We start from the raw sequence: 57,671 nt of genomic DNA, 5'->3' as shown, positions 1-57,671 counted from the left end.
GTTTGTGGTGTTCTCGCAGAATCACGATCAGATCGGGAACCGGATGCTGGGCGAACGACCCAGCCAGCTGGTGAGTTTTTCGATGCAGAAGCTGATGGCGGGGGCGGTACTAAGCAGCCCTTATCTGCCCATGCTGTTCATGGGTGAGGAATGGAGCGAACAGAACCCATTCATGTATTTTGTGAGCCATTCTGACCCGGACCTGGTCGAGGCCGTCCGGAAGGGGCGCAAAGCCGAGTTTGCGGCCTTTCAAACAACAATCGATGCGCCCGATCCGCAGGCGGAAGAGACGTTTCTGCACTCTAAACTGAACTGGGATCGGTTAAATCAGGAGCCACACCAGGTCATGTTCCGCTATTATCAGACCCTGCTGAAACTCCGGAAAGAGTCGGCCCTGCAACACCCGGATCGGGAGTCGGTGGCTGTTGTCGTGGACGATGAACACCAGACGCTGATGCTGCAACGGCAGCACCAGGATACTAACAGGAATGGGCCGATTTTGATCTGCCTGATGAACTTTAACAAAATTGCCCAGCTCATGATGGTGCCCGACGATGGGCATACCTGGTCGCTGCTGTTCGACTCTGCCGATCCAAAATGGCTGGGATCGATGGCCGCCCCCGAAACGCTGACCAGTGGCGCGAACGTACTGGTACAGCCTGAATCCATTCTTATCTACACAAGTCATCATGTATAATCCCGTTGCGACTTATCGCTTTCAGTTCAATACCGATTTTCCCCTGTCGAAGCTTGATACGCTGATTCCGTACCTGCAGAAACTAGGGATTCGAACCGTGTACGCATCGCCTATTTTCGAGGCTACTCCCGGTAGTACGCACGGCTACGACGGCGTCGATCCCAACCGGATCAGCCCCGAAATCGGTACTGAAGATCAGCTCCGAACCATTAGCCAACAACTGAAAGAATCGGGTATGGGCTGGCTGCAGGACATCGTTCCCAACCACATGGCTTATCACCCGAATAACCAGTGGCTGATGGACGTGTTCGAAAAAGGGGACCTGTCGCGCTACGCTAATTATTTCGATACGGCGCTGGCCAGTCCGTTTTTTCAGGGACGTATCATGGCCGCTTTTCTGCCAGCCCCGCTCAGCGAAACCATTGCCAACGGCGACATGGTGCTGGCCTATGACCAGGATCGACTGGTGCTGCAGGTGAGCGGCAACTCTATGCCACTGAAACCGATCAGTTACGAGCGGGTACTACGTGCCGGTGGAAAGACCGACGACATTATTGTTGTCCTGCTGGATGAACTGAATCAGATTCACCACATCGACGAGCCCGCGACCTACGCCGAAGCCTGGCATGAATTCCGGCAGCAGATGACGGCGCTGATGCGGAACAAAGAGGTGGGTAGTTATATACAGAAAGCCATCGACGCGGTAAATAGCGATTCCGCGCTGCTGGAGGAAATTGCCGACAGTCAGCATTACCGGTTCTGTATGGAGCCGGAGAGTCATCAGATTATGAGCTACCGCCGGTTCTTCACCATCAACGGCCTGATCTGTCTGTCGACACAGGAGGAGAACGTCTTTATGGCGGTTCACCAGCTGACGAACAGGCTGGTGCAGGAGGGGGTATTTCAGGGCGTACGAGTCGATCACGTCGACGGATTGTATGACCCTAAACAATATCTTGAACGCCTGCGGGCGCTGCTTGGGCCGGAAGCCTATATCTCCGTCGAGAAAATCCTGCAGGGCGACGAGCCCCTGCCCACCGACTGGCCCATTGAAGGAACCAGCGGTTACGATTTCCTGGCCCATGTCAATAACCTGCTCACAGATTCAACGAATGAATCAACTTTCCGAAATTTCTACCAAGGGCTGATCGAAACGGATACGGACCTGCGCACGCGGATCAGTTACCGCAAGGCATATATGCTCTACCAGCGTATGGGCGGTGAGCTGGAAAATCTGTATCAGTACTTTATTGCCCAGCAACTGGTTGACGATGATGCACTAGCCGCCATCCAGACGGGAAACATGAAAGTGGCAATCGGTGAGCTGCTGATTCAATGCCCGGTGTATCGTTACTATGCCAATGAAATGCCCCTGCCAGCCGACGAAGCGGGTATTGTTGCCGGGTTGATTGCAGGTATTCGGGACACAAAACCCGAGCTCAACGACGCGCTGGACGCGCTGGAAGCAGCACTCCTCATACGGCCCCAGGAAGGCGATGCCGCTTATAATACTCGCGCTCTGAAGTTCTATCAGCGGCTTATGCAGTTTACGAGCCCGCTGATGGCGAAAGGCGTGGAAGATACGTTGCTATATACGTATAACTGTTTCGTAGGACACAATGAGGTTGGCGATTCGCCCGAGCGATTTGGCTTGTCGACGGATACGTTTCACCAGATTATGCAGGACCGGCTGGCGAACTGGCCACTGGCCCAGAGTACAACGGCTACCCACGATACCAAACGGGGCGAAGATGTTCGGGCTCGACTGAACGTAGTGACTGAGCTGGCCGACGAGTGGCTGCAGGAAGTGCGGGTATGGCAGGATCTGAATGCCGATCTACACGCTGAAACCCGGCTGGACAAAAACGATGAATACTTCATCTACCAGAACCTGCTGGGGGCTTACCCCATGCCGAAACAGGACGAGGACAATTTCCCGAATCGGATGCTGGAGTACATGAAAAAGTCGTTGCAGGAAGCCAAACGGCACACAACCGGTCACGACGTTGAGCCAGATTATTTCGAGGCCGTATCGACCTTTGTCAATGGAATCTTCGATGCCGAACGTCCTTTCTGGACCCGATTCCAGCGCTTTCACCGGAGCGTTGCTGATCTGGGGATTACGAACTCGCTGGCGCAACTGGTACTGAAATGTACCTGTCCGGGGGTGCCCGATGTGTACCGGGGGGGCGAAAGCTGGGATCTGAGCCTGGTGGATCCCGACAACCGGCGACCAGTCGATTTCGACCGGCTCTGCCGTGATCTCGACGAACTGATTGCCCGTCAGGAGGGTGGCGACCAGGAAATCTGGGCCGATCTGTGGAGCCAGCGCTGGGATGGCCGTATCAAACAATGGCTGACCCGGTTCCTGCTGCAGGAGCGCGACGAACACGCTGACATATTCACGAAGGGAGAGTACCTGCCGCTTACCGTGGAAGGAACGTACCGAGAGCACGTTCTGGCGTTTGCCCGCCGTTACGAATCGAGTTGGTACGTAGTGGCAATACCGCTGCACGCAGCCCAGCTTTGTCAGCAGCAGGGCAAAACGATTATGGAACTGGACTGGCAGGATACCCGACTGGTATTGCCTGATGGCGCACCAACGCAATGGACCCGTTGCCTGGCCGAGTCGCGTATAGACTCCACCGGAGCGCTGCCGATAAAAACCCTGCTTGACACCCTGCCTGTAGCGCTACTAACGAATCGGTAGTACGCTCGGCGCTTAACCAAGATCAGCTGTTACTCCCTTTTGCCGGGTCGAAACAGCTGATCTTTCTATTGGGCGGTAAACACGGTTTTGCAGAAAGGCAAACTATATCAAGGAAGAGGCTGCCAAAGCAAATAGACTGGATAAAACGCCCATAAGCACACGAATCTTGGCTTAGCCCGACGCGTGGCTAAGCCGAAGCACTCGCGGCCGGGGTTAAAAAACCCATGCCTACTCTTGCTAGCTGGTAAAATCAATAAATCAGATATACGAATGTTTTTGATCTGTATACTTGTGTACTATTTTTAGTATAAATAGTGTATTTGTAAGATATAATAGTTGTTTTTTGGGTCTCTGTTGTTTTTCTTGCCAAGCGATTCTGTTGTATTCTCCTCTTACTACATACTGACCCGGCATTCATCATGCCTATTTTCTGTATTCATCAGGTCAGTCGAAACACTATTTAAATAATTAACCAAGAGGAACCCCGTAATCACGTTAGGTTATGAAAAGTACGACGTCTACTGATTTGCTGTCGGATAATAGTGGTATCGGCTTAGAAGCGATTCTTGCCAACTGGATGCACGAACTAACCAGTCTGCATCAGCATTACACCCACCTGACAGAACAGATTAGTAAACGAACAAACAGCCAGTGCTTTTTCGAAGGAGAGCTTGGCTACATCGATCAGAATCCCCTGAGTAATCTTGTTGCCTTGCAGATCAGGATGCGGACGAAACTGGAACAGTTACTGACTGAAATGGAAGGGTCGGAGATTAATCCTGATCGGAACCTGATCAAACTGAAAGCACATACCCTGCAATTACGGAGTCTGAACCAGCAGGCGCAGACTCGTCTTCTGCTGAGCAACCTATCGGCCAGCTAGCCGCTAGGTGCCCGGTTTCTCGATCCAGATCGTTTTTACGTTCACAAATTCCCGGATGCCGACCTCCGATAACTCGCGGCCAAAACCCGACTGTTTGATGCCACCGAAAGGAACCCGGGCATCGGAGCGCATCAGTCCGTTGATAAAGACTGAGCCCGCCTGAATCTGACTGGCTAACCGGGCGCCTTTCTCCAGATCCTGCGTCCAGATGGCTGAACCCAGTCCAAAGTCAGACTGATTGGCGAGCCGGATGGCATCCGCTTCATCCTTGGCCTCGACCAAGACCGCGAGTGGCCCGAAAGTTTCTTCGTCGAAAGCCGCCATACCGGGCGTTACGTTGTCCAGCAGCATCGGCTGTACGTTGCAACCGGAACGCTGAATGCTCGTCTGATCGCCACCCGTCAAAGGCTTGGCTCCCTTGGCCACCGACTCATGATATTGTCGCTCGACGGAATCCGCCAGGTCCATTCGGGCCATGGGACCCATCGTCGTCGCGTCGTCTAGTGGGTTGCCCTGGCGGATTTGCTGAATTTGCTGAAGAACCAGTTCGGTGAATTGTTTCTTTACCTGCTTATCAATGATAAATCGCTTGGCGGCAATGCAGCTTTGTCCGGCGTTCTGCATCCGGGATTTAACAGCGATTTCAGCGGCCTTTTCCAGATCGGCGTCAGCCAGTACGACTAGGGCATCTGAGCCACCTAGTTCCAGCACCGATTTCTTGATCTGACTGCCTGCAATACCGGCTACGGAGGCCCCTGCCCGGCCGCTTCCCGTCAGTGTAACCGCCTTAATACGCTTATCTTTGAGCAAGCCTTCGACTGGCGCTACGTCGATGAGAAGTGATTGAAAGACGCCTTCCGGCAGACCGGCTTTCCGAAATACGTCGTCGATGGCCAGCGAGGAGCCGAATACGTTAGGGGCGTGTTTGAGTAAGCCCACATTGCCCGCAATCAAACCGGGAATGGCAAACCGAAACACCTGCCAGAACGGAAAATTCCAGGGCATAATAGCCAGCACGGGGCCAAGCGGCTGGTAGGAAACGTAACTGCGTAGCGCATCTGACTCAATAGTCTGGTCGGCCAGAAACTGTTCGGCGTGCCCGGCGTAGAAAGTGCAGCAGGCGGCACATTTTTCAATTTCTGAAACAGCCTCCTTCCGGGTTTTACCCATTTCGGCCGTAATCAGCTCGCCCAGTTGTTCTTTGTTTGCCGTGAGCTGTTCGCCCACCCGGAGCAGGTACCCAGTCCGCTCCTGAATTGATAAAGCCGACCAGTCGGCAAAGGCCCGTTCGGCTTGCTGGAGCTTACGCTCGATAGTTTCGTTGCTGTCAGCCGGGTACGTTTCGAGGAGTTGCTGGGTGAATGGGTTGATGGACTGGAAGGTCATAGGAAGCACTGGTTAAACGTATGCACTACGTAGGTAACCAGCGGGCGGGGCCTACTGTTCCTCTTTATCCAGCTCGGCCAGGAGTCGGGCCATTGTGTTGATGACCTGTTCCATCTCCGCGTGCCCAACAATGTTATCGAACTTTTCGCGTACCTGCTGCATGCAGTCTTTGAGCGCCAGGAACAGCTTTTTGCCCCGATCATTCAGAAAAATAATGCTGGAACGGCTGTCATTGGGGTTTTTCTGGGTATAGATATAGCCGTCTTTTTCGAGCAGCCCTACGATTTTACTCATCATCTGCTTACTCACGCCCGACCGCTTTGCCAGTTCATTGTTCGTGGTGCCTGCTTCTTCAATATGCGATAGAAGCATGAGGTAACTCATCTTGAAATTCTCGTACCCAAGTTCATGCAGCTTTGGCTCAACAGCATTATTAACGTACCGCTTCAGCCGCCAGAAGAGCCGGCCGACGGCCCGCTCTCTAATGAGCCTATATTGTTCGAAATCAAAGGTCTTCTTGTCTATTTCCACGATTCTAACACAAAGATCAGTTACAGAGAAACGATTGATAACTGAATTTTGTACAAATATAGTCAACTTGTTTGACTTTATAGTCAACCTGGTTTACTTTTGCTGACCGGATCTGAAAAAATCTGAATCGGTTATAATCCCACAGGTATTTACAAACAACTAACAGTAACAATTGCCTAAAAAACCATCAGAAAAATGGCAACGACTACGGCAACCCAGGAAGTAATGGAAGAGAAAAGCGCAATCAGTACGTATTTACCCCGCATCATTATTGGTCTCGTACTGATCGTTGGCGGCTATTTTGGTTTTAAAGCGTTTCGCCACAGCCAGCAGTTTGAATCGACAGACAACGCCCAGATCGAAGGCAACACCGCGCCAGTGCTGGCTCGCGTAGCGGGTTACGTGAAATCGGTAACGGTGAACGATTACGCTACCGTAAAGCAGGGGCAGACGCTCGTAACGATTGATCCGCAGGAGTACGACGTAGCCTTGGCGCAGGCCGAAGCCGATTACCAGCAGACGGTGGCCGACCTGGCTACTGCGCAGGCTGATCTGCAGAATGCCCAGGCGAACGCCCGCAACGTAGCGCAGAATCTGCGCGTTGCCCAGTCGAACGCGGCCGTGCAGGCATCGCGTCGCGACAAAGCGCAGAACGACCTGAAACGGGATCAGAATTTATACGCAGCCCAGTCGTTGACCCAGAAGCAACTGGAAGATTCGCGGAACGCAGCCGACGTACAGGCGCGTCAGTACACGGCCAATGAAGCCCAGGTAAGCCTGGCCAAAACGTCGCAGGGCGTAGCGCAGGCGGGTATCGCCAAAGCGCAGTCGAACATCCAGAAAATTCAGGCTGTCCTGAAGGTGAAACAGGCCGCTATCGACAACGCTAAACTGCGATTGGGATATGCCCAACTGGTAGCGCCAATCTCTGGTAAACTCGGTCGGAAAAACGTGGTGGTGGGTCAGTACGTACAGCCCGGCCAGAACCTAATGACGATCGTCGCCGACTCGACCTTCTGGATCGTGGCTAACTTCAAGGAAACACAGCTGGAAAAAATGCAGCTTGGTCAGGAGGTTGACATCAAGGTTGATGCTTACCCGGACCTGGACATCAAAGGGAAAGTGTCGTCGTTGTCCGAGGCAACGGGTGCCCGGTTTGCCCTGCTGCCCCCCGATAATTCATCGGGTAACTTCGTGAAAATCACCCAGCGTGTTCCGGTGAAAATTGATATCGTCAATCCGGAAAAATACAAAAATCAACTGCGCGCGGGCCTGAGCGTCGACGCTGAAGTGCGGGTAGCAAACTAACCAGGGAAGAAAGCAGGAACGGACAAAAAGGAGAGGGCCTGGCCCAGATCACCTTAGCCGTCTGTCTACTTTCATTCGTATCTCCTTTTTTATTTATGGCAACTCAAACAGCGGGTCCGGCAGCCGTGCCGACGGGCTTTCGCCGGTGGATTGTGGTAATCACAGCCATCTCGGCGGCAATTATTGAGCTGATCGATACGTCCATTGTCAACGTGGGGCTAACCGACATTGCGGGAAATCTGGGCGTAACGATTGAGGACGTATCCTGGGTCGTAACGGCCTACGCCATTGCGAACGTAATTGTGATTCCGATGACTAGCTTTTTGCAGCGCTACTTTGGTCGGAAGAATTACTACATCGGTTCTATTATTCTGTTTACACTGGCTTCTTACGGATGCGGCTTTGCCAACGATCTGTGGACGCTGGTTATCTTTCGCTTCCTGCAGGGGGTAGGTGGGGGTGCTCTTCTATCTACTTCGCAGGGTTTAATGTATGACTCCTTTCCGCCTTCGCAGCGCCCGCTGGCGTCGGCACTGTTTGGGATGGGGATTGTACTGGGGCCAACGCTGGGGCCAACCCTGGGTGGTTACATTATCGACAATTACCACTGGAGCTGGATGTTTTACATCAACGTGCCGATTGGTATTGTCGCGGTGATTCTAAGCATCCTATACATTGATAAACAGCCCGAGGAATACAACATCGACCGACGGTTGATTCCGATTGACCAGTTAGGCATTCTCTTGCTGGCCGTAGGCGTAGGTAGTTTGCAATACGTACTGGAACGGGGTGAAGCTGATGACTGGTTTGACGACAACGTCATTCGCTGGTTATCCGTGATGGCCGTTGTCTGTATTCCGGCTTTCATCTGGTGGGAACTGCGCGGAACGAAGGAACCGGTGGTGGATTTGCGTGTGCTGAAAAACCGAAACCTGACCATTGGCTCACTGCTGATTGTGGTGGTAGGGTATGGTCTGTTCACATCGGTCTTGCTGTACCCGCTGTTCGCCCAGCGAATCGTAGGTCTTACCGCTACCAAAACGGGGCAGTTACTGATTCCTAGTGGACTAGTCACGCTGCCCATGTTTGCGATTGTTGGCCGGATGCTGGCCAAGGGCGTATCGCCCCGGCTCATTGTGATGCTGGGTTACGTAGCCTTTGCATCGTTCTGTTTTATCATGTCTACCTATAACGCCGATACGGCGGGCTGGTTCTTTGTGCAGGCGCTCATGATCCGTGGGGTTGGGCTGGCTCTGACGAACGTACCACTCATCAACCAGTCGGTATCAACGCTGGAACCGCGTCAATTGCCCACCGGTATCGCGCTGGTCAATATGATGCGGCAGTTGGGTGGTGCCTTCGGTATCGCCGTTACGAATACCTACGTAACAACCCGCACGGCCTACCACCGTACCGAACTGGTATCGAACCTACAGGCGGGCGATATGATCACCGACGAACGAGTGACGGCGCTGACGCAGGGACTGATCGCTAAAGGAATCAACGCGATGGATGCCGTATCGGGTGCTTATAAAGTCATCGACGGAATCGTCACGCGGCAGGCGCTGATGCTGTCTTACCTCGATACATTCCGGTTAGCGGGACTATTTTTTGTGGTCTCGTTCCCACTATTGTTCTTACTGAAAAGCAAAAAAATGGACGCAGCTACGGCCAAAGCCGTTGCCGATGCCGCTCACTAATTTGTATGAAATCAACCATTTCAATCATCATATTCTTGCTGGGGGCTGGTGTGGCGCAGGCACAGCAACCGACTCCGGTTTCCGATAATCTGCGGGCGCTGGTGCAGCAGGCCAATACGAACTATCCGGTGCTGAAGCAGCAGCAGCAACAAATTCAGGCTGGCGAGTTACGGTCGGATATTGCCCGGGCGGGCTTACGGCCGAACGTCAGCGGAAATGCCTCATACCAGTACCTGAACCCGGTGGCGAAGGCGACCCTGCCTGTCGACGGAGTGACCCGTACACTGCAGTTTCAGCCCAACCATAACGTCAACGCTTACGTGGGTATCGGTCAGACGATCTACGACTGGGGGCGGACAAATGCTGCGGTAAAACAGGCTGATGATAATACGCAGGTACTACGCCGGACGCAGGAAATTACCCAGCAGACCCTGGCTTACCAGGTTGCCGCTACGTATTATGGCATCGGGTTTCTGCGGCAGAGTCTGGCCGTTCAGGATTCAGTGATTAAAACGGCGGGGGCCAACGTACAGTTACTGGCCGCCCGGCTGCAAAACGGCGACGCTCTGCAGTATGACGTACTGACTCAGCAGGTCCGCGTCAAGGCTGCCCAGAACCGTAAGATCGAGATCCAGAACCAGCTCGAACGCCAGCTGGCTCAGCTGCAGTATCTGACGGGTAATGTAAACCCAGATGTGAGTCAGGCAACGGGCCAGTTCAATCTGGAAGCAACGGGCAGCAGCCCCACGCAGCCTTACAGCCTGACCGGTGACGTATCGGGGCTGGCTGGTAACAAAGACGTATTGCTGGCGCAGGATCGCGTTCGGCAGGCCGAAACGGACATTACTGTCAATAATCTGGCTGGTCGCCCTAGTTTGAGCTTCACCGGATCGGCCGGTTACCGGAATGGGTACCTGCCGGAGATCAATACACCGAAGTTCAACGTAGCAGCCGGTGTGGCGCTGACTGTTCCCATCTATTCGGGAAAGCGGTATCAGTTGCAGAATCAGGCGGCTCAGTTAAACCTGAACGCCAGTCGCTACGCCGTTGAGAACGCCAACGCACAGCTCCGCCAGACCATTGCCCAATTGAACGCCGACATTCGCAGCAATCAGACGCGGCTGGCTAACCTGGAAACGCAGGTGCTGCAGTCCCGTCAGGCATTGCAGATCGCCAATGCCCGCCTGCGTAACGGCGTTATTACGAACGTAGAATTACAAAGCGCCGAAACGGGCGTAGAGGAAGCCGAACTTGGTCGGCTTACGTTTCAGTACCAGCTGTTACTGAACCAGCTCGAGCTGAAACGACTGCTGGGCGAGCCTTTGTTCCAGCAATAAGATTTTTGAGATTACATATAAAGCGCCCGCGGTTCACAACTGGCTGAACCGCGGGCGCTTCTTTGTTGAGCATACAGGTATATTTTTTACATTGTATAAAATATAATTTGATACAATGTAAAAAGATCTTATATTTGTCACACCAATGAAAGATGTACCATCGTTTGAGATCGACCCCAAGCTCCGGTTAGACGAACAGGCTTGTTTTCCGGTTTATGCGCTTTCCCGGCTGATTACTAAAACGTATCAGCCGCTACTGGAACGTGTGGAGCTTACTTACCCGCAGTACCTGGTTATGATGCTGGTCTGGGAACACCAGGAAATCTCGGTAAAGGAAATTGGCCAGAAGCTGTATCTGGATACGGGAACGCTGACCCCGTTACTGAAGCTGCTCGAACAAAAGCAGCTCGTCAGTCGTCGCCGGGACCCGCGCGATGAGCGTTCAGTGCTCATTAGTCTGCTCCCTGCCGGACGGGAACTGCACGAGCAGGCTCGCCAGATTCCGGAAGAGCTGGCTCAGCGCTTCTCGCTCAACCCCGACGACATTGCCATGCTGCGCCGGGAGCTGATTCATCTGATTACGTTACTTTCCTGATTTATTAATTTCAGTTTACTCTAGTATGACAACGAATATTATGCATTCCGCCCAGGCCAAATCGGTGGGCGGCCGCGACGGTCAGATTACATCCGACAATGACGTGCTGAATTTAGAACTGACCATGCCCAAACACCTGGGTGGTCGCGCCCGGGAAGGGGCTACGAACCCCGAACAGCTGTTTGCTGCGGGTTACGCAGCTTGCTTTGGCAACGCCGTTATCTACGTAGCGCGTCAGGCCAAAGTGTCCGCTGAAGGCATCACGGTAGACGCCACTGTAGACCTGTTTACCGACGAAGCGAAACTGCCGACGCTGGGCGTTACGTTGCACGTAAACCTGCCGGGCTTGTCGCAGGAGCAGGCCGAAGAAATCGTAGCGACCGCTCACAAAACCTGTCCTTACTCCCGCGCTGTTCGCGGTAATATAGACGTAGCGCTGACTGTTACGACTACCGAAGCGTAACGCTGAAGCAATAAAACCAAAACCCCCTTATCACGCTCCAGAGCGTGATAAGGGGGTTTTTTATACCAATAGTATCGTTATTGGCCCTGCGCTTCTTCTGATACCGCATTCCACTCTTTCCACGTCTCCAGCCGCTGTTGATACCGAGACTCTGCAATTTTGAGCGGCATCGTGCCAAAGAAAATCCGAAGAGGGGGCTTTTCGGCATCAACGATTTTCAAGATAGCTTCGGCCGTGGCGTCCGGATCACCCTTTGGGCTTTTGGCGCTGGTCTGCGCGCGCTGCTCCCGCATTTCATCATAGGCCGCAATGGGTTCGCTGTGTTTGGCCGAGCTGCCACTCCAATCGGTTGAATAGCCACCCGGTTCGATCAGCGTTACGTTGATGCCAAACCCAGCCACCTCCTGCGAGAGTGATTCGCACAATCCCTCGATCGCCCATTTAGACGCGTGGTACATGCCCAGTGACGGGAAAGCCACAATACCGCCAATGCTGGACACCTGAATGATGTGGCCGCTGCCCTGCGCACGCATGATCGGTAAGGCCGCCTGAATAATCCACAATGAGCCAAACACGTTGGTCTCGATCTGGCTGCGGGCTTCTTCCTCGCTCAGTTCTTCCACAAAGCCAAAGTGACCAAATCCGGCGTTGCTTACCAGAATATCCAGTTGCCCGAACGTATCATGCGCTTTTTTGACCGCGTCGAAATCGGCCTGGCGGTCGTTTACGTCAAGTTCGAGCGGTAAAACTGCGTCGCCATAGGTATTCACTAAATCCGTTAAATCCTCGGTGTTACGCGCCGTAGCGGCTACTTTATCCCCTCGTTTCAGGGCTGCTTCTGCCCATACTTTACCAAAGCCGCGCGAAGCGCCCGTAATGAACCAAACCTTTGTTGCCATCTGCTCTATAAATAACGTTTGTAGAGTAACTCAGGCAGGACGTGTCTGTTCAAAGGAGTCGGTACGCTCAGTAAAACTCTTACTGATCAGAGAGCGAGTTATAAGTCTTACTTCTTCGCTTCCAGCTTATAACCCAGCTCCTTCAGTTGCGCTGCTGTCAGGTCGATTACATTGACGTCGAGGGGAATGGGAGTGAGGGGTGTATCGGTTGTATCTGTTTTGACGGAAACGATCTGATCCACTACGTCCATGCCTTTGAATACCTGCCCGTACACGGTGTATTTATTATCCAGGCGAGCCAGGCCATTTTTGTTCTGCACGATGTAGAACTGGCAACCGGCCGACAGCATTTCCGGGTTGTCATCGCGTCCGGCGCCAACGGCTCCGTAGACGTGTTTAAGGGTGGGGACAAATTCGGGTTTGAGGAGATACGGCGAATTGGCGAAGCCCTCTGGCGTGTCGGGGCAGCCACCCTGCGCGACAAAGTTTTTGATAACCCGGTTGAACGTAAACGCATCCCAGTAACCCTTTTTAGCCAGTTTCATAAAGCTGGCTTTGTGGTTAGGCGTTTCGTCGTAGAGCCAGAAAAGAATTTCGCCCTGGGGTGTTTTGATCTGGCCAACCGGGTACGTTTTTTCGGTGGTATAGGCCAGCAGTAGGGCGGCAAGCGGGAGAAGCAGTAACAGTTTCTTCATCGGCGTTCAGAGAATAACGTATCGGTAAGCGACTAAAGCTACTTAAAATACAAACGTGCGGCTTATCAGAAGACCAACTTCCGGTAAACCGCACGTTTGTACTGCGGGCAGGCTGCGCTTACGCTTTCTCGTTTGCCTTCTCGACTTTCGCTGCCGTAGGAATAACCGCTACGTCGCGTTCCCGCTCCTGCTGTTCAACATAGACTGCGTGTTCGGCGGGTTCAATTTTGATACCGAAATGGTTGGCATAGGCCTGCGTGAACTCCGCCCCGAAATAGAGAATGGCAGCGGTGTAATAGATCCAGGTCAGAATAACGATCAGGGAGCCGGCCGCGCCGTAGGTCGAGCTGGTGCCGGTAGTATCGATGTACAGCCCGATCAGGTAACGCCCCAGCATAAACAGCAGGGCCGTAAAGAGAGCTCCCCAGCGTACATCTTTCCAGGCAATTTTAGCATCGGGAAGCACTTTAAAGATGGTCCCGAATAGGGCGGTAATGATCACAGTGCTGACCGTAAAATTCAGAGCTTCGATCAGTAGCAGACCTAAACCAGGCACGTAGCGGGTCAGAATGTCGCTCATGGCCAAGATGAGTCCGTTGATCAGCAGCGATACCAGCAACAGAAAACCCAGGCTGAGAATCAGCGAGGACGACAAAAGCCGGTCTTTGATGAGTTTGAGCCAGCCTTTTTCCGGTTTGGCCTTAACCCGCCAGATCATGTTGACCGAATCCTGAATCTCAATAAAAATACTGGTTGCGCCGAAGAGTAACGTAACGATACCGATACCCAGTGCTACGTTGGTTTTGCCGGATAGTTCAACGCTTTTGAGCATGTCCTGAACCTGCTTGGCTGCGTCGTTTCCGATCAAGCCGTTGAGTTGGGAAAAAATCTGCCCCTGCACGGCTTCCTGCCCGTAGAAAATGCTGAGTATCGAAATAATCAGCACTAGAAGGGGGGCCAGTGAGAAAACGGTATAGTAGGCCAGGGCCGCGCTGAGCTTAAGGCAGCGATCGTCCATAAAGCCGTTAAAGGAGTCGCGCAGCACAATCCAGGCATTGCTGAAAAATGAGTTTGCTGGTTTGGTTGCCATTGCTGTTCAGTTAGTTTACTGGTTACTGACCTGCCGCTCAGGACTAGCCAGTGGTTAATCAGGTGATGCTACCTGCGTTTTGTAAACCGGCTGGAGCTGAGATAGTTTGGGAATAAAAGCAGAAGTAAGTGTCCGGAAGGGTCGCCTGCGGATAGCCAAACCAGGGAAGTAGGCTGCTCCAGCTACGGTGAGGGAGCTTCCGGCGATTCGTAAATGGACAGCGTAAACTGGCCATCTTTACTATGATAGGAAGACGATTTTTTCCATCGTGACCAGAACAGCGCGGAAGGATTATCCGTGTGATCTTCAGGAATACGCGCGTTAGTCAGCTCAACCACGCAGTTGTACGTATCAGGCCAGCGGGAGTCTGGCAATCGATAGACAGCGTTGATCCGTTCGACGCGTTGTCCCTGTAAGAGCAGAAAACCGGATAAATCGGTGCTGCCGGTCACGAAAATAGACTTGTTTTTCCAGCTAGTATGGTTCTGATTCAGCACGTTGACCAGCTCATAAATTACATCGTCGTTGACGAAACGCAGCTTGGCTCCTTTCTGAACCAACAGCAGTAAGAAGAAGCCCATTACGGCTGGAAAGAGCGGAAACCGAAACCATTGCCTGGCCGGTTGCTCATCGACATACAGGGCAAGGCTGGCGATAACGTAGGGAACTACGTTGAGGTGGTAATTAAACTCCTGCGATTTCAGGACAAGTATGTCGACAAATAGTAGTCCGAAAATCAGGAAAGTCCGTAGCTCGCTACGTGCTTTCAGACGAAACAACAGCCAGAATGCCAGCAGCGAAATCGGGACGAACTGAATCAGGTACGAAGTTTCAATCGTAACAAGTGGCTTACTGGCTTTCCGGTGAAACTGAAGCTGCATCTGCTCCCCAAAAACGCTGATATCCTGACTGATGTACCATAAATAAGGGCTGATTATAACCAGAACAGCCAGTCCGAACAGCGCAAGCTGGCGCCAGTCTTTGCGGAGGAGAACAACCAGGCTGATGGCTGCGCCACAAGCCAGAAAAATGGGGTGTATCAGAATTGTACTGCCCGTCAGAACACCCAGTATGATAGCTGAGCATTCTTTTCTCAGACAGTAAATGGTGAGGCAGGTAACCAGAATCCCGACTGATTCCATGCGAATGGTTGTGGAGGCCATCAGCACAAACGGGCAGCAAAACCAGAGTGATAGGGTCCAGAGTTTAGTTGACTTATTTTTCGCTACCCGGCTCAGAAGCAGACCGGCCACCAGAAAGCATACGAAAGCAAACAGCTTCGCCTTCAAAAAACTGAAACCGATTATTTGGGAGTACCCGGCCAGGACAAGCATGAATAAAGGCGGCATCCAGTACGTATATTGCGCGGCACCGGGCAGAAACTGACTATGGATACTCGTCGAGAAAACACCTTTGTGGGCCAGGTCGTAAGCAGGAGAGAGAAAACTGGCTTCGTCCGGGGTGATGAGGGGGAAGCTGAATCTGAACTTTAGAAAGTGTATGACGTAAAGACTGACTGACAGTCCAAACGAGAGAAGAGCAATGGGGAAAGAGTGGTGCCGGAGCCAGTTTACTACTCTGGTTGTTGATGTCAGCAAGATCATTTTGTGTGGATAGACTTGGGAAGATACTACGTATCTGTATTCAGTTTCGACAGTTGCTCAATGCAGTAGTCTACTGCCGGGAATAACAGATTCTTAATCAGAAAAGCATAAGGGGGCCTTATCTTTGCCCCCTCACTCAATCGTTGTCAATCTAGTGACTTCGCTTAAACATTAACCTGCTGCTAATGAAATATTTATTGTACGTATTCACTACCGCCGTTATCGTATTAATACTGCTGCTGGGATGTCGTACTATTGCTGATATTGTTCGCCCTACCGAACGAATTGCCTGCATCGGAACGAGTATTACGGAAGGCTACACGCTGCCCGGCGAACAAACGTACCCAGTCCTGCTGCAGAATCTGGTGACATCACCCGATAAAGTTTTGAACTTTGGGGTTGGGGGGACCTGTATGCTGAAGAAGTCAGACATTCCCTATTGGCAGGCGCAGAAATACCAGTTTGCCCTCGACTGGAAGCCAACGGTGCTCATTGTCGAGTTTGGAGCCAACGATTCGAAAGCGCAGAACTGGCAGTACAAGGCGGAGTTCAAACAGGACTACCTGGCCTTAATTGATTCGTTTAAAAAACTGTCCAGCTCGCCCAAAATCTACCTCTGTACGCCACCACCGGCTTTTGCATCGAATACCTTTGGTGTACAGCCCGAGGTGATTGACAACGAGATTGTGCCGATTGTGAAGGAGATCGCGCAGGAAACAGGTTCTACCGTAATTGACCTGCACACGCTGATGCAGGGACAAACGGGCTGGTTCCTGGATGGACTGCACCCCAATGCCATTGGTACCATTAAAATATCGGAAGAAGTAAATCGCGTGATCTCCGGAAAATAAACGTCCGGAGATCACGCGATTTACTTCTTCTGTTCGGAATGTTATTCCGGGATGATCTGGACGATCCGGCCGGGGCTCTCGATAGACACGTATAGGTTGCCGTTGGGCCCTTGTTTTACGTTCCGGACGCGACCTTCGCCCTCCAGCAGTTTTGCTTCGCTAACAACCTGGTTGTTGTTAAGCTGGCAGATGCTGAGGTATTCTAACGCCAGCGCACCCGTTGCCAGACTACCTTTCCAGCTACCAAAATTATCACTCGTGATAAACGCCAGGCCGCTGGTGCCGATGGATGGCGTCCAGGTGAAGAGTGGTGCCTGAATTCCGTCGCGGGTGGGGCTGGCTGATATGGTTGATCCGTCGTAGTTGATACCGTTTGAGACGAGTGGCCAGCCATAGTTGGCTCCGCGTTGGACAATGTTAATCTCATCTCCTCCGCGTGGGCCGTGTTCCGTTTCCCAGAGTTCGTTTGTGGTCGGGTTGATAGCCAGCCCCTGCGGGTTCCGATGACCGTAGGAATAGATCGTCGTTGGGCCCGACTGGCCGGGTAGTACCGGGTTATCAGTGGGGACCTGTCCCGAATCGGTCATGCGGTGGACCTTACCCCAGCCAACTGTTACGTCCTGCGCGTTTTTGTTGGGCGACGACTCACCACCAAGCGTTTGTCCGCCACCTTCGCCCACGCTCAGGTACAGGAAGCCACTGTTGTCGAACTCAATCCGGCTGCCGTAGTGGCCCTGCCAGGTATTGGTTGCAGCCGTTCGGAAAATGGTTTCCAGGTCGGTAATCTGCGTGTTGTTGATTTTAAAGCGGATCAAATTCAACCGGGTGGCTGCGCTCCCCGACACCGAACCGGCGTACGAGGCATATACCCAGCCGTTGGATGCGTATTGCGGGTGCACGCGCAGATCGAGCAGACCACCCTGGCTCCGGGTGTCGATATCCGATGGTAGTCCGGTAATTTCTGTCGTCGTTCCGTTCGAGAAGCGACGGAACTTACCCGACTTTTCGGTAAACAGTAAATCGCCGTTGGGCAGAAAATCCATGCCCCAGATAATACCATAACCCGTCAGGACAGTTTCGGCGCGGAAAGCAGGTGTTTCAACGTCGGGTTCGGTGACCTCCGGTTTGCAACTAGTAAGGCCAGACAGGCCGATCAGGCAAGCTAAGCCGAATAGGAGTCGGTAGTTTTTCATGAGATTGAGCAATTGTTTTTAATCTCATTTTAACCTGAAACGGCTCTGTTTGTTAACGAATTGCGCAAAAGAGTGGATACATAACAAAAAACGAGCGCCTAAAATTGCTTTTAGACGCTCGTCAGGCAGTAGTACCGAATGGACTAAACTTCCATACTTACCAGCGCGTTACCCCGTAAAACCGGAATTACATCGTAGAGGTCATGCTGTAGACAGTAGGTAATATCCTTCTGAATACCAAGGCGTTGCAAACGGCGAATGTGCGACGAATTCGCCAGATACGATGTCAGGTTATCTTTGCCCTGACCGTACAACCGCCACGCCATGATAGCGCTGTCCTCGGCCATCGCATAACTCTCTTTCAGTCGATCGACCAGCGCCCCGGCGTAGAGCGTATCTTCGAGGTTAAAGCGTCCTTTCCAGCCCGCACACAGCACCATTACGTCGTAGGGTTCGCTTTTGAGGTAGCGCGCAATGGCGTCCAGGTTCAGGAACGAGCCTACCAGTACTTTCACGGCGGCCCGTGAGCGGGTGAGCGCCAGCGTACCGTTGGTAGTGGTCATGGCGATGTTGGCACCCCGGATCTGGTCGTCCATGTACGTAAAGGGCGAGTTATCTAACTCAAAGCCTTCGACCTTTTTGGCATTACGTTCGGCCGCGGCCAGGTAACCGCGTTCCCGCCACGCCTGGCATTCTTCAACCGTCGCAACGGGAATAATCGTGTTTACTCCGTAGGCAAAGGCCGTAACCATGCAGGAGGTAGCCCGAAAAACGTCAGCAACGACAACAATGGTGTTCTCCATGTTGTGCAGGTGCAGCAACTCCGGGGTCAGACAAACGTCAATTTGTTTCATGGGAGTGACCTGCGACCAGTGTCAGACAGAGACCGGCCGCAGACAGAATTATTTTTTTACGAAGGGGAGTTTTATGACCTGTGCCTTGAGCAGCCGGTCGCGGACTTTCACGAAGATTTCGCTGCCGGGTTTGCTGGATGCTGTTGGTACGTAACCCAGGCCGATGCCTTTGCCCAGCGTGGGTGACTGCGTGCCGGACGTTACCTCGCCAATAACGTTTCCGTTAGTGTCGGCCAGCTCGTAATGACCCCGTGGAATACCCCGGTCGATCATCTCGAACCCAATCAGTTTTTTCGGGACGCCCTGCTCTTTCTGCTGTTTCAGTACGTCGGCGTCAATGAAATCATGGGTGAATTTGGTTACCCAGCCCAGCCCCGCTTCGATAGGCGAGGTTTCATCGGTGATGTCGTTGCCGTAGAGGTTGTAACCCATTTCGAGCCGCAACGTATCGCGCGCGCCCAGACCAATGGGTTTAATGCCGTACGGTTCACCGGCTTTCATGATCGCATTCCAGACGCCCTCGGCCTGCTCGTTTGATACGTAGATTTCAAAACCACCCGCGCCGGTATAGCCCGTAGCTGAAACAATTACGTTGGCGTAACCGACAAAGTCCGTCTTCTCGAAGGTATAATAACCCATCGAGTCAAGTTTGGCGGGCGTCAGTGATTCGAGGGCTTTGGCCGCCATGGGTCCCTGGACGGCGAACAGGCACATGTCAGCCGATATGTTTACCATCGTCAGATCAGCGTCGGCGGGTTTGTGCTGGCTGATCCAGTCCCAATCCTTATCGATGTTCGACGCATTGACCACGAGCATGTATTCCTGATCGCCGAGCCGGTACACCAGCAGATCGTCGACAATACCGCCCCGGCCGTTGGGCAGGTAGCTGTACTGCACTTTGCCATCAAACAACGTACTGGCGTCGTTGGCCGACACGCGTTGAATCAGCGCCAGTGCATCGGGACCTTTGAGCATAAACTCGCCCATGTGCGACACGTCGAAAATGCCGACGCCGTTGCGAACGGTATTGTGTTCGTCCAGATCGGATGAGTAACGAACGGGCATCTCGAAGCCCGCAAACGGCACGATCTTCGCGCCCAGTTGCTGATGAATATGATGGAGAGGTACCTGCTTAAGCGACATTTCCGCGGGGGTTATCCCGCAAATTTACGAAGCGAACCACGGCTTTCCATCAATCGCACTCAATGAAGGCTGAAGTTGATAGGCAGGTTATACTTAACCTTGACTTTCTTGCCGCGTTGAATACCCGGTTTCCAGTGGCCGTTCATAATTTTAGTCACCCGAAGAGCTTCCTCGTCTACGTCTGGATGGATACCTTTCAAGACTTCGTAATCGCATAACGACCCATCTTCGCAAACGACGAAACTGACGAAGACACGACCCTGAATACGCTCCCGCTGGGCGGATGCGGGATAGCGCAGATTGCTGGATAGAAACTGACCCAGTCCTTCCATACCTCCCTCGAACTGGGGCTGTACTTCCCGATCTTTATACCGTAGCGTATCGTTACCCTGGGTAATGGATTTTCCGCCCAGAAAAGCACCTTTGTCGTACGTCTCGTCGTAGAAATAGGAGTCGTCCGAGTAGTTCCCTGTCCAGCGGCCGTGTTTGACACCGTCCAGGTAAAGGCCCTCTTCGATAAACTTTATCGATTCCTTTGACCAGACGGGGCTTTCGTAGCGAGCTAGTCCGTTTCCATCTTTAACCAATTGCCTGCCGTCGCTGGTCCAGAGTGTTCCTACCGTTTCGGGATTATTGGCACTTCCGGGCGTGGGTTACTTCGTGCTTCTGGTTTGCTTAAGCTGTCCCGTTGGGTACCAGCTGGTCGAAGAAGTAGACTCTTTATCGCTGTAGGTTTGCTGCTGGACGATACCGTTCTCATGATACGTCGTTTGCATTCCGTCGGGAATACCGTTCTGATAGTGTTGCTGCTCAAGCAGATCTCCCGTCATCGACAGTGTGTACACAGTACCCGTCCAGGAATGGTCATCCGTTTGCTGACCAACGACTTGCGCGGCCGGACCTGACAGATTGGCCGGTCGTAGCCTGTTGACAAATTTGGTGCGGGATACCGCCTGCCAATTCGTGCCTTTACCTTTTTCTAAAATAACATCCCCGTTGTTGATACCATTGGCATCCAGCGGAGTGATCTGGCGAAAACGCGCCTGTTCACTTCCCATTGGGACGAAGGCATATTTTGCGTCAAAATGATCAATTCGCGCCCCGTTTGCGTACACGAACGGTTCGTTCGCCTTGAACAGCACCGGGAAGTTGATGGCCTGACGTACCCGTTCTCCACCTTTCCGGGCGGGTTGCCAGGCATTAAACAAGCTAAACACCCGGACTGCTTCCCGGTCAGCATCTGGCGAATTACTGGGAATGGCTTTTACCTCGGTTAGCCGACCGTCGGGCTCGATGATACCCGTTACTGTAGTCCGAACGGCTTTGCCAGCAGCTTGTGCAGCTATTGGTTTGCGCAGGTTGGTTTGCAAAAATAGTTGCAAATAAGCCATGCCCCCTCTGGGTTGAGCCGCACTGTCTACTTCAAACTGCTGGTAAACAGGCTGCTGCGCAAAAAGAGGGGAACTAGCAAACACTAGGAAAAAGAGTAGAGAGAATTTCATGAAAGGTTGATAGAATACAGAGTGGACACGAACGTACTAAAAAAACGGATTAATTGAAGCGCTTGGTGACGTAGAAAAATTCGATGGGCAGACTAAAACCAGTTCGTACTTTTTTGCCGTGTCGGGTTGCCGGTTTCCAGTGGCCGCTCGTCGCTTTGACAACGCGTAACGCTTCCTGATCGAGGGCGGGGTGAACGCTTTTCGTTACCTCGTAGTTGCACAGCGTACCATCTTCGCAGACGACAAAGCTGACAAATACCTCTCCTTCGGCCCGATCCTGTCGGGCGTCGGCGGGGTACTGCGCCGTTTTCCACAAAAAAGCTCTTAAATCAGCCGGACCGGATTCAAAGGTTGGTACTTGAGCGACCGCCGTGTAGGTCAGCGTGTCTTCACCAAACTGTTTTGCCCTGCCAAGTTTGAGAGTCCCCTTACTGAACGTCTCGTCAACGTAATACGAATCGTCCGAATAGCGACTGATCCAGCGGCCCTGTTTCTGGCCTTTCTCGTAGCGACCTTCTTCTCGAAACGTTACTATCTGCGCAGGGTCTTTTAACGATTGAACCTGGTATTCATAATAGGCTGACCCATTTCCGTTGTCGACCAATTTTTTTCCGTCTTCGCTCCAGAAAGCATCTAGTTTAACTGGCATAACCTCGGTAGGGGAGTCGGTTTTCGAGGATGTCCAGACTTGCTTGAGTTGCCCGTTGGTGTACCAGGTCAGCACTGACTGCGTTTCTTTATTGGGCTCTCCAGCGTGCTGTACAGCGCCATTGGAATAATACGTAGTGGTCTGTCCCGTTGGGTGCCCGTCTTTGTAATTGGCGTAACGAAGGCGGTCACCGTCCTGCTTCAGAATGTACTGAGGACCGTACCAGGTGCGGTTGGCCGTCTGGTAACCAACATACACAATCGAGTCTGGTCCCGTTTCGTTCTTTTCTGCTTTTCGCACAAAAGGGATGCGGGTGAGCGCTTCGAAAGCTCCCTTTGATTTGCCATACAAAATCATGTCACCCGTTGGAATACCATCTGCAGTCATGGGTGTGAGTTGCTTGTAGCGAATCTGGTCATTGCCTTCAGGGACGGGATTTCGGTAAGCGTCGAAGTACTCAATCTTGATGCCGTCCCGATAAACGAAGGGATCGTTCGCTTTGAAAAGAACAGGGAACGTAACGGACTGCCGAACGGCTACTCCATTCTTTTGGGCAGGCTGCCAGGCGTTGAACAGACTGAACACCCGAACCGCTTCCTTGTCCATATCCGGTGACGCGCTGGGAATAGCGGTTACGCTGGTGATACGGCCATCAGCTTCGACGATGCCTGTCACGGTCGTTCGAACGGCTTTACCGGTTGCCTGCTCTGGTACAGGTTTTCGTAGGTTGGCCTGTATAAACATATTCAAAAAAGGGAGGCCACCGCGGGGTTGAGCAACGCTGTCGACTTCAAAATGCTGATAAACAGATTCCTGAGCCAGAAGGGGAAACGTAACGATAAGAAGGAGAACGATGCCGCCTATTTTCATGAAAGGTTGATAGGATAATTGCTTCATGTGGATGCCACGAAAATAACAAAAACGTCTTGTTCTACTGAAAAATGGTCAGGATTACAGCCGGGCCGCCGGGCGGATTAACAGGTTTTTTAAATCCTGCAAATCCGCCCGGCGGCCCGGCTGTAATCCTGACCATTTTACTATCTATTCTAATTTTCTCCGTATCATTCGGCATGAATACGACTATATCACCCCGCCGGTTGAAGGCCATTCTGGGTGGCTCGGTGGGCAATTTGGTTGAGTGGTACGACTGGTACGCCTACTCGGCCTTCTCGCTCTATTTCTCGGCGTCCTTTTTCCCGAAGGGTAATGCCACGGCGCAGTTACTGAACACGGCGGGTATCTTCGCGCTGGGCTTTCTAATGCGTCCCGTCGGCGGCTGGGTGTTCGGGCGGATTGCGGACCAAATCGGACGTAAGCGATCCATGACATTGTCGGTCCTGCTGATGTCGATGGGTTCACTGCTGATCGCCCTGACACCAACGTACCAAACGATTGGTATCGTTGCGCCAATTCTGCTGCTGCTGGCAAGGCTGTTACAGGGGTTGAGCGTTGGGGGCGAGTATGGCGTGTCGGCAACCTACCTGAGTGAGATGGCTACGCCCGACCGGCGTGGGTTCTATTCAAGTTTTCAATACGTAACGTTGATTGGTGGACAGTTGATTGCCCTGGGAATTCAGCTTATTCTCCAAAAACTGCTGCTGACTGAGGAGGAGCTGCACGCCTGGGGCTGGCGGATTCCGTTTGTAATCGGAGCCCTACTGTCGGTGGTGGCGCTCTACCTGCGGCAGCATCTGGACGAAACGCATGCCTTTGAAGCGCAGCAGGCTAAAAAAGAAAAAGGTACGCTGAATGAGTTGCTGCAACATCCCAAAGCGCTCCTGACCGTAGTGGGATTAACGGCGGGCGGAACGCTGGCGTTTTATACCTACACGACCTACATGCAGAAGTTCCTGGTCAATACGGTTCACCTGACAAAGGGCCAGTCGACGCTGGTGTCGTTCCTGTCGCTCCTGATCTTTGCCAGCCTACAGCCACTGTTTGGTCTGTTGTCAGACAAAATTGGTCGTCGCCCGCTGCTGCTGGGTTTCGGCGTATTTGGTACGCTGGGGACGGTGCCACTGCTGACGGCATTGAGCCATGCGTCTGGCCAATGGGAAGCGTTTTTTATTTTACTGGCGGCTCTCATTATCGTGAGTGGTTACACCAGCATTAACGCGGTTGTCAAAGCCGAACTTTTCCCCGCCGAAGTACGAGCGCTGGGCGTTGGGTTACCCTACGCGCTGGCAGTTGCCGTGTTTGGTGGCACCGCCGAATACATTGCGCTCTGGTTCAAAAATGAGGGACACGAGTCCTATTTCTACTGGTATATCACGGCGGCCATCGCTGCTTCACTGCTGGTATATGTGTTCATGAGTGAGACGAAACGTACATCAAAACTGAATCAAGATCCGGCATAGATGCTGGCCCTTGCCTATACGGCTAAGCCGCATATTTTAAAATTTATTAAAATATGTTACGTTTCTGTGGCTGGTGCGGACGATCAGATTACTTTTCTGCGTATCATTCGGGATGAATGCATTACCTACCCGTAAATTATTGACGCTGGCAGTTGGCTTGGCTTTGTTTTCGCCTGCCACATACGCGCAGAAATCAGCTACTCCCGTATACAAGAATGCAGCCGCCCCGGTTGATAAACGGGTGCAGGATTTGCTGAAGCGAATGACGACCGAAGAAAAAGTCGGTCAGTTATCTACACTGCTGGGCTGGGAAATGTACCAGAAGCAGGGCGACAACGTATCGGTCAGCGATAAATTCAAGAAGGCGGTTAATGAAGAACACATTGGTATGCTCTGGGCTACGTTACGTGCCGACCCCTGGACGCAGAAAACGATAAAAACGGGTTTAAATCCAGCCCTGGCCGCTCAGGCGACCAACGCCCTCCAGAAATACGTCATCGAGAATACACGGCTAGGCATTCCTATGCTGTTGTCCGAAGAATGCCCGCACGGCCACATGGCCATCGGCACAACCGTTTTCCCAACGGCGCTGGGGCAGGGGAGCACGTGGAACCCGGCCCTGATTAACGAAATGGCAACTGCCATTGCGCAGGAAGCACGCTTGCAGGGCGCTCACGCCGGTTATGGACCCGTTCTTGATCTGGCGCGCGAACCGCGCTGGTCGCGGGTGGAGGAAACCTACGGCGAAGATCCGATTCTAAATAGTCAGATGGGGGTTGCGATGGTGACGGGCTTCCAGGGGAAAGGCCTGAAAAGTGGCGTCAACATCATTTCGACGCTCAAACACTTCGCGGCTTATGGCGTCCCCGAAGGGGGGCACAACGGAGGAAGTGTCGCCACCGGACCCCGCGAACTGATGCAGGTGTATCTGCCCCCGTTCCGGGCGGCCGTGAAAGCTGGTGCCTTGTCGATTATGACGGCGTACAATTCCATCGACGGCGTTCCCTGTACGGCTAATCCATACTTGTTGAAGACTGTTTTACGTAAACAATGGGGCTTTCAGGGCTTCTCGGTGTCAGATCTGAGCAGTATTTCAGGACTGCGGAGTAATCACCACACGGCCGTGAGTGCTGCCGAAGCGGCTGCGCAGGCCATCAACGCCGGACTGGATGCGGACTTGAGCGGTTACGGATTTGGTAAACCGCTACTGGAGGCAATCAAACAAGGCATGGTATCGGCCGCCGTGCTGGATACGGCGGTAAGCCACGTACTGCGCCAGAAATTTCAGTTGGGTCTGTTCGAAAACCCGTATGTATCGCCTGAGAAAGCAACGGCTGGTGTACGGAATACCGCCCACGTCAATCTGGCCCGACGCGTGGCTCAGGAGTCGGTTATTCTGCTGAAAAACGATAAAAACCTGCTGCCGCTGAATAAGCAAACCAAGCGCATTGCTGTCATCGGTCCCAACGCCGACAACGTCTATAACCAACTTGGTGATTACACAGCTCCACAGGCCGACGGTAACGTAGTAACGGTATTACAGGGGATCAAAAACAAAATAGGTAACTCTGCCAGCGTTACGTACGTAAAAGGCTGCGCTATTCGCGACACAACGAATGCTAACCTTGCTGAGGCCGTGCAGGCGGCTCAGCAGGCCGACGTAGCCGTAGTGGTGCTGGGCGGCTCCAGCGCCCGCGATTTCAAGACGGAATACCAGAATACGGGCGCGGCTACGGTAAAGGCGGGAGAAGGTGTCGTAAGCGATATGGAAAGTGGCGAAGGCTTTGACCGCGCCAGTCTGGATATGCTGGGCAAGCAACTGGATCTGCTGAAAGCCGTGATGCAGACCGGGAAACCAGTCGTTCTGGTGCTGATCGAAGGACGTCCGCTGAATTTAAACTGGGCTGCGGCTAACGTACCTGCTATCGTCAATGCCTGGTATCCGGGGCAGGAGGGGGGCAACGCTATCGCCAATGTTCTCTTCGGTGATTACAACCCCGCCGGCCGTCTGCCGATTTCCGTTCCCAAATCGGCGGGGCAACTGCCGGTGTATTACAACTACAAAAAGCCGTCTCGCCACGATTACGTTGAGATGGACACCAAGCCGCTTTATCCGTTTGGTTATGGACTGAGCTACTCAAAATTTGACTACAGTAATCTGAACGTATCGGTATCGGAAACGGGCAATGACGTAGCGGTTACGGTAACGATGGCTGTGAAAAATACCGGCAGCCGTGACGGAGACGAAGTAGTTCAGCTATACGTGGATGACAAAACCAGTTCGGTAGTTGGCCCATTGAAGCAACTCAAAAAGTTTGAGCGGCTGAACCTGAAAGCGGGTGAAGAAAAACTTGTTACGTTCACCCTGACCGCCGACGACCTGAAACTGTATAATCCCAGCATGAACTGGGTTGTTGAAAAAGGTGAGTTCACCGTTATGGCAGGCGCGTCATCGGAGGACATTCGCCAGAAGAAAGACTTTACCCTGACGCGGGACTTGGCGGTGAAACCGTAGACAAGATTGAGATAAAAGAGAAAAGACGTAAAAGGAAAGAGGTTCGCAGATGCACTTCTTTCCTTTTACGTCTTTGTTTTTGTCATGCTGACGAAGGAAGCATCTTAGTGTCTCCTGACTTATGCGATAGGAAACGTTAAGATGCTTCCTTCGTCAGCATGACAAAAAAGTAAATCAATCTTCCAGCAAGGGACTGGGGTACCGTAGCGTCAGCCGCTCGACACCCGCAGCGATCAGTGCATCAAGCTGATCGGAAATAGCCCCGTCGGCGATAATTTTGACCCCTACTGATTTTGGTATAGCCTGTCGAAATTGTAAGGCTACTTCCAGCGAGAAGGAATCATTACGAATTCCCGTTGCGTTTTTGATGAAATCGGCTCCAGCGTCAACTGAGAGTTTGATGAGGTGTTTCTGCTGATCAGGCGTAAGTAGCGCCGACTCCATAATAACCGTCAGGAACTTCTCGCGCGCATGAGCTAGCTTTACCAGTTTGGCTACTTCAATCTTCAACCAGTCGGCCGAGGGAGAAAAGAGGGCAGAGGTATTGAGAACAATCTCTACTTCGCTGGCTCCGTCGTTTAGTGCCCACTCCACTTCGGTCTGTTTCGCTTCCGTACGCTGGTACCCGTATGGATAGCCAACCACTGTTGCCAGTACGGCCGGGTGCGTGTCGCCCAGCTCGCGCCGGAATTTCTTCACCCAGAACGGCGCTACGGTCAGGCCCGCCATACCCAACTGCGTTACGTCATCGAGCGCGCTGTACTGCTCATTAAGCGTTACGTCAGGATGCAGTAATGCTAGTTCGATATAAGGGAACAGGTGATTCATAAGGTCAAAGAGCGAAAGAGTTAATGAGCGAAAGAGCGATTGTCCGGATGGATTTTCGCTCTTTCGCTCATTAACTCTTTCGCTCTTTATTAATTCAGGTATTTCAGCTTGATGACTTCTTTCGGCTCCAGGAAACGCCACTTACCGCGGGGCAGTTCTTTCTTGGTCAGGCCAGCGTAAGTCGTACGGTCCAGCTTGGTGACTTCGTAGCCGAAGTTCTCGAAAATACGACGCACGATGCGGTTCCGGCCCGAGTGAATTTCGATACCGACAACGTAAGCGTCGGGCGTAACGATGCTCAGCGCGTCGGGTTTGATTTCACCGTCTTCCAGCGTAATGCCCTGTTTAATGGCGTCGAAATGCTCTTCGGTGATGGGCTTGTCCAGCTCCACCTGGTAAATTTTGCGAACGTTGTACGACGGGTGCGTCAGCTTGTCAGCCAGTTCGCCGTCGTTGGTTAGCAGCAGCAGACCCGTAGTGTTACGGTCCAGACGGCCTACCGGATACATCCGGAAATTACCCGCATCAGCTACTAGCTCCATAACGGTTTTCCGTTCTTCCGGATCGTCCGTCGTCGTGATATAATCTTTTGGTTTATTCAGCAGGACGTAAACGAAGCGTTCGGGGTTCAGCACTTTTGTGCCATATTTCACCGTATCGCCCTCTTTTACTTTGTAGCCCATTTCGGTCACGACTTTACCGTTTACCGAAATGTTGCCCTGCGCGATCAGTTCGTCTGCTTCCCGACGCGAGCAAACGCCCGAGTTGGCAATGTAGCGGTTAAGCCGCGTCAGACCGGGTTCGTCATTGTGAACCGTGGCTACTGGCCGATTTTCTTTATCGCCCTGGCTGCGGTCGTTCCGAGTGGGTCGATCGTTCCGTTGCATATCGCGATTACGGGCGATTTCCAGTTCGTAGTTAGGCGCTTTCTTATATTGTCCGGTCCGGCGATCGCCCGAATCCTTGCGTTGATCGCTCGTGAAGCGGTCGTTTGGATCATAGGCACCATCCTGGCGACGGCCACGACGGGGTGTTTCGTTCCGGTCAGAACGGTTCCAGTTTTCGCGGTTCCGTTCGTCGGAGTTGCGCTGAAAACCACCTACCCGTTTGAATGCTGGTTTGTCTGAACGATCACTCCGATCCCGATTAAAGCGTGGCCGATCGTTACCACTACGGTCGTTACCACTACGGTCACTACGGCTATTATCGCCGTCCCGGTTAAAACGCGGGCGATCATTGCCACCTTCGCGGTTAAACCGTGGGCGATCGTCGTTACGATCCCGGTTGAACGATGGCCGGTCGCCACTACGGTCGTTACCACCGTCGCGATTAAAACGAGGCCGGTCATTGCCGCCACGGTCGTTGCGGTCCCGATCAAAGCGCGGCCGGTCGTTGCCACTACGGTCGTATCCACTACGTTCGTTACCACCGCGGCTGTTGTCGCCATCTCGGTTGAAGCGTGGCCGATCATTGCCACCACGATCACCCCGGTCGCGGTTAAAGGTAGGACGATCATTACCGCCCCGCTCGTTATTATCTCGGTTAAAGCGTGGCTGATCATTACCACTACGGTCGTTGCCACTACGGTCGTATCCACCACGGCTGTTGTTACCACCTTCGCGGTCGAAACGGGGGCGGTCATTGCCGCCACGGTCGTTACCACTACGGTCGTTACTGTTACGGTCCCGGTTGAAGGATGGGCGGTCTCCGCCATCCCGATTAAAGCGCGGCCGATCGCTGCCACTGCGGTCGTATCCACTACGGTCGTTACCTCCCTCACGGTTAAAGCGCGGGCGGTCATTGCTACTACGGTCGCTTCCACTACGGTCAGAGTTGTCTCTGTCGCGGTTAAAACGGGGCTTGTCGCTGTCAGACGAGCGCTCGTTGCCACTACGCTCGTATCCACTACGGTCGTTGCGCGAGCTGTTGTTAGATCGATTAAAGCGTGGAGCGTCATCCCGACGGCCGAAGGAACGACTCTCGCCATCACGGCGCGAATCTGGGCGGCCGGGGCGGTTCTGTTCTGAGTCTTGATTCATGGAAAAATACAGTAAATCGTACTGTTGTGCGTATTTGATGTGCTGATTATCAGCGGTAAGTATAATGCCCTGTTCAAAAGGGATGCAAAGGTACAGCTTTTGCAAGAATCGCTGCTACGCCTGCTGCGGACACAACGCATTTTATTGAAAAAACAATCCGAAGACGCAAGAAGTTGGCCTAAAATCGTTGTCTAAGGGGCTCACCTGTCTAACTCATGCGTAGCCTGCCACCCCACGATGACACAGAACCTACCCAATCTCCTCTATAAACCCGACCGCCGGACGGCCGATCAGTCGATTCTGAAACAGTATTTCAACTGGCTTTTTGTCAAGAAAGGACTGTATTTCCGGGATTATAATGATCTCTGGGAGTGGTCTGTTACGGATCTGGAAGATTTCTGGGCCAGCATCTGGGAGTTTTTCGACGTGCAGAGCGGAACCGACTATCGGCAGGTTGTTTTTCAACCCGATACCCTCAGTATGATTGGGACGGAGTGGTTCAGCGGGGCTACGATCAATTACGCCGAGCATATCTTTCGCCACAAAAACGCGCAGCATCCTGCCCTTATGTTCGCGTCGGAGCAACACCGACTGACCACAATCTCGTGGGCTAGCCTGGAAAAGCAGGTAGCGGCCGTCGCGGCTTATCTGAAACAGCAGGGGGTTGGCGTTGGCGACCGGGTTGCATCGGTATTACCCAATATTCCTGAAGCGGTCATTGCGTTTCTGGCTACCAACGCCATCGGCGCTGTCTGGTCGAGCTGCTCACCCGATTTTGGCACGAACAGCGTTGTTGACCGCTTTCAACAGATCGAACCAAAAATTCTGATTGCAGCTGATGGCTATACGTATAACGGGAAGCCCATCGATAAAACCGAAGATATACGGGAACTACGTATCAGCCTGCCTACCCTGCAGCGGGTGATCTGGGTGCCGTATCTCGACCCCGACAGTCGTATGGAACGGGCGACTCTCTGGGCCTCGGTACTGGAAACCTACGCACCCGACGGTTTGACGTTTGAACTTGTCCCCTTCAATCATCCAATCTGGGTGTTGTATTCGTCGGGAACGACGGGTAAGCCCAAAGCTATTACCCACAGCGTGGGAGGCTGCCTGCTCGAACACCTGAAAACGCTGGCCCTGCACCAGGACGTGCGTGAAGGCGAGCGTTACTTCTGGTATTCGACTACGGGCTGGATGATGTGGAATTTTGCGCTCGGCTCCATGCTTGTCGGTGCTACGCTGGTACTGTACGAAGGATCGGTTTCCTATCCGAATTTGAAAACGCTCTGGAAACTGGCCGAAGAGGCCCGTATCAATCATTTCGGGGGCGGGGCTGCTTTTTACCTGGCCTGCATGCGCGCCGAAGCTGATTTGACGGCAGACGGTAAACGGCTGGGCAGCGAGTTCAGGCTGGGAAATCTACGGACTATTGCGTCTACCGGATCACCCCTGCCGCCCGAAGGCTTCCGCTGGATTTATGACGCGATCAAGTCGGACGTCTGGCTGATTTCGTTCAGTGGCGGGACTGACATCTGCAGCGGTTTTGTGGGGGGGAATCTTCTCCAACCTGTCTACGAAGGGGAGATTCAGTGCCGGCTGCTGGGTTGTAAGGTCGAAGCCTACGACGAGAAGGGGTATTCGGTTCGGGGTAAACAGGGCGATATGGTCATTCTGGAACCGATGCCTTCTATGCCCATCTATTTCTGGGGGGACACCGGTAACCAGCGTTACTTCGCGAGTTATTTCGAAAAATACCCCGGCCTCTGGTGGCATGGTGATTACATCGAGATTACCGAACGGAACGGGGTTATTATTTACGGCCGCTCGGACGCGACCCTGAACCGCGATGGCGTTCGGATTGGAACCAGCGATATCTACAGCGCCATCGAAAACCTGCCCGAAGTTGCCGACAGCCTGATTGTCGGGCTGGAACAACCCGGTGGGCGCTATTTTATGCCGATGTTCGTGGTGCTGCGGAAGGGGCATACACTGACCGATGAACTGATCGCTCGCATCAAGGCTACCCTGCGAAAGCAGCTTAGTCCCCGGCATGTACCGGACCAGATTTATGCCATTGACGAAATTCCGTACACCATCAGCGGGAAGAAGGTTGAAACGCCGGTGAAAAAAATACTGGCCGGCGTCGACCCATCGCTGGCCGTCAGTCGGGATACCCTCCGGAATCCGGCCTCTCTCGACCAGTTTACGAACTTTACGGATAGACGTTAAGTCCTCGTTTGCGCCGAAAAATGAGGGGTAAATTGTACGTGAATCACCGCAGAGTAGGCTTTAACATTTTTTTAGAAAACAGTCGATAACGTGGCAAACATTTCGCTATATTCCAAACGTTTAGGGGGTATAGAAACGACTGAAGGAAGGTAGGCACCATATGGAAGAAGGACAATTAACAAACGGCGAATCGGCAACCCCAAAAGGAAGCCGGGAACATATTCGCAATGATAAATCAACGGTGCGCCTTCCCATGCTGCTGGGGCTGACGATGGCCGGTGGCATGCTGATCGGCGCTACGTTCTTTGGCGGTACCAAAAGCCTGAATACCATTGGGCGGGGTTACACGAAATACCGGGAAATCCTGCAGCTGATCGAAAATAACTACGTCGATACGGTTAATACCGATGAGCTGGTCGATTATTCAATCGAGCAGATGCTGCAGAAACTTGACCCGCACACGGCCTATCTGAATCCGCAGAACGCAGTTGCAGCCCGCTCGCAACTGGAAGGCGGCTTCGACGGAATTGGGGTCGAGTTCAACATTTATAAAGACACGGTGTACGTCGTAACGCCCATGTCGGGCGGGCCATCTGAAGCCGTCGGCATCCAGAGTGGCGACAAAATCATCAAAGTCGATGACAAGGCGCTGGTTGGTACCAAAATTGAAAACAGCGATGTCTACAAAGCGTTACGTGGCAAACGCGGTACGCCGGTCAAGCTGACGATTCTGCGCAAAGGAGACAAAGCTCCCAAAGTGTACACCGTGACCCGCGATCGGATTCCGACCTATTCAATCGATGCGGCTTACATGATTGATAACAAAACGGGCTACATCAAAGTCAACCGCTTCTCCGAAACAACTTACGATGAGTTCAAGACGGCGCTGGCGTCGCTGAAAAGTCAGGGGATGAAGCAGTTGATGATGGACCTGCGCAATAACCCCGGCGGCTACATGGATCGGGCAACCAGCATTGCCGACGAATTTATTTCGGGTAACAAAATGCTGGTGTACACCAACGGGAAAGACAACCGCTACGACCGTCAGACGTTTGCGCGCATTGCGGGTCAGTTTGAAGAAGGGCCGCTGGTCGTGCTGGTGGATGAGGGGAGTGCCTCGGCTTCGGAAATTGTGGCGGGTGCCCTGCAGGACCATGACCGCGCCCTGATTGCGGGTCGGCGTTCGTTCGGGAAAGGGCTGGTGCAGATGCCGGTTCAACTGAGCGATGGCTCCGAACTGCGACTCACGATCTCGCGGTACTACACACCCAGCGGACGCAGCATTCAGAAACCTTACATTCCGGGTCAGGAAGGGGACTATGAGAAAGACCTGGAGCTGCGCTCGAAGCGGGGTGAATACTACATTGCCGATTCGATCAAGAACGATCCCAAACTGAAATTCAAAACCGACGGCGGCCGGGTCGTGTACGGTGGCGGGGGAATCACTCCCGACTATTTCATTCCCCGCGATTCGAGCTGGCAGACACCGTATCTGATCAAGCTGTTTAACAAGAATCTTATTCGTGAGTACGCTGTCGAGTATGCCAACGCGAACCGGAAGCGTCTGGAAAAGCTGCCGTTCGCCGAGTTTGACCGGACGGTTACGCTGGACGATGCTTTTATGAATCGGCTGACAAAAGAGGCTGCTGCCGAAGGAGTGCCGTTCAATCAGAAGGAATACAACCGCTCGAAAGAGTATATTCGGACGCAGATCAAAGCGCTGGTAGCCCGCTATGTGTATCAGAAAAGCAACAAGGCGGGGCTGAACAACGAGTATTTCCAGGTCATTTCCGAAGCGGACGATACGTATCAAAAAGCTCTGCAACTCTTCGACCGGGCCGATAAACTGGAACACGGCATGTTCACCTACAACGCGCCGGATAAGAAGTAAGAATAGACAAAAGAGAAAAGACGTAAGAAGAAAGAGGTTAGCTGATGCGCTTCTTTCTTCTTACGTCTTTTCTCTTCTATACTGGTCTTTCTTCTTCCGTCTTATTGTCTCTTGTCTACCTACAAAGGCTGCTTCTTCTTGCTGAACTGGTAAGCAATACCCAGAAAAGACTGCATACTGCCGAGTTTGAAATCCTTGCGGGCGTAAGGCGCAATCTCAAAGGCAACGCGTAGATTAGGCACAAAGGGAATGGGTTTCACGCGGACCCCGACCTGGAGTGAGTAGCCCTCCAGCACGTCGCGGTTATCGAGGCCGTTGAGTGGGTTGAAACGCACACCCAGGCCAGTGTAATAGTTGACCTGCTGTTTCCGGACGATGTTGACCATGGGGCAGAGGGTCGTGCTAAGCGAAGCAAAGACCGTATTGGTCTGCACCCGCGCGTCGGCCCAGAACAACCGATCGGCATTGGTGCTGACGGTAACGAGGTTGTTGAATGGGTAGTAGGCTACCGATGCCTGCCCGAAAGCCGAAGCTGATACGCTGAGTAAAAGAGCAATGAATAGGTTTCTCATAGCTGCAAAACAACGATTTTTCGGCTACATAACGTAGCGGAAGCCGGCGCCAAATTGTCAGTTGCTGCATTCTTTTTCCATACAGAGGTAGAGTGATCATGCAGAATCCTGTTATTCGAAACAGCCATGCGTGTTCTGGAGTCATGGTTCTGCTAACCGACAGATAGCAAAGGTGGCCGGTAAATGAAACGCAGCCCTTGCACCAGCCAACCCGTAAAAATCAGTTACACTGGTACGTAAATACCTGCCGGTTTTTCTTTGTCGTTGGCGTGGGAACGCTGGATTGATAAAGGAGGGCTGTTTGTTCCTGGGTAGTTAACGAGCCGTTGCCGTCGTAGGTAGGGATATAAGTAGTTGCTTCGCGCATGGTGGACCGGGTACCAGCCGTTGTGAGGTCGAACGTCTGGAAAGACAAGGGCGCTCTGGTGTGCCAGAACCGGCCCGGCTTTGTTTCGACAGCCTGCGTCAGGGCAATAATCGTAAGCAATGGACGGGCGCTGAAGTTGGCGTACACCGATGCGTGCGTATCGAAGACGTATTCGGTTTCCTGCTCCGACACCACACCCGTACGTAACGTGAACCGGGCCCGCTCCAGTGTCAGGTTGCCCGCGTTATCATAGGTAAAAGAATAAGCCCGCTCAGTCGTCAGGGAGTTGGCGGGCAGCACCCGGCGGCTTTCTACAACACGGGTCAGCGCTCCGGTTGCATTATATTCGAGCACAAACGTAGACTGCACCGCGTCCGAGCGACTGAACGTCGCACTGACGGGTTGGGTCGTACTGGTGCCGTAGCTCAGGGTAATCACGTCCTGACCATTGACGGCCTCTGCTACGCGCTGATTGGTGGACATAAGCCGAAAGAGCGCTTCTTTATTGGCCGACTTTTCGCCAATGGCTGTTACGGCATTGGCGCTATAGGTAAACGTCCGGATTAGTTCGTCCGTCAGTCGGCCGCTGGTTTCCACGAGTTGGTCGGTGGTGCTGAGAAGCTGGCAAACGGGGGTTGGATCAGCCTTGTCCGTATTCTTACAGGCTGCGAATCCTATTGACAGAAGAAAGAAAAGTAGACGTAGCGAAAGACGCATAATAGATGGCATACTGGCTGATTAGACCCGTAAAACGAATGTACCGGAAAAGAGGGAAAAGTCGTAGCTTCGCAAGGAATACATCGATCAAATTAACAAACGACAACGCCATCCGTGAGGCAAAGACAACCGTTGCAAACGCTCGCTGATTGATTGTTTTGTTTGTTGACCTATTCCCTTATTTGTGCCAACCGATTCCCAGCAGTCAGCCTTAGTCGATCAAATCCGCGACATCAATCATCCCGAAGCCGTTCGTCGGTTTTTCGGGCTGTTAAAAGAGCTTATCGATATTGTCAATCTCCCCAACGGTGACGCCAAACTGGCCTTTACGGTGCGTAAGGACCAGCGGGCTATTACGGCCAACGTTAACTTCGTGTGGGGGCTTCGCCTGGTAAAACCGCACCGGGGTGAAGCCGAATATTGGTTAACTGTCAAAAAATCGTGCCAGGAACAACTGCTGAGTTACGAGGAACTGGACTTTAGCCAGATCAGTGAAAAGTCGAACTACGTAGCCGCAATTATTGGTCATTCCAATGCCCATTTGCTTTATCAGCCGGCCATTCAGCAGTGCTGGCTCGACTGCCTGCCGGAACTGGTTGAAGCCACCCGGCGGGGGCCGCACTCGGCCCGGCATAATCCTGATATCTACCGGGCGGCCGAAGACGAAGCGTACCTCAGCGAACTGATCCGGCTGGCCGCCGACCCGACACTCGGTGATCATGTACCGCGTGAGAACGGCGTGGAAGAAGACAGCGTTGACTATACGCCCGAGATTGAGTCGGTCCGGCAGCCCCTGAACCTGATCCTGTTTGGTCCGCCGGGTACGGGGAAAACGCACGTGCTGCAACCGTATCTGACCGACAAGAATTCAGATCGCGCCAGTCTGATTACGTTTCACCCGTCCTATAGCTACGAGGAATTTGTTGAAGGAATTCGGCCGGAAACGATCAACAACCAGATCAGCTACCGCATTCGGAAAGGGATTTTTCACAAGGCCTGTCTGACGGCCGTGCAGCAGGCAGGTTACGCTACCATAGCCGATTGCCTGAATGATACGGCCGATAACCGACGACAGAAACTACAAAAAGCACCGGCTCATTATTTGCTGATCGACGAGATCAACCGGGCGAACATTGCCAGCGTATTTGGTGACCTCATTACGTTGCTTGAACCCGACAAACGGCTCGGTGCTGATCATGAACTGTGGCTCACCCTGCCCTACTCGACGGAGCGCTTTGGCGTGCCGCTGAACCTGTACGTGATCGGCACGATGAACACTACCGACCGATCCATTGCGCTGCTCGACATTGCCCTGCGCCGTCGGTTTGCGTTCCGCGAAGTACTGCCCGATCCGTCGCTGCTGGGAACCGTTGAGGGCGTCGATCTGGCGCAGTTGCTGCGGACGATGAACGAGCGAATCGAATACCTACTCGACAGTGATCACCAGTTGGGGCACGCGTATCTAATGAACGTAACAACGCACGAGGATCTCTGTAATGCGTTCCGGGAGCGAATTATTCCGTTGTTGCAGGAATACTTTGTGGGCGACTGGGCTAAAATTCAGCTGGTACTGGGGGCCAACCCAGCCTGGAACAACGAACCGGAACAGCGGCTTATCCGGGTGAAAAAGAAATACACACCCGCATCAGCCAGCCGACTGTTTGGCGAGGTGCCGGAGTTTATGGATGAAGTTATTACGTACGAAATCAATCCATATCTGCAGCGCGGTGAGTATGATCAGCTACCATCCGACGTTTTTATAAAAATTTATCAGCAACCACTGTAACCTGAATGAGTCAGAGGCCGTGGTTGACTACTCTTTAACGACCGGACTTGTCCGGGCAACGACGATGAAAGCACTGGTTCTTACGGAATACAATCATTTTGAATTACAGGACGTCGCCAAACCCACCATCAAACCCAATGAGGTGCTGGTACGGGTACAGGCCGTTGGTATCTGCGGGTCTGATGTGCATGGCATGGACGGCAGCAGCGGTCGGCGGATTCCGCCCATCACGATGGGCCACGAAGCGTCGGGCATCATTGCCGAGGTGGGCAGCGACGTAAAAGACTGGGCCACCGGCGACCGCGTTACGTTCGATTCAACTGTTTACGCGCTGGACGACTGGTACAGCCGACGGGGCATGTATAACCTCAGCGACGGACGCGAAGTGGTGGGCGTTTCCACTCCTGACTTCAAACGGCAGGGCGCTTTTGCCGAATACGTATCCGTGCCGCAGCACATTCTCTACGCCATTCCCGACAACGTTACGTTCACGCAGGCCGCCCTGGTCGAGCCGGTGGCGGTCGCGCTGCATGCCGTGAGTCTGACGCCCATCCACATCAACGATTCGGCCGTGGTGGTAGGCGCTGGTATGATTGGTCTATTCGTGATTCAGGCGCTGAAGCTGGCGGGTTGCGCCACGATCATCGCCATTGACCTGGACGACGACCGGCTGGCCTTGGCGAATGAATTGGGCGCTACGCACATCATCAATGCCCGTTCGGCTGACGTAGCCCAGCAGGTACAGGCGCTCACCCACGGTCGCGGTGCCGACGTATCGTTTGAGGTGGTAGGCGCCGGGCCAACTGTGAAAACAGCCATCGACTGTGTCCGGAAAGGGGCTACCGTTACGTTGGTGGGTAATCTCGCGCCCACGGTCGAGATTCCGTTACAGGCCGTCGTTACACGTCAATTGCGTTTGCAGGGCTCCTGTGCCATCAACGGCGAGTACGAAGCAGCTCTGGCGTTGATTTCCTCCGGCCGTATGAACGTCGAGGCCATCTTGAGCGCCGAGGTGCCGCTGGCTGAGGGAGCAGACTGGTTCAAACGGCTGTACGACAAAGAGAAAGGATTAATCAAAGTGGTGCTGAAACCGTAGCGGATTTGGTCACTGAACGGATTGATACTGCATGATATAGATACCGTCATTCAACTCCAGTAGGTCAGGGGTCAGTTTCTGAATAGTAGCGGGTAAGATGGTACCTGCGCAGAGCGCATACGGACAACTGGTCACAGTTGTGTAGGTGATCTCTTTTCCTTTGCCGCGAAAATGAGTAGGTGCACAGCACTGCTGGGGCAGCACAACGCCGTCCCGTCTGTAAACCAACGCACCGTTCTGTCGGTATTCGGTATCGTAAACTCCATCCGTATCATGCACGACCCACGCTGTATCGCCGATCCGTTTGCTTTGGAGCAGTTGCCAGCGCTGGAAAAGTAAATTGGCGGGACCGACGCTGGTGTCCTTGTGACAGGCGACGGAGAGCGCGACAAGAAGCAGCAGGAGATAACGAGTCATACCATTTCAATGAGTTTTGAGCAGATGACCCGATTCAGGGGCGTTGCGTTGGAAACGAATGGACAAACTATAAGGGACCTGTCTAATAGGACCCTTATAGCACTCATCCTCTGTGCGTATCTACGGCTTCACGAACTACTTGTCTACGGGAGTAACTTATCCCTGGTAAAGGCGCTTTTGCTGCAGGTAGCTAGCGAGCACCCGCAGGTTTTGCAGACATCTGCAGCCTCCGTACAGTTCCGGGAGTTCGGAGCTTCGTCGCTGGATTTTAAATTGTTTTTTTACAGTTACGATTTTCTGAAGATAGAGTTTGTGAAAAGCGATCTGCGTTTTCGGATCGATGCGCTTTTTGGGCAACATCGCATAACCATTCCGTTCCCGCAGCAGGAAGTCTGGTTTTGCAACGAAATGAACGTGGCGCTGGCAGAAAACCGTCGAAATGCGTAGACTTGTTGGTAGTGAATGATTCTAGCCTAACCCCTTCGATGGAAAAACACGCCAAGTTAAGCGAATTGCCAGCAACAGCTATCTGTGGAAATGACATCAGTTCATCCTGCCTGTACGTATCGGCCCTCAGCCTGCTGTACGCAGGTCAGTACGCGTGGATTTCGCTGCTGCTGGTAGGGGGGACCTTGTTTTTGTTCCGAAAAATTTACGGAGAAGTCGTTGGGGCGTTACCCCTCAATGGTGGAGCGTACAATGTACTGCTCAACTCGGCCAACAAATCCATGGCGTCGCTAGCTGCCTGCCTCACTATCCTGTCGTACGTAGCCACCAGTGTGATTTCGGCGAACGAAGCGATTCACTATGCTGCAATCTTCAGTCCGTCACTACCAATTATTCTGGGTACCATTGGCCTGTTGCTTCTGTTTTTTCTGCTGAATCTGCTCGGTTTAAAAGAATCGTCGAAAGCAGCGGTAGTTATTTTTATCATTCACTTGGCCACGTTAAGCATCCTGTGTCTGGTGTGCGGCTGGCATCTGATTACTGAAGGGACTGGGCAGTTTCGGCTTAATTTTACTCTCAAATCGGAACAGAGTATTCCCTTCCAGCTCTTTGCGGGCTTTTCGGCGGCTATGCTTGGTATTTCCGGATTTGAAAGTTCCGCTAACTACGTCGAAGAACAGGACCGGGGGGTATTTCCCAAGACCCTGCGGAACATGTGGATCATTGTAACCATCTTCAACCCGCTCATTGCTATCCTGGCGCTTGGCCTTATTCCCCTGGATAACGTACAGAACTACCAGCAGTCACTACTGGCGTTCATGGGCGAGCGGTCGGGGGGGCACTGGCTTTCCTGGCTGGTATCCTTCGACGCCGTGCTGGTATTAAGCGGGGCTGTTCTGACGTCGTTCGTAGGGGTAAGCGGTTTGATCAAGCGCATGACGCTGGACCGCATCTTTCCCCAGTTTCTGTTAAAGGAGAATAACCGGCAGGCTCCTTACTACATTCTACTGGTCTTTTTCGTGCTGTGCGTAGCTGTATTGCTGAGTACGGGGGGGGAACTACAGGCGCTGGCGGGTGTTTATACAATTTCTTTTCTGTCGGTGATGGGCTTATTTGGCATCGGTAATCTGTTGCTTAAACTCCGGCGAAAACGGCTTCCCCGGCCGCAGCGGGCAACATCTGGTTCGGTATTTCTGGCTCTAATCGCCGTGGGGGCAGCCTTGGCGGGTAACGTAATGTTTAATCCGCAATACGTACTGGTGTTTTTCGAATACTTTATCCCGACGTTTCTGGTAGCATTGATAATGATGGACCGGACTCTGCTGCTAAGTGGGTTGTTATCGATTATCCTGTACTTGTTTCGACCGCTGAAAAGAGGTATTGAGCGATTTACCCGCTGGACCAACGAAACGATTAAGAAAATCAACGATCAGGAGTTTGTTTTCTTCTCGAAGGGTGATGATATCGCGTCACTTAACCGGGTCATGATCTATATTCAGGATAATGAAGAAACAAATCGGTTGCGTATCGTAACCATCGAAAATGAGCATTTCCAGGCCCCGGAACACCTGCACCGGGACATCGAAGCGCTTGACCGTGCCTACCCGGAGATTGATGTTACCTACGAGCGAATCCAGGGGTCTTTTGGGCCGGAACTGATCGGAGAGTTATCGGCTAAATGGCAGATTCCTACTAACTTCATGTTTATCGGTTCCCCCGGACAGCGGTTTCAATATCGGGTCGAACAACTTTGTGGGGTTCGGCTGATTATTTAGTTTTCCGGGGCCAGACCAGCACGCTAGTTTGAACCCCGAAAAACGTTGACGTAGTCTTCTCCCGCGTCAATTGCGTTTGCAGGGTTCCTGCGCCATCAACGGCGAATACGAAGCCGCTTTAGAATTGATTTCTTCGGGACGCATGAACGTCGAAGTCATTTTGAGCGCCGAGGTGCCGCTAAAGAGGCAAACTGGTTCAAACGACTGTACGACAAAGAGAAAGGGTTGATCAAGGTGGTGCTGAAACCGTAATTCAATTACCGAACGGATTGGTATTGTATGATGTACGCTCCGTCATTCAACTCCAGCAGGTTGTCTGTCAATTGCTGAATGACCACAGATTGTACCGACGCACAGAATACAGTGGGACAACTGGTAAAATCAGAATAGATAATTTTTGCTCCGTCGCGTCGGAATAAGTTTCCCCGGCAGCACTGACCCGACTGGATAACGCCATCTCGTCTGTAAACCAACGTACCGTCTTGGCGGTATTCGGTATCGTAAACTCCATCCGTATTGTATACCATCCACGCTGTATCGCCGATCCGTTTTCTTTGGAGCAGTTGCCAGCGCTGGAAAAGTAGATTGGCGGGACCGACGCTGGTGTCCTTATGGCAGGCGACGCACATGGCGAGTAGAACGGCAAACGGGAGAATACGTTTCATATCATTAATAGGGAATACAGATCAATTCACCAAAGTTTGTTTTTAAGGTTAGGCTGCTGTCAGTCAGGATATTGATTTGCCAGAAATCGCCCTGGCCGATACAGTCGACAGAGTAGCACCGCTCTGCATTATCGACGCGCGGCACTGGAATATGGTCAACAGAAGAGAAGTAGAGTCTATTGGCCTGCCGTCGAAAACGATTTGGAAAGCAGCAGGCGGCATAACGTCCATCCACTCCGTATAAAATAGTGCCATTCGGTCGGAAGCTTATGACAGACGAGGCATCAGCGGTTCTCTGAATTAATCGTCCGTCCTCGTATCTGGTCTTTGTCCAGCGCCAGGTCTGATAGAGCGGGTCGCCCGGATCGATAGACCGTTGGCAGCCTTCAACCAGAAGAAAAGCGAGCAGCAGGAGATAACGAGTCATACCATTTCAATGAGTTTTGAACAGATAACCCGATTTAGGGGCGTTGCGTTGGAAGGCAGTTATAATTCATTATTAGCCAGCTTGGAACGTCACATCCTAAAAACAAACCGACCTGATTAAGTCGTTCTAAACATACTTTCGAAAGTAACGTTTTCTCAAAAATTGTGTGCCTTGCCTGTGACCCTACGCATTCGCCCTGATGATCTGGAACATTCGCCTTATAAAGAAGCAATTCAAACCCTAACGCAGCAATGGGCGAATACCGAATTACCTGCCCAGGAACCAACCTGTCTGGATTTTACCAGATCGTTGAAAACGCTGCTTCTGACAACGCAAAGCCTAGAGCGGACTACCACTATTATTCAGGCCGTTCTCACACAGGCCGTTGCGCTGCACAAAACGTCGGACTGGGTGGATGAAGAGTTAAAATTTGAGGGCATGCTCGTGGGAGCCGACCGGGCTGATTTTCTCCGGTTTGATCTGCAGCAAACGGGCGCGGTAGACGATGAACTGCTCGACCGGTACAACGAGCGGATGAGCCGGTTTGACTAATCGCTTTTGTGCCGTGAACGAAGCACCAACTGACAGGCCATGCAGAATTACGACTGTTCGATCTTTTTGTAGTAGAAGAATGATCCAGCTTTAAGTGCTGTCGATTAGACCGCTGTAGTGGCGGTTACTAGCGTATGAGGTATGGTAAACAAAGGCTGATCGCAGGGAGTTTACGGGCTAACTAATCTACATAACCCAGTTGCCATGCAAAATCAAACCGCAGCCTATCTGACCAGTCCTAGCCCCGTTACACTGATTGTTTACCGGAAGGAGCCGTATCAATATTTTGCCGTTTTTGTGAATCAAACCAGGGAGCAGGCGGAAGATCTTTTTAAGCAAAAATATAACCTGCAACCCGAGGACAACTACGAGGTAAAAGAATACGAAAACGTCGAAAGCTACTCCGTCACCGAAGATGGTGAACTGTTGGTGAACGGCAGCTACAAATGATAAACAGGAGGGAGCGTACTACCTCTACAGGGGGTTTACGCACTTACCTCGACGTAGTCACGGTTAATGGCCTGATACTACTTTTGATGAGTTGGTCATAAGTAAAGAGCACTTCTTTCCTGCTTATCGTTTTCGGTAGCCTTGCGTGCTTTCTGACGAAATCAACTTACCCATAATGCCCCATCCCCTCCGTATTGCCATTGTTGGCCCCGGTAAAGTTGCCCACCTGCACGCGAAAGGCGTGTTGCAGACGCCCGGTACTGAACTTGTGGCCGTTTATGGCCGGACCCCCGAAAAGACGACTGCCTTTGCCCAGGTGTATGACATCCCGGCCTACAACGACGTCGCTGATATGGTGAGTCGCGAACGGGTAGACCTTTGCCTGGTCTGCACCCCGCACCCGGCCCACCGAGACCCGACAGTGGCCGCGCTGGATGCCGGGTCGCACGTGCTGGTCGAGAAACCGCTGGCGTCCTCGCTGGAAGACTGCGATGCGATGCTGGCAGCCGCCAGACGTAACGATCGCCAGTTAGGCGTGATCAGTCAGCGCCGGTTCTACGCACCCTGCCAGCGTATCCGGCAGGCCATTGACACGGGCAAATTGGGAGCTCCCGCGCTGGGCGTCGTGCAGATGTACGGCTGGCGCGACGAAGCGTATTACCAGAGCGATCCCTGGCGTGGTACGTGGTCGGGCGAGGGTGGGGGCGTCCTGGTTAATCAGGCTCCGCACCAACTCGATCTCCTGCTGTGGTACATGGGCGAAGTCGAGGAGGTCTATGGTGTCTGGCGTAACGTCAATCATCCGTACATCGAAGTAGATGATACAGCGCTGGCCATCGTGAAGTTCAAAGACGGTGGCCTGGGTAACATCGTCGTCAGCAACGCGCAGAAGCCGGGAATCTTCGGAAAAGTGCATGTACATGGACAGAACGGCGCATCAGTAGGTGTGCAGACTGACGGCGGAGCGATGTTCATTGCCGGACGGTCGAGCATAGCCGAGCCACCGGTCAACGATCTCTGGACTATTTCGGGTGAAGAAAATCAACTGGCGCAGTTCGTGGCCGAGGATACCGACTTCTTTAATCAGATTGACGCTACGTCCTACTTCTTCGGCTTACAAATCGCTGACTTCCGCGACGCCATTCGCGAAAACCGCCCACCGCTGGTCACCGGCGAAGATGGTCGTAAAGTAGTCGCACTTTTCCAGGCGATTTATGAATCGACGAGATCAGGAGAGGTGATAAAGAGCGAAAGAATGAAAGAGTGAAATCCTTCTGGTGCGATCGCTCTTTGTACCTTTCAATAACCCCACCTGCCGTTTGATCAGTGAGTTAGCTTGGTGATGGTTTGGGATTCATAACTTCTTCATAGTATGAATCTCGAACCACTCTGCCATGCAATCTCCTCAACCTGCCAGTTGGCCCGCCCGTATCCGAAAGGGGTACGCGGGCCTTTTTTTGTACGTCCTTGTCCTGACGCTGCCCGGTTGCGTAACGACGCGGATTATCACGGAGCCTGACGCTAACAACCCTGATAACGTGCCCTACGACAAAAGGACATCGACCGCCTATTTCTGGGGCCTCCTGCAACCCAAAGATTTTGAGCCGCCCTGCGACCCGAGGGCCAATCACCTCAACGGCGTAATGGTAGAAACTACGTTCGGGCAGTATCTCCTCTCGGCTGTTACGCTTGGTATCGTTAGCAAACGACGTGTCCAGTGGCGATGCATGCCCTACGTACCACCTACCGATTCTATCTGATCTATCCCGTCCTTATCCCTTCCTCACGATGAATCTTCCCAATGGACTTCAGCAACTAGCGATCAAGAGCCTGACGAATCGCCACGAAAATTTCACACAGGTACTTACGCCGGATGCGTCGTTTAAGCTGAGTATTCCCAGCGGTATGCCGGACAGTAAATCAGAGTATAGGCAGACGACGGCTAATTTTCAGTGGCTGATCAAACACGCCATAGACAACAATATCCGTCTGCGGGCCATTGGCAAAAACTGGTCGTTTGCCAAAGTGGGCGTCACGAATGGGGGTATGATTGACACTAATGCTCTGATGCAAACATTTGCGGTGCGACCAGGTTCAGTGGCTCCGGCCTACCTGAACGAGGGAAAATCGGCCGATAACCTATTCTTTACAGAATGCGGCACCACCATTCATATTTTGGAGCAATTGCTTGAGGCACGTAATAAGTCGGTGAGAGCTTCAGGCGGCAGTAATGGGCAAACGATTGCGGGCGCTACGTCGACGGGAACGCACGGTGGTGCGTTTGACTTCGGTGCTGTGCACGATACCATTGTCGGGCTGCACCTCGTTTGCGGTCCTGACCGGCACGTCTGGCTGGAACGGGCATCGTATCCTGTAGCGGGGCAGGCGTTTTTAGATACGCTGGACGTAACAGAAGTGATTCGCGACGACGATGTGTTCAATGCCGCCGTGGTGAGTTTCGGTTCGTTCGGCTTTATTCACGGCATTATGCTGGAGGTGGCCGATATGTTCTGGCTCAAGTCATACAGTAAGGAAAGTATCCCTTATGACGAAGGTCTTAAGAAAGCCATGACCGGCTGTGATTTCTCGGAACTCGCCAAAACATTGGGGATGCCATCAGCCAAACCCAGCGCAGAACCTTACCATTTTCAGCTTATTTTCAATCCGCACCAGTTGGATTTGACGGGGGCAGACAAGACAAAAGGGCCTTACGTTCGGGTGCTGTATAAGCACTTGACCAAGCCATCCGGCAGTATACCACCCGCCAAACCGGGATTTACGTATGGCGATGATACAATGGGGTTGATTCAGACACTACTAGACCGGATGGTACCCAAACAACTTATTCCGCCGTTAGTGAACGTACTGTATCCGCAGGCCATCGAACACACGAACGGGTGGGTTGGTACGATAAAGGACTTTTTCGGGAGTACAAGCATTCGGGGAAAAGCCGCCAGCGCAGCCATTGGTATCGATTCAAGAGATAGCCCGCGCGTACTGGAAGCTATTGTGGCGCTGAATAAGAAAAAAGCTTTTCCGGGTATTCTGGCAATGCGCTGGGTGAAAAAAACGTCCGCCACTCTTGGCTTTACCCGATTCCCAATAACTTGTGTACTGGAGCTGGATGGTGTAGAATGCAACCCGACAAATGACTTTTTTGTGCGGACCTGGAGTCGACTCGATGAGTTAGGAATTCCTTTTACCATGCACTGGGGCAAGATAAATTTTGGCATCGATGCAGACCGCGTTCGGAAGATGTATACAGATGTCAACGTGGATGCCTGGCTTGAGGCACGTCATCGATTACTGGACGCCCCCACCCGCGCCGTCTTCACAAACGAATTTATGAAAACCTGCGGACTGGACAGGGAATTGGTAGTAGTTTAAAGAGCGAAAGAATGAAAGAGTGAAAGAGCGATCGCTCTTTCACTCTTTCATTCTTTCGCTCTTTAATTCGCTGGGTCTGCTGGCGTACTCGTGTTGTTGTCGCGTTCGGTGAACGGATAAGGCAAGAAATTGCGGGTCCGTTCGGCTGACGAGTTGGGCTGCGTGCCGGGACCGGGGCGGTTGAAGCGACGATTATCTTCGAGCCGGAATCCCTGGAACGCCAGCTCAATCGCCCGGTTCCGGTAGATTTCTGTCAGTACGGCATCGGCAGTCTGCGCACCACTATAGGCCGGTAATCCAGCACCCAGTCCCCAGGCGTCGGTCGTTTTCGTTAGTACTTTGTTCAATTCCGTTATCGCATTCGCTACGTCGCCTTTTCGGGCGTAGGCTTCGGCCCGAATCAGCAGCATTTCACCGGGCAGATAGACCGGAATGGGCGCTGAATTAGCCGTGTAAAAACCGGTACCCAGATTCTGCGAAGACGTTGGGTTCGACCGAATGTAGAACGACAGCCGCTTATCGGCGGAGTTTGGAATCAGCGCGCCAAGTAGCCCCAGCGACGTATTGATCGGTGCGAAGACATTGACGTTGCTGAACGCCGTTTCGAAAATCGGGTTACGCGTGTTGTCGTCGAACGAGAAAAACGAACGCTGCGTCAGGTCGACCCGGCCAGCGGCTGCAATGGCTTTGTCATAATCTCCGGCCAGCAGACTGTAGCGCGCAATCAACGCCTGAATGGTATTGGGAATGTTGATACCCGGCACCAGTCGGTTCGCGGTTAGATCAGTGGAAACACTGGCTGAGGTAACGGTCGTAGCCGCGGCTTCGAGTTGCTGTACGGCCACGCTCAACGCCTGCGTCCGCGCCACAAACGGAGCGTTGGTACCCGTGGTGACGGGCGTTTGCTCAAAGAACTGAGCCAGTGTTCCCAACGATAGCGCTTTAAAAATGGACGCGTACGCTGTGATCCCGCTTTTCACGTTGGCGTTCGTAACGACCCGATCCGCGTTTTGGAGCACGATATCCGCGTTGGCGCGAACGAGCTGGCTGGTTGACCAGAGGTTCCTAACCACTGCATTACTGCCCGTTACGTTATTAAAGCCTAGTTCCAGGTTCTGCTCATCCGTGTTCCCTGCGTTCAGAACACGTAGCTCACGACCTGATAGACCACCGGCAGCAACGGCGTTGTACAGGACGCCAACGCGGGTAGCGGTGTAGCGATATTGTAATCCATTAACGAGGGTTATCAGCCCATCGGTAGAATTGATAACCTGCTGCTCGGTGGCAACGCTCGGGTTCAGGTACTGCTCCTGACAGGCGTTGAGAACTAAGAATGAGGCCAGCAGGGTACTGTAAAGAATAATTTTTTTCATGATATCAGTGGACGAACGATTCAAGCCCTGTGGGCGATTGATCGTGTTTTGAGTCGTTAGAAAGATGCCGTCAGTTGCAGTTGATACGTCCGAGGAATTGGGACGTTACCGAAATCGATTCCACGTAGCAAATCCGAGTTACCGCCCGCGTTCGTTTCGGGATCAAAGCCGTTGTAGTTATCCCACGAGATCAAATTTCGGCCAATAGCCGATACGCGCAGGTTAGTCAATCCTTTGATGAATGTAGGAACCTGGTACGACAGCGACACTTCGCGCAGTTTCACGAACGAGCCGTTATCAATCCGCCATTCCTCAATGGGGTAGATGGAATAGATATAACCGCGTTGTAATTCGCCTTTCATTTCTTTCTCCACAAAATCACCAATCCCTACGCCCTGCCGGGTTCGTTTGTCGGCGTTGAATACACTGACGCCCTGCACAAAATCAACCAGGAAACGTAACGATACTGCTTTGTAAGTAAGGCCGCTGCTGATCGAACCGGTCCATTTTGGGTTTGGGTTGCCGATTACTTTGCGTAGTAGCGTACCCGTCGGCTGACCGCTGGCATCGCGCTGCGGAATGTAATACGTGCCGGCCAGCTCGTACGAACCCGCGGGGAGATTGTTGAGATTTATACCAGCTTCGGTCAGAACCTGTTCAACGGGTTTCGTCGCCGTTGCCGTATAGATCGCGCCTTTTTCCTGTTGCGGTAATCCCTGGGTTGTCAGTAGCAGCGATCCGTCGGCGTTGCGGGCGTAAGCTGTGCCGAAAAACACGCTGGCGGGTTGGCCAACAATCTGGAAGACGGGAGCACCCGTTACGTTGGCCTGCTCAATGCGGGGGGATGTTAACGCCAGAATCTTGTTACGATTCTGGTTGTAGATAAATGTCAGGTCCCAACTGAAGCTCTTCGTACGAACGGGAACCAGATCGAGCATAATCTCAACGCCTTTGTTTTCCATTTCGCCCACGTTCGTTACCAGTTCCGTACCACCCGTTGATGCCGCTAAGGTGCGACGTACCGTCAGATCCCGAATACGCTGCCGATAGGCCGTAATGCTCAGGTTGACTTTATCACCAAATAGCGATAGATCGGCACCGCCTTCTAACTCGGTCATCCGTTCGGGACGTACCGCTGGGTTTGACAGCGTTGAACTAGGCAGGATCGTGTTCTTTCCCAGGAAGGGAACCGGGTTATACTGATAAAATCGATCGTTGGGACCAATGGCCGTCAGCCCACCCGCGTCGCCGTACGAGGCCCGGAGTTTTAAGCTGTTCCAGGTACTGCTGATCCCTGAATTCTTCCAGAAACCCAGATCCGATACGACTACCGAACCGCTCACTTTCGGGTACAACTGATTCGTTTCCGAGGGGGAGAACAGCGTCGAACGGTCCTGCCGTAGGGCGCCCGTCAGAAAGGCCAGGTTACGGAAACCCAGCGTAGCCTGTCCGAATACACCGCTCAGATTATAGCGGTTCAATCCGTAGCCCGCCCGAACGGTCGTACTGGCGGCACCGCTTACCGTTTCGATGAAGGGTGCCAGGTTCTGGCCATTCTGCTGGCTGAAATCCTGCTGGTTGTATTGATAGTTGAAACCAGCAATCACTTTCAGATTCAGCGCCGAAGTCAGGTCGCGCTGATACGTCGCGTTAATGTCGGAGTTGAACTGCAGCACCGAGTTGGTCGCCGTAGCGGCATAGCCGTTGGGATACCGTTCGAGCGGCAGACCGGCGGTGGCCTGATACGGATACGGCCGGATGTAACTGTTGCCCAGCTGCGAATAGGAATCCACGCCAACAACCGCGTCAACACTCAACCCTGGCAGGGGCGTCAGGTTAAGCTGTACGTCGTTGATCGTTCGGCTAACGGCCTGCGTAAACTTCATGTCCTCAATGGTCGATAGGGGATTTACGCGCGTTGGTTCGACGGCCAGCAGATTGCCGGAAGCGTCGCGCTGGGTAATGTCGTAGATGTTGTTGGTGATGTTGACCGCATTGATCGGGCTATAGAAAACATTTCCGTTGGCTTTCTCATTTGAGAAGCTGTTGATGTAACTCAGACCCACCGATAGCTTAGCCCAGTTCGTGAGCCGTTGGTCGACACGGGCGCGGAGGTTATAGCGACGGAAATCGGTGCCTTTGATGATCCCCTCGTTTTTGAGATAGCCAAACGATACGTAATACTGCGTGTTTTCGCGGCCACCTGACACCGACAGGTTATTGTCGGTACCAATGCCCGTCCGGAAAATCTGGTCGAAATAGTTGTAGCGGGTTACGTCCACCAGGTTGGTACGTAGCGACCCATAAGCACCATCCCGCAAAATCCGAACAAACGTTTCACCAGTTTGGGGCGAGTAGGTAGGGAGTTGTTGATCAGTTAAGGCTGCAATAGGATGCAAGCGCAGACTGGCGTAACCGAACTGTTTGCCGTAGGTCGTGATCGGGACGCTTTTCCGTAGTTCGTTGATGTTGATACTGGTGGTCAGCGTTACGCGGGGGGCGCCGGTTTGACCGCGTTTAGTTGTGATCAGGACAACCCCATTAATGGCCCGCGACCCGTACTGCGCGGCAGCAGCGGCTCCGTTGATGACGTTGATTGTGGCAATATCATTCGGGTTGATATCGGCCAGGCGGTTTGTGCCCGGATTGGCGCCCCCGATCTGATCGCCGACGGCTAGTTGCGATACGTTCTGACTGGTGTTGCTCACGATAACCCCGTCGACCACATACAACGGATCGGATGGCCCGCCCAACGACTTGACGCCCCGCAGCCGAACGGTGATCCCGCCCGCTGGGTCGCCGGAGTTCTGCGTGATCTGCGCGCCCGGTACTTTACCCTGCAGTGAGTTCAGCAGTCCGCCCGATCCCGACTGAGCCAGGTTTTCGGCGCGGATGGTGTTGATGGTGTTGCCCAGTTCGCGCCGGGTTGTCTGGATGGTCGACCCGACAACCACAACTTCGTCCAGATTGGCTACGTCCTCACCCAGTGTCGCGTCGGTGGTAACAGTCTGGACGTTCGCCAGCGTAATCGGCTTTTTGACGGGAGCGTAGCCAACCGCCGAGAACGTAAGCACGTATTCGCCGGGGCGCTGGTTGACGCTGAACTGGTAATTACCATCCGCGTCCGATGCCGTTCCGTTAGTTGTACCAGTTAGTTGAACCGTAACGCCCGGCAGACTGGCGCCGGTATTGTCCGTTATGCGCCCTTTCAAGGTGTAGGCGTTACTCTGCGCCAGTGCGTTTGACGAGATGAAGAACATTAGCCAGAGTATCCAGGAAAGATAGAAATACCGGCCAGTGAGCGGGTAATGGTTTGTCATAAAAGAAAGGTGATTACGTGAAAAATCAGATAGAGAAAGTCGAAATATACATATTAATGGTCTGTTCAGGGACGGGAGCGATTTTGTTTATTTCGTCAACATGACAGAACAGAGTATCGGTAATAGCTACAGAAAATACAGAAAAGGAGCTGATTTGTGCGGAATCGCACAGCTTTTGCGGAATCGCACCGGTTTACTACGTTATGTTGCTTGAATTCGGTTGATTGTCAATATGTTAAGTGCTGGCACGTCGTTTGGCTACTACTACGTAAACTAGTACGAACGTATGGACCGCGAATTAGCCCCCGAACTTGTCACTCGAAAGCGCCGAAACGGCTGGCTCATTGGCCTGGCACTCGTGGTTGGGCTGGTTGCTGTTGTTGCGGGGCTGCAATCGTTACTGAAAACGTCCGTCAACGCCAGTGAGATCAGAACCGCCGTTGCGCAGGTTGGGCCGGTTGAAAATACGCTCAATGCTACCGGCGAAGTCATTCCCGCCTTTGAGCAAATCATTACCAGCCCCATTCGGGCCAGCATCAAGCGGGTGTTGCTCACGCCCGGTACCCGCGTTCGGCCGGAGCAACCCATCCTGGAACTTGATAAATCATTCACGCAGATTGAGTACGAAAAAATTCAGGATCAGCTCGCGCTGAAACAGAATGGTATTGATCAGCTCCGGATGAAATTAAATAAGAACCTGTACGATGCTGATGTCAACGACCAGATTAAATCCCTAAACATTAATAAGCTAAAAGCCGAGCTAGAAGACGCCCGGCGGCTGCTAAAAGTTGGCGGGCAAACGCCGGAGGATGTTACCCGCGCCGAGAACGCGTTACGTATCGCCCAACTGGAAAAAAAGCAACTCGAAAACGACCTCAGCTACAACCGGGAGTCGATGGGGGCCAGCCTCAAGGAATCGCAGCTCCAGGCGCAGATCGAAGCGACGAATCTGAAGGTGCTGTCCCAGAAACTTCGCCAGGCCGATATTCTAACCGATCGGGCAGGCGTGCTGACCTGGGTCAACGAACGTATTGGGTCGGCGGTGAGCGAAGGCGAGATGCTGGCCCGCCTGGCGGATCTGGGTAGTTTCCGGATCGAAGCGTCCTGCTCTGATATGTACGCCGAACAGGTAAAAATGGGTCTCCCGGTCATTGTCAGAATCAACGAAACGCCGTTACGGGGGCAGATTACGCAGATCAAGCCCTCGGTGCAGAATGGTGTCGTTCAGTTTGCCGTGTCGCTGGACGACAACCGGCACGCGTCGTTACGTCCCAACCAGAAAGTCGAGGTGTTCATCGTGACGAATCGTAGCGGACAGGCGGTTCGGGTAGCAAATGGACCGGCCTTTAAAGGCAAACGCAAACAGTCGGTTTGGATTATGAGCGGTCCTGACCGGGCGGTCCGGCGGGAGGTAGAACTGGGTCTGTCGAACTTCGACTGGGTCGAGATTAAAAGTGGGGTGCAGGCGGGTGAACGGGTGATCCTAACCGACCTGAGCCGGTATGAGCATCTGAATGAGTTGACAATTGCGAACCAATGAACGAGCGAAAGAGTGATATCGGATCGCTGACACAAGGGTACTGGTGGGGGCTTTTTCTGCTGATGCAGGTAAGCTTTCTGATACCAGGAAGGGCGCAGCAACTCACGCTGGACGAAGTAATCCAACTAGCCCGTGAGCAGTCAATCGCGGGGAAACAGGCGGCTACGTTATGTAAAACAAACTACTGGAAGTACCGCTCGTTTCTGGCTGATTACAAACCGCAGCTGAGTCTGGATGGCGTCTTGCCGGGATTTACGCGATCATTCGTGGAGGTGGTGCAGCCCGACGGCACCATTGCCTTCCAACCCGTGTCGAATAACAACTCCCTGCTGAATTTGTCGCTGAGTCAGAATATTCCGCTGACGGGCGGATCGGTGTATGCCCAGCAGCAGTTGCAGCGGTTCGATAACTTCCTGAATCGGACGGTGCTCTACAACGGGATTCCGTTTGCCATTGGACTGAATCAGCCACTGTTTCGGTATAATCAGATGAAGTGGGACCGCCGGATCGAGCCGCTGAAATACGCCGAAAGTAACCAGCAATACATCGAAGCCATGGAGCAGGTGGCACTCGACGCCACGAGTCTGTATTTTGAACTGCTGGTGGCGCAGGTGAACCTGCAGATTGCTGAAACGAACCGGGTCAACAACGATACGCTCTATAAAATAGCGGAGCACAAACTGGCCTTGGGTAAAGTGTCACGTAACGATCTGCTGCAACTGCAACTCAGCGTCCTGAACGCGCAGAAAGATCTGGCGTCGGCGCGTCAGACGGCCGAAGTGGCCTCGCTTAAGCTCCGATCGTACCTGAGTGCCCGCGAGAATCGATTGCTCGAACTGGTCGTTCCTACGCAACTGGGCGATTTTCCGGTCGATATCAATTTGGCCCTGACGCAGGCGTTCGCCAACCGGTCGGCAGCGATCGCGTTCCAGCGGAGGCTACTCGAAGCGGACAGCGCAGTTGATAAAGCCCGGAAAGAGAACGGACTCAATGCCATGCTCAACGCGGAGTTCGGTCTGTCCAACCGTGGTGTCCGTCCGACGGACGTGTACGCCCGGCCGCAGGATCGGGAGTTCGTAGAGATTCGGTTTGCGCTGCCCGTCATGACCTGGGGACGTACCAAAGCGCGTACGGAAACCGCCCGCGCCAATCAGCAGCTGGCCGTACAAACGGTAGAGCAGTCGAAACGGACGTTTGAACAGGAAATTTACACGCAGGTAACGCTCATTCAGATGCTCCGACAGCAGGTGGAGCTTACCGCCGAAGCCGATCAGATTGCGCAGGCACGTTATCAGATTGCTCAGGACCGCTTTAAACTTAGTGACCTGAGCGTAACGGATCTGGGGATCGCCACGCAGGATAAAGACCGCGCCCGGCGCGACGCCATCCTGGCCCTGCGCGACTACTGGCAGGCATTTTACACGCTACGTTTACTGACCTTGTATGATTTTGAAACCAATGAGAAGATTAAATAGGAAGCGGCCACCACACCCCCGGCCCCTCTCCTAAAACAGGAGAGGGGGGCAGACTCGGATTTTCTCCTCTCTCCTGTTTTAGGAGAGGGGTTGGGGGTGTGGTTAAACGAGATAAAAATAAAAATCATGATAACTCTTCAAAACATCGAAAAAGTGTACCGCACCAGCACCATTGAGACGCTGGCGCTGACAAATGTCAACCTGCACGTAAAAGCGGGTGAATTTCTGTCCATCATGGGGCCGAGCGGCTGCGGAAAATCCACGCTCATGAACCTGATGGGCCTACTGGACGCCCCGAGTAAGGGTAACGTAGCGATCGACGGGCAAGCCGTGACGCATTATCGCGACAAGGAACTGGCTCGGTTACGGAACCAGAAGATCGGTTTCATCTTCCAGAGCTTCCACCTGATCAACGACCTGTCGGTGCTGGACAACGTAGAGATACCGCTCCTCTACCGGAAGGGCGATGCTACTGGTGGGTCGCGACGGGAGCTGGCCCGTGAAGCGCTGGAACGGGTGGGCCTGAGCAACCGAATGAAACATTTTCCGAACCAGCTATCGGGCGGCCAAAAGCAACGCGTGGCCATTGCCCGGGCCATCGTCGGGCGTCCCGAGATCATCCTGGCCGATGAACCAACCGGAAATCTTGACAGCGCGATGGGGAACGAGATTATGAACATTCTCCAGCAACTAAACACGGACGGAAGTACGATCGTAATGGTGACCCACGACGAAGCAATGGCCAAGAAGACCCACCGGCTTGTCCGGCTTTTCGACGGCACGATGGTTGGTGACTCGGTATTAGCGGTGGGCGCGGGGCAGAGGGCGTAGGGTGAAGGGGTTAGGTAAAAAGCCGGTTCGGTGATTTGCCCGCCCCCCATGCCCTAAACCCTATGCCAACCCCCTTGCTCCATCCTCCCTTTCCTCCTTTCTCCCTTAAAGACTATGCTTACCAACTATATAAAAATCGCCTGGAAGGTGTTGCTGCGGCATCCGTTCTACACCTTTATTACGCTCTTCGGCATCAGCCTGACTTTGACGGTGCTGATGGTGCTGACCTCGTTCATTGATCACCTCTTCGGAACGCATTATCCGGAAAGTCGTCGCGATCGGTCGCTGTACATCCAGTTTATGGTTCAGCGGGATTCAACGAAGGACGCCCGTAGCCAGGGGCCTATGAGTTACCGGTTTCTGAATGAGTATGTCAAGTCGCTCAAACTACCGGAGCGCGTAACGATCAATTCGTTCGCGCTAGGCAGTAGTACTGATATCTACGCTGGCTCGCAGAAGATTAAGATCACGCCTAAATACACCGACGCAGAATTCTGGCAGGTGATGGATTTTACGTTCCTGGACGGAAAACCGTACAACGAACAAACGATTCGGAGCGGGGATATGGTCGCCGTTATTACGGACAAAGTCCGGGATTATTATTTCGGCAAGACGGCCGAGTCTGTCGTGGGAAAATCCATTGAAGTTGAGAACGTTCGCTACCGCGTGATCGGGGTAGTGAAAGGCGTTCCGGTAACGCGTACATACAGCGCCGGCGACATTTATTTCCCGTACACAAATCCCAAAAGCAACTACCAGAAAACAGGCTTTCGGGGCACATTCGTAGCGGTTGTGTTGGCCAAGAATAAGTCGGATCAGAAAGCTATTCAGGAGGAGTTTCAAAGCCGGATCGATCGCATTCCATTACCTGGTAATCAGGACGGTTTCAAATACTCCGAGATAGAGGTGAAAATGCTGCCGTATACGGAATCCTGGCTTGATCAGATATTGAATAACGGTGGTGGTATCCGAACGATCTTCTACGGCATACTTGGCTTTATCGTCTTTATGCTGCTGGGGCTCCCAGCCCTGAACCTGGTCAATCTGAACGTCAGCCGTATTCTCGAACGGGCATCCGAAATCGGTGTCAGAAAAGCGTTCGGTGCGCCCATCAGTACGTTGCTCTGGCAGTTTATCGTCGAGAATATTTTCATTACGTTGATCGGAGGCACGATTGCCCTGCTGTTGAGCATAGGGGCCATCTACCTGATCAACCAGAGCGGCTGGATTGCCTATGCTGATCTGACAATCAACTTCAGCGTACTCGCCATCAGCTTACTGGTTTGCCTGCTGTTCGGCTTTCTGTCGGGCGTGTTACCCGCCTTCCGCATGGCTAAACTCAACATTGTAACGGCGCTAAAATCTTAAAGAGCGAAAGTGCGAAAGAGTGAATGAGTGGGCCTCCTGGTGGGTACCAGTTCCCAGCTTCACTCTTTCAATAGCTCTTTCGCTCATTCACTCTTTCACTCATTAATTATGTTCGGTCATCTCACCCGGCTTATGTGGAACCAGAAGGGAGCCCATACGCTACTAATCATCGAAATTCTGGCGTCGTTTCTGGTCCTGTTCGGCCTAGCGTCGCTGATTATTTTTAACGTTAAAAATTACGTTGAGCCGCTGGGGTTTTCCTACGAACAGGTCTGGGCTATTACGCTGAACAATAATCAGGATACTACTGATGTGCCCCAGAAAATTCAGACGGTCATGCAGCGGATACGAACGTATCCGGAAGTAGAATCGATCTCGCGGATGAGCAGCAATTTTCCGTTCTCAGCCTCCCAGATGAACAGCAACGTATCGCATGATAAGGCCAGTGTCATGACTGATCTGTACAATACGGATGAAGGTTTTGCCAAAACAATAGACATCGCTCTGGTAGATGGACATTGGTACCGGTCAGCCGATAGTATTGGTAAACAACGGCCCGTTGTCATTAATCAACCTGCCCGGGAAGCCCTGTTTGGCGACGAGAATCCGCTTGGGAAAAAACTTGGCGACGACTGGAAAGTGGTGGGCGTGATCGGTAACTTCAAATCAAAGGGCGAATTCATGTCGAATCGGCCGGCCATGTTCGAGTTGATCAAAGCCAACAATTCCTGGGATAATCAGATTCTGGTTAAAGTGAAACCGGGTACGGATGCGCTCTTTGAAGCCCGCCTGGTCAGAGACATCGCTTTGACGGTGAAGGGGTGGAGCGTAGAAGTTGACTACCTGGTTAACTCACGCCAGAATCAGCGCAATGTTACCCTGGTTCCCATCATTATTGCCGGGATTGTTTGCGGTTTTCTGCTTATCAACGTAGCGCTCGGACTGTTTGGCGTTCTGAACGTCAGCATTGCTAAACGTCGGGGGGAAATCGGCCTGCGTCGGGCGCTGGGAGCCACCGAAGGTGGAATTTCGTGGCAGTTCGTGGGTGAAATCTGGGTGCTGGCTACCTTTGCGCTAATTGTTGGGCTTCTGCTGGCCGGTCAGTTTCCACTGTTGAAGGTTTTTGACCTTGATCCGGCTGTTTACTTGACCGC

The 57,671-nt window shown here is 52.8% G+C and carries 48 protein-coding genes (2 of these 48 cut by a window edge); 27 read left to right on the top strand and 21 right to left on the bottom strand.

Translation table 11 applies throughout. From position 1 onward, the window contains the following. The 3 genes from treZ to HU175_RS00450 all read left to right on the top strand — a co-directional run. On the top strand, nucleotides 1-697 hold the final stretch of the coding sequence (gene treZ, locus HU175_RS00460) for a malto-oligosyltrehalose trehalohydrolase (RefSeq protein WP_176564716.1). 1,169 nt of this gene lie to the left of the window's left edge; 697 of the gene's 1,866 nt are visible here — the last part of the coding sequence; its start codon lies beyond the left edge, outside the window; the stop codon is at nucleotides 695-697. After that, complete coding sequence (treY, locus tag HU175_RS00455; RefSeq protein ID WP_176564715.1) at nucleotides 690-3,407, top strand: malto-oligosyltrehalose synthase; 2,718 nt, start codon at nucleotides 690-692, stop codon at nucleotides 3,405-3,407. Before treZ ends, treY begins: the two co-directional genes overlap by 8 nt. A gap of 502 nt (nucleotides 3,408-3,909) precedes the next feature. Then, nucleotides 3,910-4,290, top strand: a complete 381-nt coding sequence (locus HU175_RS00450; protein WP_176564714.1) for a hypothetical protein — start codon at nucleotides 3,910-3,912, stop codon at nucleotides 4,288-4,290. 3 nt (nucleotides 4,291-4,293) lie between these two features. Here HU175_RS00450 and HU175_RS00445 read toward each other — a convergent pair whose 3' ends face one another. Both HU175_RS00445 and HU175_RS00440 read right to left on the bottom strand, forming a co-directional pair. Further along, complete coding sequence (locus tag HU175_RS00445; protein WP_176564713.1) at nucleotides 4,294-5,676, bottom strand: NAD-dependent succinate-semialdehyde dehydrogenase; 1,383 nt, start codon at nucleotides 5,674-5,676, stop codon at nucleotides 4,294-4,296. A gap of 51 nt (nucleotides 5,677-5,727) precedes the next feature. After that, nucleotides 5,728-6,048 carry a MarR family winged helix-turn-helix transcriptional regulator gene (locus HU175_RS00440; RefSeq protein WP_228724269.1) on the bottom strand — a complete coding sequence of 107 codons (321 nt, stop codon included), beginning with the start codon at nucleotides 6,046-6,048 and terminating at the stop codon, nucleotides 5,728-5,730. 354 nt (nucleotides 6,049-6,402) lie between these two features. Here HU175_RS00440 and HU175_RS00435 point away from each other — a divergent pair, with 354 nt between their 5' ends. The 5 genes from HU175_RS00435 (at nucleotide 6,403) to HU175_RS00415 (ending at nucleotide 11,610) form a co-directional block, all read left to right on the top strand. Further along, the gene (locus HU175_RS00435) at nucleotides 6,403-7,515 is read left to right on the top strand and encodes an HlyD family secretion protein (RefSeq protein WP_228724268.1); all 1,113 of its coding nucleotides are present in this window, start codon (nucleotides 6,403-6,405) and stop codon (nucleotides 7,513-7,515) included. Nucleotides 7,516-7,610: 95 nt separating this feature from the next. Then, nucleotides 7,611-9,215 carry a DHA2 family efflux MFS transporter permease subunit gene (locus HU175_RS00430; RefSeq protein ID WP_176564712.1) on the top strand — a complete coding sequence of 535 codons (1,605 nt, stop codon included), beginning with the start codon at nucleotides 7,611-7,613 and terminating at the stop codon, nucleotides 9,213-9,215. A gap of 5 nt (nucleotides 9,216-9,220) precedes the next feature. Beyond that, nucleotides 9,221-10,552 carry a TolC family protein gene (locus tag HU175_RS00425; protein ID WP_176564711.1) on the top strand — a complete coding sequence of 444 codons (1,332 nt, stop codon included), beginning with the start codon at nucleotides 9,221-9,223 and terminating at the stop codon, nucleotides 10,550-10,552. Between the two features lie 145 nt (nucleotides 10,553-10,697). Then, the gene (locus HU175_RS00420) at nucleotides 10,698-11,147 is read left to right on the top strand and encodes a MarR family winged helix-turn-helix transcriptional regulator (protein WP_176564710.1); all 450 of its coding nucleotides are present in this window, start codon (nucleotides 10,698-10,700) and stop codon (nucleotides 11,145-11,147) included. 25 nt (nucleotides 11,148-11,172) lie between these two features. Further along, entirely contained in the window at nucleotides 11,173-11,610 is a 438-nt protein-coding gene (locus tag HU175_RS00415; protein WP_176564709.1) for an organic hydroperoxide resistance protein, read from the top strand. A 77-nt stretch (nucleotides 11,611-11,687) separates the two neighbouring features. Here HU175_RS00415 and HU175_RS00410 read toward each other — a convergent pair whose 3' ends face one another. The 4 genes from HU175_RS00410 to HU175_RS00395 form a co-directional block, all read right to left on the bottom strand. Next, nucleotides 11,688-12,509, bottom strand: coding sequence for an SDR family oxidoreductase (locus HU175_RS00410; RefSeq protein ID WP_176564708.1), 822 nt, complete (start codon nucleotides 12,507-12,509; stop codon nucleotides 11,688-11,690). Between the two features lie 107 nt (nucleotides 12,510-12,616). Further along, nucleotides 12,617-13,204, bottom strand: coding sequence for a peptidylprolyl isomerase (locus HU175_RS00405; protein ID WP_176564707.1), 588 nt, complete (start codon nucleotides 13,202-13,204; stop codon nucleotides 12,617-12,619). 118 nt (nucleotides 13,205-13,322) lie between these two features. Next, a complete protein-coding gene (locus tag HU175_RS00400; RefSeq protein WP_176564706.1) occupies nucleotides 13,323-14,294 on the bottom strand; it encodes a YihY/virulence factor BrkB family protein in 972 nt (323 codons plus the stop codon). 182 nt (nucleotides 14,295-14,476) lie between these two features. After that, a complete protein-coding gene (locus HU175_RS00395) occupies nucleotides 14,477-15,898 on the bottom strand; it encodes a glycosyltransferase family 39 protein (RefSeq protein ID WP_176564705.1) in 1,422 nt (473 codons plus the stop codon). Nucleotides 15,899-16,083: 185 nt separating this feature from the next. Between HU175_RS00395 and HU175_RS00390 the strand changes: the two genes are divergently transcribed. Continuing rightward, nucleotides 16,084-16,749, top strand: a complete 666-nt coding sequence (locus HU175_RS00390; protein ID WP_176564704.1) for a GDSL-type esterase/lipase family protein — start codon at nucleotides 16,084-16,086, stop codon at nucleotides 16,747-16,749. A gap of 41 nt (nucleotides 16,750-16,790) precedes the next feature. On the opposite strand, the gene HU175_RS00385 is transcribed toward HU175_RS00390, so the two are convergent. From HU175_RS00385 to HU175_RS00360, 6 genes are all read right to left on the bottom strand, one after another. Then, nucleotides 16,791-17,942 carry a PQQ-dependent sugar dehydrogenase gene (locus tag HU175_RS00385; RefSeq protein ID WP_176564703.1) on the bottom strand — a complete coding sequence of 384 codons (1,152 nt, stop codon included), beginning with the start codon at nucleotides 17,940-17,942 and terminating at the stop codon, nucleotides 16,791-16,793. Nucleotides 17,943-18,085: 143 nt separating this feature from the next. Then, entirely contained in the window at nucleotides 18,086-18,796 is a 711-nt protein-coding gene (locus HU175_RS00380; protein ID WP_176564702.1) for a 2-phosphosulfolactate phosphatase, read from the bottom strand. 48 nt (nucleotides 18,797-18,844) lie between these two features. After that, nucleotides 18,845-19,939: a glycine cleavage system aminomethyltransferase GcvT gene (gene gcvT, locus HU175_RS00375; RefSeq protein ID WP_176564701.1), complete on the bottom strand. Its 1,095-nt coding sequence runs from the start codon at nucleotides 19,937-19,939 to the stop codon at nucleotides 18,845-18,847. A gap of 59 nt (nucleotides 19,940-19,998) precedes the next feature. Next, a complete protein-coding gene (locus tag HU175_RS24720; RefSeq protein WP_228724267.1) occupies nucleotides 19,999-20,526 on the bottom strand; it encodes an energy transducer TonB in 528 nt (175 codons plus the stop codon). A 66-nt stretch (nucleotides 20,527-20,592) separates the two neighbouring features. Further along, nucleotides 20,593-21,441 (bottom strand): energy transducer TonB, encoded by an 849-nt coding sequence (locus tag HU175_RS00365; protein WP_176564700.1) that lies wholly within the window; start codon nucleotides 21,439-21,441, stop codon nucleotides 20,593-20,595. 49 nt (nucleotides 21,442-21,490) lie between these two features. Next, nucleotides 21,491-22,987 (bottom strand): energy transducer TonB, encoded by a 1,497-nt coding sequence (locus HU175_RS00360; protein ID WP_176564699.1) that lies wholly within the window; start codon nucleotides 22,985-22,987, stop codon nucleotides 21,491-21,493. 173 nt (nucleotides 22,988-23,160) lie between these two features. Here HU175_RS00360 and HU175_RS00355 point away from each other — a divergent pair, with 173 nt between their 5' ends. Both HU175_RS00355 and HU175_RS00350 read left to right on the top strand, forming a co-directional pair. Further along, on the top strand, nucleotides 23,161-24,447 hold the full coding sequence (locus HU175_RS00355) for an MFS transporter (protein WP_176564698.1): 1,287 nt from the start codon (nucleotides 23,161-23,163) through the stop codon (nucleotides 24,445-24,447). Nucleotides 24,448-24,559: 112 nt separating this feature from the next. Beyond that, nucleotides 24,560-26,962 carry a glycoside hydrolase family 3 N-terminal domain-containing protein gene (locus HU175_RS00350; RefSeq protein ID WP_176564697.1) on the top strand — a complete coding sequence of 801 codons (2,403 nt, stop codon included), beginning with the start codon at nucleotides 24,560-24,562 and terminating at the stop codon, nucleotides 26,960-26,962. A 174-nt stretch (nucleotides 26,963-27,136) separates the two neighbouring features. On the opposite strand, the gene HU175_RS00345 is transcribed toward HU175_RS00350, so the two are convergent. Further along, complete coding sequence (locus HU175_RS00345) at nucleotides 27,137-27,790, bottom strand: deoxyribose-phosphate aldolase (protein ID WP_176564696.1); 654 nt, start codon at nucleotides 27,788-27,790, stop codon at nucleotides 27,137-27,139. A gap of 89 nt (nucleotides 27,791-27,879) precedes the next feature. After that, on the bottom strand, nucleotides 27,880-29,829 hold the full coding sequence (locus HU175_RS00340; RefSeq protein ID WP_176564695.1) for a pseudouridine synthase: 1,950 nt from the start codon (nucleotides 29,827-29,829) through the stop codon (nucleotides 27,880-27,882). A gap of 237 nt (nucleotides 29,830-30,066) precedes the next feature. On the opposite strand from HU175_RS00340, the gene HU175_RS00335 reads away from it, so the two are divergent. Next, nucleotides 30,067-32,061: an acetoacetate--CoA ligase gene (locus tag HU175_RS00335; protein ID WP_176564694.1), complete on the top strand. Its 1,995-nt coding sequence runs from the start codon at nucleotides 30,067-30,069 to the stop codon at nucleotides 32,059-32,061. Nucleotides 32,062-32,221: 160 nt separating this feature from the next. Continuing rightward, nucleotides 32,222-33,952 (top strand): S41 family peptidase, encoded by a 1,731-nt coding sequence (locus tag HU175_RS00330; RefSeq protein WP_176564693.1) that lies wholly within the window; start codon nucleotides 32,222-32,224, stop codon nucleotides 33,950-33,952. Nucleotides 33,953-34,071: 119 nt separating this feature from the next. On the opposite strand, the gene HU175_RS00325 is transcribed toward HU175_RS00330, so the two are convergent. Together HU175_RS00325 and HU175_RS00320 are read right to left on the bottom strand one after the other, a co-directional pair. Further along, nucleotides 34,072-34,524, bottom strand: a complete 453-nt coding sequence (locus HU175_RS00325) for a hypothetical protein (protein WP_176564692.1) — start codon at nucleotides 34,522-34,524, stop codon at nucleotides 34,072-34,074. Nucleotides 34,525-34,744: 220 nt separating this feature from the next. Continuing rightward, nucleotides 34,745-35,608 (bottom strand): hypothetical protein, encoded by an 864-nt coding sequence (locus tag HU175_RS00320; protein ID WP_176564691.1) that lies wholly within the window; start codon nucleotides 35,606-35,608, stop codon nucleotides 34,745-34,747. Between the two features lie 184 nt (nucleotides 35,609-35,792). Here HU175_RS00320 and HU175_RS00315 point away from each other — a divergent pair, with 184 nt between their 5' ends. Both HU175_RS00315 and HU175_RS00310 read left to right on the top strand, forming a co-directional pair. Then, nucleotides 35,793-37,394 (top strand): McrB family protein, encoded by a 1,602-nt coding sequence (locus tag HU175_RS00315; RefSeq protein ID WP_176564690.1) that lies wholly within the window; start codon nucleotides 35,793-35,795, stop codon nucleotides 37,392-37,394. Nucleotides 37,395-37,458: 64 nt separating this feature from the next. After that, nucleotides 37,459-38,490, top strand: coding sequence for a galactitol-1-phosphate 5-dehydrogenase (locus tag HU175_RS00310; protein ID WP_176564689.1), 1,032 nt, complete (start codon nucleotides 37,459-37,461; stop codon nucleotides 38,488-38,490). A 9-nt stretch (nucleotides 38,491-38,499) separates the two neighbouring features. On the opposite strand, the gene HU175_RS00305 is transcribed toward HU175_RS00310, so the two are convergent. Further along, nucleotides 38,500-38,907, bottom strand: a complete 408-nt coding sequence (locus tag HU175_RS00305) for a hypothetical protein (RefSeq protein ID WP_176564688.1) — start codon at nucleotides 38,905-38,907, stop codon at nucleotides 38,500-38,502. A gap of 9 nt (nucleotides 38,908-38,916) precedes the next feature. Here HU175_RS00305 and HU175_RS25050 point away from each other — a divergent pair, with 9 nt between their 5' ends. Then, on the top strand, nucleotides 38,917-39,354 hold the full coding sequence (locus HU175_RS25050; protein ID WP_176564687.1) for a mechanosensitive ion channel domain-containing protein: 438 nt from the start codon (nucleotides 38,917-38,919) through the stop codon (nucleotides 39,352-39,354). 38 nt (nucleotides 39,355-39,392) lie between these two features. Next, nucleotides 39,393-41,129 carry an APC family permease gene (locus HU175_RS00295; protein WP_176564686.1) on the top strand — a complete coding sequence of 579 codons (1,737 nt, stop codon included), beginning with the start codon at nucleotides 39,393-39,395 and terminating at the stop codon, nucleotides 41,127-41,129. A gap of 257 nt (nucleotides 41,130-41,386) precedes the next feature. On the opposite strand, the gene HU175_RS00290 is transcribed toward HU175_RS00295, so the two are convergent. Together HU175_RS00290 and HU175_RS00285 are read right to left on the bottom strand one after the other, a co-directional pair. Next, nucleotides 41,387-41,794, bottom strand: a complete 408-nt coding sequence (locus tag HU175_RS00290; protein WP_176564685.1) for a hypothetical protein — start codon at nucleotides 41,792-41,794, stop codon at nucleotides 41,387-41,389. 4 nt (nucleotides 41,795-41,798) lie between these two features. Beyond that, nucleotides 41,799-42,221 carry a hypothetical protein gene (locus HU175_RS00285; RefSeq protein WP_176564684.1) on the bottom strand — a complete coding sequence of 141 codons (423 nt, stop codon included), beginning with the start codon at nucleotides 42,219-42,221 and terminating at the stop codon, nucleotides 41,799-41,801. A gap of 177 nt (nucleotides 42,222-42,398) precedes the next feature. Here HU175_RS00285 and HU175_RS00280 point away from each other — a divergent pair, with 177 nt between their 5' ends. The 5 genes from HU175_RS00280 to HU175_RS00260 all read left to right on the top strand — a co-directional run bounded on the left by HU175_RS00280 (nucleotide 42,399) and on the right by HU175_RS00260 (nucleotide 46,610). Next, on the top strand, nucleotides 42,399-42,773 hold the full coding sequence (locus HU175_RS00280; RefSeq protein ID WP_176564683.1) for a hypothetical protein: 375 nt from the start codon (nucleotides 42,399-42,401) through the stop codon (nucleotides 42,771-42,773). A 204-nt stretch (nucleotides 42,774-42,977) separates the two neighbouring features. Continuing rightward, nucleotides 42,978-43,223 (top strand): hypothetical protein, encoded by a 246-nt coding sequence (locus tag HU175_RS00275; protein ID WP_176564682.1) that lies wholly within the window; start codon nucleotides 42,978-42,980, stop codon nucleotides 43,221-43,223. A gap of 175 nt (nucleotides 43,224-43,398) precedes the next feature. Then, entirely contained in the window at nucleotides 43,399-44,490 is a 1,092-nt protein-coding gene (locus tag HU175_RS00270) for a Gfo/Idh/MocA family protein (RefSeq protein WP_176564681.1), read from the top strand. 127 nt (nucleotides 44,491-44,617) lie between these two features. Then, nucleotides 44,618-44,983 (top strand): hypothetical protein, encoded by a 366-nt coding sequence (locus HU175_RS00265; RefSeq protein WP_176564680.1) that lies wholly within the window; start codon nucleotides 44,618-44,620, stop codon nucleotides 44,981-44,983. A 28-nt stretch (nucleotides 44,984-45,011) separates the two neighbouring features. Then, a complete protein-coding gene (locus tag HU175_RS00260; protein ID WP_176564679.1) occupies nucleotides 45,012-46,610 on the top strand; it encodes an FAD-binding protein in 1,599 nt (532 codons plus the stop codon). Nucleotides 46,611-46,672: 62 nt separating this feature from the next. Here the strand turns inward: HU175_RS00260 and HU175_RS00255 are convergent, their stop codons facing one another. Both HU175_RS00255 and HU175_RS00250 read right to left on the bottom strand, forming a co-directional pair. Beyond that, nucleotides 46,673-47,983, bottom strand: coding sequence for a RagB/SusD family nutrient uptake outer membrane protein (locus HU175_RS00255; RefSeq protein ID WP_176564678.1), 1,311 nt, complete (start codon nucleotides 47,981-47,983; stop codon nucleotides 46,673-46,675). Between the two features lie 56 nt (nucleotides 47,984-48,039). After that, the gene (locus HU175_RS00250; protein ID WP_176564677.1) at nucleotides 48,040-51,303 is read right to left on the bottom strand and encodes a SusC/RagA family TonB-linked outer membrane protein; all 3,264 of its coding nucleotides are present in this window, start codon (nucleotides 51,301-51,303) and stop codon (nucleotides 48,040-48,042) included. Nucleotides 51,304-51,589: 286 nt separating this feature from the next. Between HU175_RS00250 and HU175_RS00245 the strand changes: the two genes are divergently transcribed. From HU175_RS00245 to HU175_RS00225, 5 genes are all read left to right on the top strand, one after another. Then, nucleotides 51,590-52,843, top strand: a complete 1,254-nt coding sequence (locus HU175_RS00245) for an efflux RND transporter periplasmic adaptor subunit (RefSeq protein WP_176564676.1) — start codon at nucleotides 51,590-51,592, stop codon at nucleotides 52,841-52,843. Between the two features lie 62 nt (nucleotides 52,844-52,905). After that, complete coding sequence (locus HU175_RS00240) at nucleotides 52,906-54,318, top strand: TolC family protein (RefSeq protein WP_176569071.1); 1,413 nt, start codon at nucleotides 52,906-52,908, stop codon at nucleotides 54,316-54,318. Between the two features lie 126 nt (nucleotides 54,319-54,444). Beyond that, a complete protein-coding gene (locus tag HU175_RS00235; RefSeq protein WP_176564675.1) occupies nucleotides 54,445-55,149 on the top strand; it encodes an ABC transporter ATP-binding protein in 705 nt (234 codons plus the stop codon). A 114-nt stretch (nucleotides 55,150-55,263) separates the two neighbouring features. After that, nucleotides 55,264-56,517, top strand: a complete 1,254-nt coding sequence (locus tag HU175_RS00230) for an ABC transporter permease (protein WP_176564674.1) — start codon at nucleotides 55,264-55,266, stop codon at nucleotides 56,515-56,517. Nucleotides 56,518-56,625: 108 nt separating this feature from the next. After that, on the top strand, nucleotides 56,626-57,671 hold the 5' portion of the coding sequence (locus tag HU175_RS00225; protein WP_176564673.1) for an ABC transporter permease. Its footprint extends 109 nt past the window's final position; the window shows 1,046 of its 1,155 coding nt (coding positions 1-1,046); it begins with the start codon at nucleotides 56,626-56,628; its stop codon lies off the right edge, out of view.

It is taken from the genome of Spirosoma sp. KUDC1026, from assembly GCF_013375035.1.
GTDB lineage: Bacteria > Bacteroidota > Bacteroidia > Cytophagales > Spirosomataceae > Spirosoma.
The sequence above is the reverse complement of the archived record's forward strand: the minus strand, read 5'-3'. Positions and strand labels throughout refer to the sequence as shown.

What these genes read in the sequence shown, in the direction of transcription:
- treY (WP_176564715.1), top strand. Translation starts at nt 690, where the DNA reads ATGTATAATCCCGTTGCGACTTATCGCTTTCAGTTCAATACCGATTTT.
- HU175_RS00450 (WP_176564714.1), top strand. Translation starts at nt 3,910, where the DNA reads ATGAAAAGTACGACGTCTACTGATTTGCTGTCGGATAATAGTGGTATC.
- HU175_RS00445 (WP_176564713.1), bottom strand. Translation starts at nt 5,676, where the DNA reads ATGACCTTCCAGTCCATCAACCCATTCACCCAGCAACTCCTCGAAACG.
- HU175_RS00440 (WP_228724269.1), bottom strand. Translation starts at nt 6,048, where the DNA reads ATGCTTCTATCGCATATTGAAGAAGCAGGCACCACGAACAATGAACTG.
- HU175_RS00435 (WP_228724268.1), top strand. Translation starts at nt 6,403, where the DNA reads ATGGCAACGACTACGGCAACCCAGGAAGTAATGGAAGAGAAAAGCGCA.
- HU175_RS00430 (WP_176564712.1), top strand. Translation starts at nt 7,611, where the DNA reads ATGGCAACTCAAACAGCGGGTCCGGCAGCCGTGCCGACGGGCTTTCGC.
- HU175_RS00425 (WP_176564711.1), top strand. Translation starts at nt 9,221, where the DNA reads ATGAAATCAACCATTTCAATCATCATATTCTTGCTGGGGGCTGGTGTG.
- HU175_RS00420 (WP_176564710.1), top strand. Translation starts at nt 10,698, where the DNA reads ATGAAAGATGTACCATCGTTTGAGATCGACCCCAAGCTCCGGTTAGAC.
- HU175_RS00415 (WP_176564709.1), top strand. Translation starts at nt 11,173, where the DNA reads ATGACAACGAATATTATGCATTCCGCCCAGGCCAAATCGGTGGGCGGC.
- HU175_RS00410 (WP_176564708.1), bottom strand. Translation starts at nt 12,509, where the DNA reads ATGGCAACAAAGGTTTGGTTCATTACGGGCGCTTCGCGCGGCTTTGGT.
- HU175_RS00405 (WP_176564707.1), bottom strand. Translation starts at nt 13,204, where the DNA reads ATGAAGAAACTGTTACTGCTTCTCCCGCTTGCCGCCCTACTGCTGGCC.
- HU175_RS00400 (WP_176564706.1), bottom strand. Translation starts at nt 14,294, where the DNA reads ATGGCAACCAAACCAGCAAACTCATTTTTCAGCAATGCCTGGATTGTG.
- HU175_RS00395 (WP_176564705.1), bottom strand. Translation starts at nt 15,898, where the DNA reads ATGATCTTGCTGACATCAACAACCAGAGTAGTAAACTGGCTCCGGCAC.
- HU175_RS00390 (WP_176564704.1), top strand. Translation starts at nt 16,084, where the DNA reads ATGAAATATTTATTGTACGTATTCACTACCGCCGTTATCGTATTAATA.
- HU175_RS00385 (WP_176564703.1), bottom strand. Translation starts at nt 17,942, where the DNA reads ATGAAAAACTACCGACTCCTATTCGGCTTAGCTTGCCTGATCGGCCTG.
- HU175_RS00380 (WP_176564702.1), bottom strand. Translation starts at nt 18,796, where the DNA reads ATGAAACAAATTGACGTTTGTCTGACCCCGGAGTTGCTGCACCTGCAC.
- gcvT (WP_176564701.1), bottom strand. Translation starts at nt 19,939, where the DNA reads ATGTCGCTTAAGCAGGTACCTCTCCATCATATTCATCAGCAACTGGGC.
- HU175_RS00365 (WP_176564700.1), bottom strand. Translation starts at nt 21,441, where the DNA reads ATGAAATTCTCTCTACTCTTTTTCCTAGTGTTTGCTAGTTCCCCTCTT.
- HU175_RS00360 (WP_176564699.1), bottom strand. Translation starts at nt 22,987, where the DNA reads ATGAAGCAATTATCCTATCAACCTTTCATGAAAATAGGCGGCATCGTT.
- HU175_RS00355 (WP_176564698.1), top strand. Translation starts at nt 23,161, where the DNA reads ATGAATACGACTATATCACCCCGCCGGTTGAAGGCCATTCTGGGTGGC.
- HU175_RS00350 (WP_176564697.1), top strand. Translation starts at nt 24,560, where the DNA reads ATGAATGCATTACCTACCCGTAAATTATTGACGCTGGCAGTTGGCTTG.
- HU175_RS00345 (WP_176564696.1), bottom strand. Translation starts at nt 27,790, where the DNA reads ATGAATCACCTGTTCCCTTATATCGAACTAGCATTACTGCATCCTGAC.
- HU175_RS00340 (WP_176564695.1), bottom strand. Translation starts at nt 29,829, where the DNA reads ATGAATCAAGACTCAGAACAGAACCGCCCCGGCCGCCCAGATTCGCGC.
- HU175_RS00335 (WP_176564694.1), top strand. Translation starts at nt 30,067, where the DNA reads ATGACACAGAACCTACCCAATCTCCTCTATAAACCCGACCGCCGGACG.
- HU175_RS00330 (WP_176564693.1), top strand. Translation starts at nt 32,222, where the DNA reads ATGGAAGAAGGACAATTAACAAACGGCGAATCGGCAACCCCAAAAGGA.
- HU175_RS00325 (WP_176564692.1), bottom strand. Translation starts at nt 34,524, where the DNA reads ATGAGAAACCTATTCATTGCTCTTTTACTCAGCGTATCAGCTTCGGCT.
- HU175_RS00320 (WP_176564691.1), bottom strand. Translation starts at nt 35,608, where the DNA reads ATGCGTCTTTCGCTACGTCTACTTTTCTTTCTTCTGTCAATAGGATTC.
- HU175_RS00310 (WP_176564689.1), top strand. Translation starts at nt 37,459, where the DNA reads ATGAAAGCACTGGTTCTTACGGAATACAATCATTTTGAATTACAGGAC.
- HU175_RS00305 (WP_176564688.1), bottom strand. Translation starts at nt 38,907, where the DNA reads ATGACTCGTTATCTCCTGCTGCTTCTTGTCGCGCTCTCCGTCGCCTGT.
- HU175_RS25050 (WP_176564687.1), top strand. Translation starts at nt 38,917, where the DNA reads ATGAGTTTTGAGCAGATGACCCGATTCAGGGGCGTTGCGTTGGAAACG.
- HU175_RS00295 (WP_176564686.1), top strand. Translation starts at nt 39,393, where the DNA reads ATGGAAAAACACGCCAAGTTAAGCGAATTGCCAGCAACAGCTATCTGT.
- HU175_RS00290 (WP_176564685.1), bottom strand. Translation starts at nt 41,794, where the DNA reads ATGAAACGTATTCTCCCGTTTGCCGTTCTACTCGCCATGTGCGTCGCC.
- HU175_RS00285 (WP_176564684.1), bottom strand. Translation starts at nt 42,221, where the DNA reads ATGACTCGTTATCTCCTGCTGCTCGCTTTTCTTCTGGTTGAAGGCTGC.
- HU175_RS00275 (WP_176564682.1), top strand. Translation starts at nt 42,978, where the DNA reads ATGCAAAATCAAACCGCAGCCTATCTGACCAGTCCTAGCCCCGTTACA.
- HU175_RS00270 (WP_176564681.1), top strand. Translation starts at nt 43,399, where the DNA reads ATGCCCCATCCCCTCCGTATTGCCATTGTTGGCCCCGGTAAAGTTGCC.
- HU175_RS00265 (WP_176564680.1), top strand. Translation starts at nt 44,618, where the DNA reads ATGCAATCTCCTCAACCTGCCAGTTGGCCCGCCCGTATCCGAAAGGGG.
- HU175_RS00260 (WP_176564679.1), top strand. Translation starts at nt 45,012, where the DNA reads ATGAATCTTCCCAATGGACTTCAGCAACTAGCGATCAAGAGCCTGACG.
- HU175_RS00255 (WP_176564678.1), bottom strand. Translation starts at nt 47,983, where the DNA reads ATGAAAAAAATTATTCTTTACAGTACCCTGCTGGCCTCATTCTTAGTT.
- HU175_RS00250 (WP_176564677.1), bottom strand. Translation starts at nt 51,303, where the DNA reads ATGACAAACCATTACCCGCTCACTGGCCGGTATTTCTATCTTTCCTGG.
- HU175_RS00245 (WP_176564676.1), top strand. Translation starts at nt 51,590, where the DNA reads ATGGACCGCGAATTAGCCCCCGAACTTGTCACTCGAAAGCGCCGAAAC.
- HU175_RS00240 (WP_176569071.1), top strand. Translation starts at nt 52,906, where the DNA reads ATGCAGGTAAGCTTTCTGATACCAGGAAGGGCGCAGCAACTCACGCTG.
- HU175_RS00235 (WP_176564675.1), top strand. Translation starts at nt 54,445, where the DNA reads ATGATAACTCTTCAAAACATCGAAAAAGTGTACCGCACCAGCACCATT.
- HU175_RS00230 (WP_176564674.1), top strand. Translation starts at nt 55,264, where the DNA reads ATGCTTACCAACTATATAAAAATCGCCTGGAAGGTGTTGCTGCGGCAT.